The following is a 57,671-nucleotide window of genomic DNA, read 5'->3' on the forward strand; positions in this document are numbered from 1 at the left end:
AACAATACCCCCGCCAACTTACCTTGGGTTGCGGAGCGCGTGGCACAACTGCGAGCGTGTTCGTTGACTGAACTCGCGGCACAAACCAACGCGAATGCTGAACGGCTGTTTGGAGCTTGGGAGCCAATCGATGGCTAAACTCCGGTTCGTTGTGATCAGTCTATTCTTGGTGTTACTGACTTTTTCCACGCAAGCAGGAAACGGTTTGGACATGGAATTGGAGCCGCTGACACCGGAATCCTTCTATTTAATTGACGAGCCCGGCCAATTGACCTTGGACGAGGTGAAGCGGTTACCACCATCGCGCTGGACGCCGCTCGGCACTGCCCCTATTTCCTTTGGTTACGACACCCGACCTTATTGGTTTCGGATTGCTATTCCGGCTGCGGATTCCCGTCGCATACTGCAACTCGAATATCCGTTGTTAGACCAAGTCGACCTGTATTTCGTCGCCAACGATGGCGAAGTCGTTCAACACCAAGTCGGTGACCAACAGCCCTTTTACCAACGGCCAATGAGCGGTGATGGCTTTGCCGTGCCGATTCCGTCCATGGACGAACAGACTTTATGGATGCGCATTGAGACCAGCAGCTCCTTGCGCGTTCCTGTTCTCGTTTGGACGTCGAGTCAGTTTTTTGAAGCACAAATGCAGCGCTACGCGGCGATCGGCCTGTATTTCGGTGTATTGTTGTGCATGATTGTCTATAACCTCTTCGGTTATGCCGTCACCCGCGAAGCCAGCTTTTTCTCCTATTCCATGTATGTCATTTCGACGGGCTTGCTCATGGCCGCGTTGAGCGGCTTTGGCTTTCAGTTCATTTGGCCTGAGTGGCTCTGGTTGCAAGAGCGCGCGATTGTTTTATTTGGCGCCCTCGCGTTTGTCTTTGCCAGCTTCTTTATCATCCAATTGTTCCACCTGAATCGCCACAGCCCTTTGCTACACCGAGGCTTAGTGATTCTCGGTACAGTCGGTGGATTTATCGCTCTGGGCAGCACCTTGTTGCCCTATGCAACGACGATTCGTTGGCTATTACCTTTTGCGGTTTTTGCCTGCGCTTATGTGATCGCGATTGGCTTGTTTATGTGGTGGCGAGGCGTTCAGCACGCGCAAATTTTCACTTTGGCTTGGTTCTTGTTCATGTTGTCGGTGATGTTCAATTCACTTGCGTATTTGGGAATTCTCGACGGCCAGTTTATTCAACGTTATGCGATCATGATCGGCTCCGGTATCGAAGTCCTGTTGCTGTCCTGGGTAGTGACTTTAATGTATTCCTCCGAGCGTTCGGAAAAGTTGAAACTCCAAGATGAGGCATTAAAAAATGCCTTAATCGCGCAAGAAGCTCAGCGCGCATTGAACGAGGAGTTGGAAGAGCGCGTGAAACAACGGACCATCGACTTGGAAAAGGCTACGTCTTCGCTGCAAGTCGCCAATGCTGAATTACAGCGCAAAAGTAATGAAGACGGACTCACGAAACTCTATAATCGTCGCTTCTTTGATCAGCGCTTTGCTGAAGAGTTCGCGCGCTCGAAGCGACAAAAAATACCCTTATCATTGTTATTGATCGACATTGATAATTTTAAGCAGCTGAATGATACCTACGGTCATCAAGTCGGCGATGAAATTCTCATTCGACTGGCTGAACGTTTACAAAGTGTCGCGGCGCGAGTGACAGATATGGTCTGTCGCTATGGTGGCGAAGAGTTTGCGGTTATTCTGCCGGACACCGATCATGAAGAAGCTTGTTTAGTTGCCGAGCGTTTCTGGCAAGCGATCAGTAGCCAGCCATTTGTTACTGAAGCTGGACTGCGGCCGGTAACCGCAAGCTTTGGGATTGCTAGCCGTCGCCATGACATGGAGGCCGAGAGCGAATTGCTATTTGCCGCTGACCAAGCTTTGTATCAAGCAAAACACAATGGCCGTAACCAGATTGTTATGGCTGCCAACTCATAGTGGAGTAATAACCATGTATCCTTATGGTGGATTTCCTTTTCGCCGCTTACGCCGACTACGCCGCCACGATTTCAGTCGCCGGCTAGTCGCTGAACATACCCTAACAGCCGCTGATTTAATTTATCCGATGTTCGTCTTGCCTGGTGAAGGTCAACGCGAAGCGGTGCCATCAATGCCTGGCGTTGAGCGGGTTTCTATCGATTTGCTGGTGGAAGAAGCCAAGGAGTTACATGCACTTGGTGTTCCGGTTATCGCAATTTTCCCCGTCACACCAGCCAGTGCAAAGTCGTTAATGGCGGAAGAAGCCTATAATCCCGACGGCTTAGCCCAACAAGCCGTTCGTGCAGTAAAATCCGCGGTTCCTGAGATGGGAATCATGACTGATGTGGCCCTCGATCCGTTTACCAGTCATGGCCAAGACGGCATTCTCGATGACAGTGGCTATGTATTAAATGACGTCACCACCGAAATTTTAAAGCTGCAAGCATTGTCGCACGCAGAAGCCGGGGCTGACATCGTTGCACCGTCCGACATGATGGACGGTCGCATTGGCGCGATTCGAGAGGCATTAGAAACAGCCGATTACCCGAATGTGCAAATTATGGCGTATTCGGCGAAATATGCTTCGCATTACTACGGGCCATTTCGCGACGCGGTCGGCTCTGCAGGTAATTTGAAAGGTGCCGACAAGAAGACTTATCAAATGGATCCGGCCAATAGTAACGAAGCACTGCACGAAGTTGCACTGGACCTCGAAGAAGGTGCGGACATGGTCATGGTGAAACCGGGCATGCCGTATTTAGACGTGGTTCGGCAAGTGAAAGACACCTTTAAAGTGCCAACGTTTGCTTATCAAGTGAGTGGCGAGTATGCCATGCACATGGCCGCAATTGAAAAAGGTTGGTTAGGCGAAGCGACCATTATGGAATCGCTGCTTGCCTTTAAACGCGCCGGTGCGGATGGCATTCTCACCTATTTTGCCAAGCGTGTTGCTAAGCAACTCAAAGAAAATCGTTAACTGAGGTCGCGGCTTGCAAGCTGCAGCCCACCAAACTGACTTTGCCAATCGGCTTCACTGTCGTACAAGCTCTTTAAGTACGGGTTGGTGTGCATGAAGTCGGCCGCAAACGTTAGTTGAATGGCATCACCGTCAATGGCTAAGTCAGCGTCCGCAATCATTTCATCGTTGCGGCGCTGACAGGCCAATACTGCTAATCGCAGGAGTCGCCCGAGTCGAGCCAGCGGCCGGTAGTCAGGTAATGATTCGGGTAGCTCGTCATCGTCAATTATACCCGCTACGCAACTAATTAAGGTCAGTAAATATTCACGTTGCCGCTGACTAAAGCCAGGCAAGTTACTGTGGGCGAGTAAATAATTCGCGTGGCTGCTGGCATGCTGATAGCTCAATGCTAAACCAATTTCATGCAGATAACTTGCAGCGCGCAGCAGAGCGCCGACATCTTCGCCCGAAATATCGCACCAATCGTTTGGGGTTTTAGCATAATAGTCGAGCGCGACCCGCTGTACCCGCTGGGCTTGTGCATGGTCGAGGTGGTATGACTGCATCAAGCTTTCTAAGGTACGCAATTGCACATCTGGGTGCTGTAACTCTTCCAGCATGCTGTAAATTAGACCTTCGCGCAGTGCCCCCTCGGTCGCCTCGACCGTGGTTAACTTTAAGCTGCGAAACAGGCCAATCAGAACACACAGGCCGGAAATGAAGGTTATCCGTCGACTCTCTTTTAGACCATGAATTTTAAGCTGATCAATGTGACCATGTTGAATCGCTTCCTGTAATAATTGCTCTAACCAAGGCAGGGTAAAGCGCTCAGGTAATCGGCGAACGACCGCGATTTCTTGGAGTGCTTTGAAGGTTCCAGAGGCGCCGAGAACAACGTCCCAACCATGTTCAACATAGGGGCCGGCATGTTCTTTTACCGTATTCATTACTGCATCAATGGCCTGCTGGCAATTCTCTTCAGTAATTCGCGAGTCTGGGAAAAAGCGCTGCAGCCAAGTTACGCAGCCTAAGTCAAGGCTGCGCAGAATGGTCGCTGTGAAGCCATGACCCAAGGCCAGCTCGGTGCTAGCACCACCGATATCGATGGCGAGCATACGACCATGATGGGCGGTGGTATGGGCTATGCCTTGATAAATGGTGGCGGCTTCTTCTTCGCCGGAAATAATCCGTAGCGGATGCCCCAAGGTGTCACGCACTTGGCGGAGAAAAGGGTCGTTCTCGTCGAGCTTACGCAAAGTCGCGGTGCCGACGGCGGTAATATTTTCGGGGGCAATGTCGCGAACGCGATCGGCAAAAATAGCAAGGCATTCGAGCGCACGTTGGCGGGCTTCTTCATCCAAAGAACCGTCGATTTGCAGGCCGCTTGCGAGTCTGACCTTGCGGCGGATTTTGGAAACGACTTGAACGGAGCCAGCAACCACACGCACAACGAGCATGTGGAAGCTGTTAGAGCCTAAGTCGATGGCAGCATAATAGTCTTTAGAACGCATCGGTTAGGCTCCTTCCCTTGGTGTGATTAGTGCTTACGTTGACGCGGTCCTGAGTGACGACGATTATGTTCGCGACCACTTTGCAACCGACGTTTTTGCGGTATATGTGGGCGCGTTAAATCGTTCAACAAGGCATCCGGGTTGTATTTCGTCACTGGAATTTCATGTTGGATATATTTTTCGATCGCCGGTAAGTTGTAGACATACTCTTCGCAAGCAAAGCTAATCGCTTTACCGGAAGCGCCCGCCCGACCGGTTCGACCGATGCGATGTACATAGTCTTCACAGTCGTCCGGCAAATCGAAATTGAAAACGTGACTCACAGCGGGAATATGTAAACCTCGGGCCGCGACATCGGTGGCGACGAGAATGTCGATTTTACCTTGGGTGAAGTCTTCCAAAATACGCAAGCGTTTGCGTTGCGGTACGTCACCGGTAAGCAAGCCGACACGATGTTTGTCAGCTAATAACCAATGGTAAATTAAACTACAGCCATGCTTCGTATTACTAAACACAATTGCTTTGTCTGGCCAGTCTTCTTCCATGAGTGTCAGCAATAACTTAATTTTATCTTGTTTGGATGGATAAAAAAGTTCTTCTTCAATCCGTGCACCGGTCATTTGCTCGGGTTCGATTTCGACACTGGCAGGGTCGTTCATCTGCTCGTATGCCAATTCGCGAACGCGGAATGACAGGGTGGCTGAGAATAGCAAGTTCAAACGCTCTTCCGCTGGCGGCATTTTGCGCAACATATAGCGAACGTCATCAATGAAGCCTAAATCGTACATGCGATCCGCTTCGTCAAGCACCACGACGTCAATGTTATCGAGCTGATAGGCGCCTTGCTTGTAATAGTCGATTAAACGACCGCAAGTACCAATCAGGACGTCCACGCCCTCTTGTAATTCGGCGCGCTGCGAGTCATAGCCTTCACCGCCATAGACAACAGACATTTTCAGTCCACAGCTTGCGGCGATGGCTTCTGCGTCGTTGGCGATCTGCACCGCGAGCTCGCGGGTTGGAGCCATAACGAGCGCACGAGGCTGCGTTTCATCCGGTTTTCGCTTCGGCTGTGTCATTAAATGGTTGAATAATGCGACGAGAAAAGCGATAGTTTTCCCGGTGCCGGTCTGTGCTTGACCAGCCACGTCTTTGCCCTGCAATGCAATCGGCAAGCTCATGGCTTGGATTGGTGTACAGTACTCGTAGCCGATTTGATTTAATGCATCCAGCACTTTAGGATGCAGACCCAACGCGGCAAATTGGGTTTCTGTTAGATGTTTTTTACTCATAGGTTGTGAGTTTAACAGTTTAGACTTGTAATAAAAAACAGAATATAATGAGCCGCGTTAAAAATATATAGAAACGCATGCAACCGATTGGAGATGCAACATGAGTGACAAGATTGTTCAGCTAAGCGACGATAGCTTTGAAGCGGACGTACTATCGGCTGACCAGCCTGTATTGGTTGACTTCTGGGCTGAATGGTGTGGTCCGTGCAAGATGATCGCGCCGATCCTGGACGAAGTCGCAGAAGAATTTGCCGGTAAATTGAAAATTGGCAAATTAAATGTCGACCATAACAACCAAACACCTCCGAAGTACGGTATTCGCGGTATTCCTACGCTGTTACTGTTCAAAAACGGTGAAGTGGTTGGCACCAAGGTAGGTGCTTTGTCAAAAACACAACTAGCAGAGTTCTTAAACGAACACGTCTAAGTTTGTGATTTGACCTTGGTAAGTGTGCTGCAAACTCAAACGGCCCTTACCCGTTCGAATTGTTAGGAATGCCTCTGCGCTCAACTTGTGCGACATTGCGTAAAAATGCGGTGCAGAGGCGTTTAAAAACTGGACGATTTTTATTTTTAGTGTTACTTTTAATTCCGCAGCACTTCTGAAGCCTCTCTTGCAATCTTTTCGTGTTCAGTTTTAGTCAGCAGTTTTCTTGCAATGACAGGTGCAAAATCCCATGCGCTGCGCTCAGCGAACCATTCTCTCGCTGAACAGAAATCCGAAATTTTACTTTGAACGTTTTCGTAGATTGAGTCTGAGGCCGAAACGACGAAGTCAGGATAAAGAGCTAACTCAAATCATCTTTCAACATATGCGACGCTGGGTTTCAGCGATCGTGCAGGTAAAACCACAAAAAACCTACCCATTATGAATCTAACCGAACTAAAAAATAAACCCGTAAATGAATTAGTAAACTTGGCCGCTGAAATGGGCCTCGAGAACATGGCGCGTCTGCGTAAGCAAGACATTATCTTCGCAATTTTGAAAGCACACTCAAAAAGCGGTGAAGATATTTTTGGTGACGGCGCACTCGAGATTCTTCAGGATGGATTTGGTTTCCTGCGTTCTGCAGATTCGTCTTACCTCGCTGGGCCGGATGACATTTATGTCTCGCCAAGCCAAATTCGTCGTTTCAACTTACGCACAGGTGACACGGTCGCCGGTAAAATTCGACCGCCGAAGGATGGCGAGCGTTATTTTGCGTTGTTGAAGATTCGCGAAGTTAACTTCGATAAACCAGAAAACTCACGCAACAAAATTTTATTTGAGAACTTAACCCCGTTACATGCCAACGAACGTTTGCGCATGGAGCGTGGTAATGGTTCAACCGAAGACATCACCGCCCGTATTTTGGATTTAGCTGCGCCAATCGGTAAAGGTCAACGTGGCTTGATTGTCGCGCCGCCGAAAGCCGGTAAAACGTTATTGCTGCAGAACATCGCTCAGTCTATTGCCGCAAATCACCCAGAGTGTGAGCTGATGGTGCTGCTCATTGACGAACGTCCTGAAGAAGTCACCGAAATGCATCGCCTCGTCAAAGGTGAAGTTGTGGCGTCAACGTTTGACGAGCCAGCAAGCCGTCACGTACAAGTGGCGGAAATGGTCATTGAGAAAGCCAAACGCTTGGTTGAGCACAAGAAAGACGTGGTCATTCTGCTCGACTCGATTACCCGTTTAGCGCGTGCCTACAACACCGTGATTCCAAGCTCAGGTAAAGTGTTAACCGGTGGTGTTGATGCCAACGCCCTGCACAAGCCGAAGCGCTTTTTCGGCGCAGCGCGGAATGTTGAAGAGGGTGGTTCATTGACCATCATCGCGACTGCGTTGATTGACACTGGGTCGAAAATGGATGAAGTAATTTACGAAGAATTTAAGGGTACCGGTAACATGGAACTCCACTTAAACCGTAAGATTGCTGAAAAACGCGTTTTCCCAGCCATCGACTACAACCGTTCAGGTACGCGTCGTGAAGAGTTACTGACGACGCCAGACGAGCTGCAAAAGATGTGGATTCTGCGCAAAATCGTCCATCCAATGGGCGAAATCGAAGCCATGGAATTCATCATCGATAAATTGAGCATGACCAAAACCAATGACGAATTCTTCGACTCCATGAAACGTTCGAAGTAATTCTTTCTGCTCGATTAAAACCCAGTCATTGTGATCGCATGACTGGGTTTTTGCTTATATAAAGCGTGATTACGCCGTTCCGAAGCGGACATGTTCAACCCCGAGTAGTAAAGCTGATATACTTCAATCCACAACGACTAACTTGGCAGCCTTCATGAAATATCGTGATTTACGGGATTTTATTGCCCAACTCGAAGCGCGCGGTGAACTGAAGCGCATTTCGCAAGAAATCGACCCTTATTTAGAGATGACTGAAATTGCAGACCGGACCTTGAAAGCCGGTGGGCCAGCACTTTTATTTGAAAATCCCAAAGGTCACAACATCCCCGTGCTGGCGAATTTGTTTGGTACACCGGAACGGGTCGCGATGGGGATGGGGCAAACGGATGTTGCGGCATTGCGTGAGGTCGGCAAGCTCTTGGCTTATTTGAAAGAGCCTGAGCCACCGGCTGGTTTTAAAGATGCCATGAGTAAGCTGCCCCTATTGAAGAAAGTGCTGTCGATGGCGCCAAAAGTCCTCAAAAAAGCGCCGTGCCAAGAGGTTGTGCTCAGTGGTGATGACGTTGACTTAACGCAAATTCCAATTCAGCATTGCTGGCCTGACGATGTTGCGCCACTGGTGACTTGGGGACTAACCGTCACTAAGGGGCCCCTAAAGAAACGCCAGAATCTCGGTATTTATCGTCAGCAGTTGATCGCCAAGAACAAGCTCATTATGCGCTGGTTAAGTCACCGTGGTGGCGCTCTCGATTTTCGTGAGTTCTGTCAGCAGAATCCGGGACAACGTTTCCCCGTAGCGGTTGCCTTAGGCGCAGACCCGGCGACCATTTTGGGTGCGGTGACACCGGTACCGGATACCTTGTCTGAATATGCATTCGCTGGCTTATTACGGGATAGCAAAACCGAAGTGGTGAAGTGTCTTAGCAATGATTTGCAAGTTCCGGCAAGTGCCGAGTTTGTCCTCGAAGGTTACATTGAGCCCGGTGAAATGGCGGCGGAAGGTCCGTATGGTGACCATACCGGCTACTACAATGAAGTGGATAATTTTCCAGTCTTTACGGTTACCCATATCACCCATCGCCGAGACCCGATTTATCACAGCACTTATACCGGACGGCCACCGGATGAGCCGGCGATTCTCGGTGTGGCATTAAATGAAGTATTTGTTCCGATTCTGCAAAAGCAGTTTCCAGAAATCGTCGATTTCTACTTACCGCCAGAAGGCTGTTCTTATCGCATGGCGGTGGTGACCATGAAGAAATCCTACCCGGGTCATGCCAAACGGGTCATGCTTGGCGTATGGTCGTTTTTACGTCAATTCATGTATACCAAGTTTGTGATTGTCTGTGATGACGATGTCAATGCGCGCGATTGGAAAGATGTGATTTGGGCGATTACGACGCGGATGGATCCGGCGCGCGATACCGTCATGATCGAGAATACACCAATTGATTATCTTGATTTTGCGTCACCGGTGTCTGGCTTAGGTTCGAAAATGGGCTTAGATGCAACCAATAAATGGCCGGGCGAAACTGACCGGGAGTGGGGCACTCCGATTGTGATGGACGATAACGTGAAGCAACGTGTCGATGAACTGTGGGACGAACTTGGCATTATGGATTCTTAATTAATGAAGCAATTAGTAGCGAACGTTAGGCGCTGTGAGCCATTGAATGGATTTGTCTATTTAGTGGAATTGGAGCTGCCAGAGCCGGTGGAGTTTATCGCTGGACAATATTTAACTGTCGTCATGGGCGAGCGTGACGAACGACCTTTTTCAATTGCTTCGACACCAGCCGAAAAGCGTTACCTCCAACTGCATATTGGTGCTGCGCCAGACAATCCGTATGCTTGGGAAGTGATTGAAAAAATTCGTCACGATGGAGTGCTAACGATTAAAGTACCCGCGGGTGATGCGGGTTACGCTCCAACCAGTGAACGTCCCTTAATGCTTATCGCGGGGGGCACCGGTTTTTCCTATACTTGGTCGATACTACAACAGCATTTAGCCAGTTCAAGTGAACGAAATGTAGAGCTCTATTGGGGTGGCAAGCAACCTCAAGATCTTTATTTTCATGACCGGCTGCGCGCACTAGCCGCCAGTGACAAGCGCTTTACTTATAGCCCGGTCGTTGAGTCCTCGGCGCAAGCAGGTTGGGGCGGCTTTACTGGCTTAGTGATCCCTACGGTACTTGCAGAAACCGCTAATTTAGCTAATTATGATATTTATATTGCTGGGCGTTTTGAAATGGTGCGTGTTGCGCGTGATGCGTTTACGGCAGCCGGTTTGCCCCGCGACCAATTGTTTGGCGATGCGCTCGCATTTATTTGACGTCTACACGACAGTTGCGGCTGTTAAGGTAACCGATGGTCGATTTTTGGCAACGAAAGCTAGCACTGAAAACGTTCATCATGGCATTAGCGATAATGCTCGTCACAGCGTGTGGTAAACGCGATCGCGACACCACCAATCTTGTCGGGAATTCATGGTTAGGTTATCAACCATTCTATTTACAGCACCATCTACACCGTGAACAACAACCGTCAGACATTAGCGTAACCATGCTAATGTCTGACGTTAGTGTTATTCGCATGCTCACCAATGAAGCCGCTGGGGCGGCTATGCTGAGCCTCGATAACGCCATCGCCTTGCAAAGTCTGACGGCATTAGATCTCTGTGTTGCCTTGGTGATGTCGCATTCTGTTGGTGCCGATGCAATTTTGCTGCACCCGAATTTCGTTAGCTATCTTGACTCCGAGGAACCAATTCGCGTGGGCATGGAAGACAGTGCTCTGTCTCGCTATATGCTTTCACGCTGGCTCGAACATACGCAAATTGACCCACGCCGGATTGAGCGTCGTATCGTCTTACCTAACACGCACCTCGATGAGTTTGCACGGGGCAACTTCGATGTGGTGGTCGCCTACGCACCTTTTGCCCAGCGTCTCGAACAATTGGGCGCAACCGCTATTTTCACTAGCCTCGATATCCCCAATGAAATTGTCGATATCGTCGTCGTTCGTCAGCAGGTGTGGCAGCGCGAACGCGATAAGTTACTGGCTCTGGTTACTCGCAGTTGGGATCAAGCACTTGCGGCGCTGCAAACACAAGAACTGCAGACCATGAAATACCTTGAGATTTTGACCGAACTTGATGGGCAACAGCTGCAAACTGTGATGGGCTTAGTGCAGTTCTACACCGCCGATGAAAGTCGCGTCGCTTTGGTCTCAGACTATCCCCAATGGTTTGCCACGGTTGCGGAAAACTTAGTCAAAGCTGGAGTGCAACAAGTTACGCGCGACCTACCTGTTTGTGATGGTGTGTTATGAGAAGACTACCGCTGTGGCAACGGCTTAGTGTGCAAATCACGGTACCGATTCTGTTGCTCATTACGCTGTCATTTATGAGCATGACGTACTTTTTATCGCGTGATCAACAAGCCGATGCCTATGCGCGCGCTGAAATCGAATTGCGCTCGATGTTAGTGGTCGCCCAAGGCTCACTGAATCGAATTATGTCGCTTGACCGCCCCGACTCCGTTGCTGAAATACTTAGCGAGATGTACGTCCATCCGCGGATTCGTAATGCTGCAATTATCGACTCAGATTTTCAACTGATGCACTATTATGTTGTCAATCAAATACGTCCTGAGTTGCAAAAGTTTGTTGGCGAGTTATCTCACGAAGCTTTAGGTAGAGCTTTTCAGACAGGAATGACCATTATTGAGTATCACCCGGAGCATAAACACTTTCTGGCACTGGTGCCAATATTACCCGGGGCCGTTCTTGATGCGGGGCTTACCCGCAATGTGTTGGTGCTCGAGTATGCGTATGACCATGAAGCAATTGGCTTACATACCTTTGATGTTCGCGATAACCTGCTGATCTTCGGCCTTCTCGTCGGTCTCGGTTTCTTACTGTGGTTAGGCTTGTATCTTGGTGTAAACCGACCGATTCGGGCGATGGTGCAAGCCTCCTCTCAGCTCGCGCAGCGCCAACCGATCAGTATAACATTAAGTAAGCGTTATTATAACGAGCTCGGTGTACTCTCGCGGGCGCTGCAAAAGGCTGCAAAAGCTAGGGATCGCTATGAGCGAGACTTGCAGCGGCTTTCCAGTGCAGTAGAGCAAAGCAGCGACAGTATATTGATTACCGACCTAGACGGCAAAATCGAGTATGTGAACCAAGCGTTTTTAGAAAGCACGGGCTATTCTCGGGTCGAACTGATTGGCGAGAACCCAAATGTATTGGCGTCTGGACGCACGCCAGCGGCCACCTATGAAAGTTTATGGCAGACATTGCGAGCAGGAGAAACCTGGCGTGGGGAATTGTTTAATCAAACACGTGACGGAACTGAATTACGCGAATGGGTGACGATTTCTCCCTTGCGCAATGAGCACGGTGAAATCAATTATTATCTAGCGACGAAGCAGAATATCACCGAGAAACGCGCTTCCGAGGAACGGATTCATTTTCTTGCTTATTTTGACCAATTAACGGGGCTCGCCAATCGAGCATTAATAAAAGACCTGCTCGATCAGTTTATTGCGGAAGGTTCGAAAAGCCATCAGGGCGCAATTCTTCTGTTTGATTTAGACGGTATGCAACGTCTCAATGATGTGCGTGGTTTTGAGTTTGGTGATCAAGCGTTACTGACCGTCAGTGAGCGTCTTAAACGCGGGATTGACGGCTTTCATGGGGCGCAGCTTGGCAACCTCGGCGGTGATTTATTTGTCGTGTTGCTGCCACCGAAATTTCCTTGCCAGGAGGTAAATCGTATTGCCGGCGACCTCGCTGAACGCTTGTTGGCCAGTATCGCGGAGCCGATGTCCATTAATGACGAGCCAGTGACACTGACCGCCAGCGCCGGATTAATTTATTACCCACATGCGCAAACGAATGCAGAGGAACTGTTGCGGTACACAGAGACGGCCGTGTTTAAATCGAAACAGGCGGGTGGTAATCGCTGCACAGCCTATAGCGCAGATCTCAGCGCAGAAATTGAAACTCATTTTAACATTGACCGAGATCTGCGTGCAGCAATCGGTACCGAGCAACTGCAACTTTACGTTCAGCCAAAACATTTAGTGACCGGCGAAATGGTTGGTGTGGAAGTTCTGTGTCGGTGGCAGCATCCAGAGCGCGGCTTTATTCCGCCAGATGTCTTTATCGCGGTTGCCGAAAAGTCTTCGTTAATCGTTAAACTCGGAGATTGGATTCAAGCGGAATCACTGCGCTTACTGGCAAACTTGCCAGCGCCCCTGAATTTAGCCTTAAACATTAGTCCTCGGCAGTTCCGTCAGGAAGAATTTTCGACGCGATTGCAACAAGATCTTGAGTTGTCGGGTGCCGATCCGAAACGATTAACCATTGAGGTGACTGAAAACCTGCTCTTGGATGATGTCCATGCGGTGAGTGCAAAAATGCGCGAATTAAGTCGCCGTGGTATTGAGTTCTCCATTGATGATTTCGGTACCGGCTACTCGTCACTGAGTTACTTGAGTGACTTACCTCTGCAAGAGCTAAAAATTGATCGCCATTTTGTTATGGGCATTGGCAATCCGCGCCAAGAAAAAATTGTCGACATGGTTATTTCAATGAGCGAGCACATGAATCTTCGCGTTGTCGCAGAAGGTGTCGAAACGAAAGAGCAGGTTGACTACCTGCTCGCCGAGTCTCCGCAAATCATTTGCCAAGGCTACTATTTCTCGAAGCCGTTGCCGGTTCAAAATTTATCAGATTATATACACCATACTATGTCTTGATTAGTGAGGCTTACCTTCGAGTTTCTTTAGCTGCTTGGAACGTCGGTAACGCCATAGCTTGACCTTGAGCGACAACGTGTCTACCACGACTCCAGACATGCTCGACTTTTAAAGTCTTGCTCTCCATTAAGACAATATCGGCATCATAGTTTGGTACAAGTCGACCTTTGCGTTTCAAGCCCAAGTATCGAGCTGCATTTGTACTAACAGCGTGCGCCGCAACTGGAAGACTGATGTTGTAGTCGAGTACGGCGCTGACGAAAGCAGAGTATAGGCTACTCACTCTCCCGACTTGCAGTCCAACTAAGTTTCCGTGTTTATCAAAATCAGGCAGGCTTGCGTTCCCGTCAGAACTGAACGAGATTTGTTTAAAGTCTAATCCGTCCTCTAAGGCAGTGGCCAATGCGTGAGCAGCAGTGAGTTCTCCTTGAGAGACCAGTTCTGGAGTGGTACTGGCGGTAACATCGAGTACCACCCCATTCTTTGCGAGATCGTAACCATTGCGAAGTAGCTCAACTGAGCGGTTCATGTGCGTTGGATAGAACTGCGTTACCGGAACTGGATAGTTTTGAATAACCTGCCGAATCAAATCTAGTTTTTCACGGCCCTCACCAACATGCAGGAAAACGATGCCTCGCTTTCCTGCAAGCATACCTCCAACTCGAGCGTCGGAAGCAAGGCGAGCAAGTTCGTGCATACTCGGGTGAGATCCACGATGATCGGCAATAGCGACCTCACCGACACCGATGAATTTATCAATCAATAAAATGTCTTCGCGCACGGAACTAAGTACGGTTTTTACCGGAAATTCATAAGAGCCTGTGTAGCAATAGACAGAGACTCCTTCATGATCCAACGCATGCGCTTTTGCCAGAAGATCCGGCAAGCTGCGTGTTGTTGCGTCGGTTCCAAGACCGGCAACTAGTGTTGTAACACCATATAAAATTGCTTCCGTGAGTTCCATCTCCGGTGTTCGTGTGTGAAATCCACCTTCACCGCCACCACCAGTAATATGGGCCAACGGGTCTACGAATCCCGGTAACGCAATCATTCCGTTTGCGTCAATTAATGTTACGTTAACTCCTATCGAAGAGAGCGAAATAGCTGATCCGATAGCAGCGATGCGTCCATCGCAGATGAGAATATCTTGGTAGCCTACATCTTCCGGCGCAAATACGTGCGCGTTCTTAATTAAAGTGAGCATGGGTTTAATATCCTATGAGAACGGCGATAATGACAAAGGCAGTTGCCATGCCTGCGAGGAGCAATTGAAACTTCCATATAGCTTTCAACCAACTCGCCCAATCGAGCTTGACTGCACCAAGACAGCCGATTAATGCTGCGGATGTAGGAACAATGATATTAGTAAGACCATCACCAAGCTGAAATGCAAGTACTGCGGTTTGACGACTAATTCCAACTAAGTCTGCCAAAGGTGCCATGATCGGCATCGTTAATGCCGCTTGCCCCGAGCCCGAAGTCATAAAGAAGTTAAACGTGCCTTGAAAAAATAACATACTGACTGCTGCAAATGGTTCAGTAAGTTGTCCTAATCCATTTCCAGCAAAGTGTAATATGGTATTTAGAGTAGATGGCTCTGTTGGTTCATTGCCGCCAAGGACAAGTATAATTCCTTTCGCGAAGCCGACAATTAGTGCCGCTGGTAATAGGTCTTGAGCTCCTCGAACAAAAGCTTGGGACATAGTATTAGCAGAGAATCTGCGGCCGACAACAGCAACGATGCCAATAATTATGCCGATCACGAAGAACTGACTAGCGAGTTCTGGAATGTAGTAACCGCGAGCGACCACTCCCCAAATTACCCAAACGAGGCCCAAGCTAAACAGACTTAGAATGACAATATCGAGTCGAGTAAACGAGATTTCGGGGGCCATTTTATCCGTGTCCGCCGCTGAGAGGTGAGGCGTTGGCGAACGATGTCTAGCTGCATAGCACAACGTAAAACCAATACCAATGCTCGTGAGAAAAAACCATAGAAGCATACGATAGCCTGCACCAGACAGAAGCGGAACGTCAGCTATTCCCTGCGCAATTGCGACGCTGAATGGATTCATCCAAGAAGTGGCGAATCCAATTTGAGTCGCGACATATGTAACCAGAACGACTGTGACTTTATCGTATCCAAGCTTGGTCATGACGGGTAGTAATACCAGGCAGAATGCAATTGCTTCCTCGCCCATCCCAAAGATCGCTCCTCCAAGTGAAAACACAGTAAAGATCAGAATTAAAAAAATTTGTTGGTAACTTTGAGTGCGTTGAATCAGAGTTAATATACCCCGTTCAACACTTGACGTTTGAACTATAATTCCGAAAGCTCCCCCGACAATTAAAATGAAAGCCATCACACCAATAGCGCTGCCCCATTTTGTTCCCGACACAAGGCCTTCAAAAGGAATATTCGCGACACCAATTTCACCACCTTCTGCAAACCATGGTAAGGATGGCTGCCGTTCGGCCGATTGGTATGAATCCGGTATAAGAACCTCGCGAGATTGCACACCTTGAGATGTTTCTTGCTCTATGATCGCAGTACTAAAGTTACCAGCAGGAATGGTCCAATTTAGAACCACTGCTAACATAGCGACAAAAAACAAGATAACGAAAGTGTCAGGCACGCGCGAATGATTGGCCTGCTGAGTCATTACAACTTACCTCGATGTCGTATGGCGGACTATGAATCTGCGAGGACCACGGGAGTGGTCCCCGCGATACATTTAAAAACGATATGTCGCGCTTAAGCGATAGTAACGACCCATCGTATCATGATTGAAGTGATCGACATTGGCGCTTGTTCCATAAGCAAACGGAGCTTGACGATCGAATAAGTTCTCAACGTTAAATCTCAATGTTAGGTTTTCACTCAGATCATAGCCTAAGGTTGCATTGACTTTCGTCCAGCTGGGGACTTTTCGGTCGGCACTAATTCCAAGTCGCTCTAAGTCAGCTACCCGGAATGCTTCGATATCGTCGTCATATCCACTTGTATATTGGATGCGAATGTTACCGAACCAATCATCGCGACTCCAACGCAGAGTATTAGTCAACACCGTACGCGGATAGCGAAAACTGCCTGCTAACTGTTCAACATCTGCGTTCTGTGAGAGTTGGCGATCGAACTTTAACAGAACGGTTAAATCGACTAACCATGTAAAACGTGCCACACCGTCAATATCGAAATAATGGGTGTAAGTTGCATCAATACCGCGCGTTTTCTGTGTACCAAGGTTCTCGAGTTGCAAGTGAACATCTCCAGCGAGTCGGCTCGTTACGATGCCAACGCCGTTTGCATCACATTCTTCGAAGCCAATACCTTGACTTACTGTCGCTGGTAATTCACCGCAGAAGCGTAGACTAGGATCACTAAGGCTTCGTCTTAACAAAAATTCACCATCGACACCAACAATATTTTTGTGATCAAACTGCCAGTAATCCATAGTAAGCGTAATGTCGCGATTCACACTCCAAGCGAAACCCGCGCTGAAAGACTCAGAATCTTCCGCTTCTAAATTTTCGTTACCGAACACTTTGGTTAGAATATTGGTTTCAATCTGTGTTTCGCCGCAATAGTTTCCTCGAAACTCATCTTTACACTCTAGGTTAAATGAGCTGAGTGTGATTTCAGCTCCAACTTGACTCAATGACGGAGCGCGAAATGATTGAGCCCAAGATGCGCGAGTAATGAAGTCGTCGGTTACTTGATAGCGTAGGCCAATTTTAGGATTAAATTCACCGCCAAAGTCGTCATAGTAATCGTAACGGCCAGCGATTTGAGCATCTAATTTTTCGGAAATCGGTACGAATAATTCAGCGAATGCAGCCCATTGACTCCGACTCGCTCGCGCTCCAGTAGAGCCGAACCCAATTACTCCCGGAGTGTAATTGTTTTCGAAGGTACCTCGCGCTAATGGATCTGGTGTGTCGGTCACCTCCTCGCGACGAGCTTCAATACCCACCGCAGCGGCTAGCGTGCCGTGAGAAAGCTCATATAGATCACCCGAGGTTCTAAAATCGATACTGTATAACTTTGAGAGCCCGTTTCGTGGTAACTGCTCTTGCAGAAGATCTAAGACTTCAGAAGAATTTTCTGCTTGGCCACCAAATGGGTTGTACCATAGTCCGCCACTGCTTGGACTACAGGAAATGCTGCCGTCAGCGCATAGTTCACCAAATAGAGCTGCTTCAAAACGACTTCGATTATAGATGCCGGCTTCAGCGCGCTGCTCAGATCGCGATTCAGAGTATGTTCCGGCGGCTTCCCAGAACCAGCTACCCCAATTCCCCTCTAAACCGGAAACCAATCGTAAACTTTCGGTTTCGTTACTGATCGTGCGGCCGACAGGAAAACGGCCCCATCCGCGAATTTCTCCGAGCGGAGCTTCACCAATAGAATCCCAAAGATCGAGGAAGCGGTCGCGAAGCTCAGCCGGCATATTTGGATGGTCAAAGGCTACGTCATAACCGCTCCACGGCGCGGCCGTCGAGTTACTTGTGGCTTTGGTTTGGGTATACATGAATTCGTTAAACCAAGTCACTGAATCAAATTGATGCGTCAACATGAAGCCGGTGCCGATAGACTCTAGCGCAGTATAGGTGGGCATCACTGCATTTTGGTTATATTCGCAGTACTCACCAAAACTACCAACGTTAGCTAGCTCAGCAGGGCAGGTTGCTTCAACATAATCGTCATCATCAAAAAAACGAGTATTCCAACTCGGATAGATTCCTTGCTGACTTGGAAAAAAGCTATTGGCTGTGCGACTACGATCGCGGTCAAAAAGTGGCTTTCGATCGTAATAGTCGAAAAATACAGTTACATTGGTGTCATTAAAGTTTCGGCCCGCAATTATGTTTACATTTGCTTTCCCGTCGTCAGAACTTGCTTCTGAATTGCCGTAACTAACCGAAACTTCTGCACCTTCAAAATCACGTCGCAGAATGTAATTGATTACGCCTGCGATGGCATCGGCGCCATAGGTTGCAGAGGCTCCGGTGGCAAGAATGTCAATTCGTTCAATTGCAGATAATGGGATGGAATTGATATCGACGAAGTTCTCAAAATTATTGGCAAATGAGCTTCCGCTCACGCGCCGGCCGTTAACTAGTGTAAGTGTTGAGGATGCTCCGAGACCGCGCAATGATGCTGCGGCTTGACCGACGGGCGAGTCCCCTTGCAATGCACCGCTGGCAAAGGTTGAAAAGCTTCCTTCACCGCCGCGAGTTTGGCCGACTTCACGAAGTAATTCGCTTACAGTTGTCGCCGATGAGTTTCTGATATCGTCTTCACCAATTGATATCAATGGCTGAGCGCCTTCAAGATCGACGCCTCGTATTTGAGAACCGGTTACGAGAATCCTTTCGACACGTTCACTAGGTGGAGTTACTTCCTCTGCTTCACTTTCGTCATTCGCCCACGCTGAGTTCATCGCTAATACGAGAGCTGAAACTGTGAATCCAAGAGTTGGTTTTAATATTGTGTGGTTTTTCATATCAAACCTCTGGCAATTCTGATGAATCGCTGCTTCGGGTTAAAAAACCTGAGGGTGCCAGCGATGTCATGATTAAGAATGCGTGTCATCGATGGATTACAGCGCGAAGTACACGAGGACGCATCCAGGACAACAAGAAACTAATTGCTAAAACTAAACAACGATAGAATTGCGGATGTTCGAGCATTGGGCACGAGCAGGCCGCGGTAAAAAAGGTGTTTACCAGCGGTTCTTCCTATTCGTTCCACCACTCGGAGAGGTAGTAACTCCGATAATGATAGCTAGATAATTTTGCTGCCTTCTTCAACATGGTGTTGATAAATTCTCGCTATCTCAAAGTTTAACAAGCTCACGTCATCTTGTTTGGACAAGTAGACTGAAATGAGCGTTGACTTATTTAAAGATTTAGCATTAGTTTTAAAAAGAGTCAACATAAGTAGATTTTTTGTTATCACAACAAGCGATTGTGTCGTTAATATTCGGAGTAAGCAGTGAGCAGAGTTATTATTCGTTTTTGGATTGCCGTTGTCACTTTAGGGCTATTGTGTTGGGAAATGTTCCCAGCTCACGCCAAATCAGAAGGTGAGATTCCAGAGCAGTGGAATTTGATGCTTGTTGGTGGCTCCATGAATACGTGTTCAAGCATGTCATTGCGTCGCTGTAAAGAGACCGATTGGGTTGACCCTGCGACGATGAGAACGGAGATGAATGTTGATTTAAGTGGTGACCGCTTAGCAGGTTTGCTTGCTAGTCCACTTTGGCAACGCGATCCTGAAACTGAACAGGAAATCGCTCAAACGCTCACGCGTATATCCCGGCATTTCGGCGAAGAGATAGTGAGTTTGTCGGGTTTTAGGCGCTTTTTCGCTGAACTTTATCCGAGTCTTTGGCGCGCGCTGACTACTGAACAGTGGCAGGCTATTCGTGACTATTTACAAGCTGCAGAAAGAGCATCGGTTAGCGAACTCAGTCAACTTGAGTTAAGTGTCGAACGACACGGGGCAGAACTTTTTCATACATTTGCCCAACGTGCGACAGAAATTGCGCAAGCCGAAGGAGAAGCCCCTCTTGTATTAGTTGTCACTGCCTCTGGAAGAGATAGCTTCGATGCGGTTGATTTCTATATTAGTAGTTTTTCTCAAACAGGTGTCAATGTTGAATGGTTGCCGATTGACGCTGCATTTGCGCAGGCGGTGTTTAGTAGTCAATGTGAAAACCTTGCGGGTTTGAGAGCTCAATACCAGCATGCATATGATCGTGAGCGTGTGTTTCCTTGGCTTGCCGAGTTTCAGTCTGAGTTTTGTTCGCAGCCTGAGAAACTCATAACTCTCATTGATCGTGCCCACGGGATATTTATCAACGGGGGCGACCAAAGCTTAACGCGTCAGTCTTTTATTTTATCTAATGGTTCTGAGTCTGCTTGGCTAAAACGTATTCGGGAACGTTTGCAGGAAGGTAAGATGATCGTTGGGGGCACGAGTGCAGGAACGGCGGTGATGACTGAAGCTGCAATGATTTCAAACGGAAGTAGCAGGGCAGCTCTAAAATATGGCGCTTTTGCCATAGCGAAACCTCCAGCAGCTGATTGCGAAGAGCTGAACCAGTGCAAAAAAGCTCCGGTAGCAGATGCATTGGCGTATCACCCAGAAGGTGGGATAGGTTTTTATGAATTTGGGCTCCTCGACACTCATTTCTCAGAGCGAGGTCGTCAGGCCCGCTTGCTTCAGCTTCTAGTTGATAGCAAGGCCAACTTAGCTGCAGGAATAGACGAAACTACTGCATTACTTGTAAACAGTCGAACAGGCGATTTTTGGGTTCAGGGTGCGAATGGCGTTTATCTGTTAGCGCAGGGAGAAAGAACTAAAGGTAGTCTAACTGGCCGATTTGCATATCTTCGAGATGGCACTCGCGGAAGGCTGAGTCTCAATGGTAATTTAGTTACTGAGTTACACTTTTCAGAGGAACAGAAGCATAAAACTGTCGAATCGGAGTTATCAAATTTTTTGCGAGATCGCTCAATAACCGCTGCATTGCAGAAGTGTTCAGAGCAAATTCTTTACTATGATGAAAATGAAGATGTGCAAGTGATTCTTGCGAGTGATCAATTTACAAATATTGCTCATGCGGATAGCCGCTGTGAAATAGTTTGGGGAATTATTCATTATCAATCGATTGGGCGTTGAATGCATTCGCCTTGGAAGCCCAAACTTGCAAAGCAATCGCAATTCGTTATACTGCGGCCGCTGCAGTGAAATACTGACAGCAAATTACCAAAGGGGTGCCTCGCTTTAATCCAAAGTGCGGCTGAGATACGTGTGTGAACCCTTTGCACCTGATCCGGTTAATACTGGCGTAGGGATTGGTAATGAACATCTGTAATCGCTTTGCTCACTCGACCCTGATTACACACCCACCAATTTACGCAGAACCGGATCTCATTCTTTATTTTGTATTAGGAAGAAGAGATCCAGCATGAAACTAAATCCAATAACCATTGCTTTGTTGACCGCTATTGCTATGCCCGCTGTGGCAGAAGAGGCAAGTGAAAAGTCAATTGAGCGCATCACTGTGCAGGGAGAATTCCGCAGTCGCGGCATTGAAGACGTGGCAGCGAGTGTTTCTGTATTGAGCGGTGACGATCTTCGCCAACGTCAAGCGGAACACCTTGAGGCGGCTTTGCTCATGGCCCCAAATGTGAACTTAGCTGCGGGTGCGTCGCGTGCCAGCTTTGTCCAGATTCGCGGCATCGGTGAACGCAGTCAATTTGTCGATCCAATCAATCCGTCGGTCGGCCTCCTACTCGACGGTATCAACTATAGTGGCCTAGGCTCCGCTGGTATTCTTTTTGATATCGGCCAAGTTGAAGTATTCCGTGGACCGCAAAGCACGCGGTTTGGCGCTGACGCCATGGCTGGCATGATTTACATGAGCAGTACAGCGCTCGATGCTGATCCAAACGGTGTCCTTGAAGCCATGGTAGCCAACTACAATAGTCGCAGCCTTGGCCTCGCTTACGGTAGCGCCGTGAATCAGGATTTGGTTTGGCGTGGCTCGTTATTTGGCTATCAAAGTGACGGCTTCATTGAAAACATTCACTTGCAACGCAAAGACACCCAAAACCAAGACGAAATCACGCTGCGCTTGAATGCTCATTGGCAACTCAATGACCAATGGTCTGCAGACTTCACCTACCACCACTTTAATCTGGATAACGGCTATGACGCGTGGAGTCTCGACCGCAATCGCCAAACCTTGTCAGACACGCCGGGCAAAGACACCCTCGACAGTCATGCCGGCCGCGTTGCCCTTCGTTACTTGAGCGATCAGGGTTACGAATTACAGCTCATGACCAGTTACTTAACCGCTGACTCAGAGTATAGTTTTGATGAAGATTGGGCCTTCGAAGGTATTCGTCCCGGCTGGGAATACAACTCCTGGGATGCTTATTATCGTGAGCGTGATCAACTTGAATTAGAAGCGCGCATACTCTCAGCACAGCCACTCATGGCTGGTCGCATAGCAACCGATTGGCTCTTGGGTGTGTACCGCCAAGAGCGGACACAAGATCTGGATCGCGATTATACCTATTTAAGTGCGCCGTTTAGCAGCCAATATGACACCGAGCGTACGGCTGTGTATGGTGAGTTACAGCAACAATTGAACGAACGCCTGCGCTTAACCTATGGCGTCCGTTGGGAGCGCTACGATAATGACTACCGCGACAGTCGCGGTATTACGTCTGCCCCACAGGATGATGCTTGGGGCGGTCGCGTCAGCTTAGAGTATCAACTGGCACCGATGCGAACTGTCTATACCTCACTGACACGTGGCTTTAAAGGTGGTGGTGTAAACGGCGAAGCTTTAGGTCGGGTGGAAGATCGCAATCTTGAAGATCATCGTGAGTTTTTGCAGTCACGCGCGACGTTCGACTCGGAGTATTTGACCAACTTCGAAGTTGGCTACAAAGCATTTTTGCCGGAACAAAGTGTGTCGCTGCAACTGAATGCTTTTTACAGCTGGCGCGATGACATGCAAGTGAATGCCTATGTCGAGCGCAACGCGGTCTTCGTCACTTATATGGATAATGCCTCGGACGGCACTAACTATGGTATCGAAGCTCAACTTGACTGGGTAGCAAACGATGCTTTGCGTCTATTCGTCAACCTCGGTTGGTTAGAAACTGAGTTTAATGACTTAGTGTTACGCGATGGTACCAATTTGCGCGGTCGTGCGCAGGCGCATGCGCCAAATTGGCAACTGCATCTGGGTGGTGAGTACTCACTTCCGCAGAACTGGTTGTTACGTTTGGAGCTTGATGGTCGTGATAAATTCTATTATTCCAACAGTCATGATCAACAGTCATCTTCGTATGGGCTTGTTCATGCGCGTCTAAGCAAAACGCATAACCAGTGGGAATTCAGTCTTTGGGCACGTAATTTATTCGACAAAGACTATACGACCCGCGGTTTCTATTTCGGCAATGATCCACGTAAAGATTACGTTGCCGAAAATTACATTCAATTCGGTGAACCGCGTCGCTTCGGCGTTACCGCGCGTTATCGTTTCTAACTAAGCAGTAGGGGCAGGGTGTAAGAGTGAGAGCTTGCACTCTGCCCCCTTTCAAGAGGACCGTACGATGCAGTTATCCGCAGAAATTAGTTTGTATCCATTAGCCGTCGAATACCGGGAAATTATTGGCGAATTTGTCGAACGTCTGGCGCAATACGACGAGCTGACCGTCAATACGAATACCATGAGCACTCAGATTTTTGGCGACTACCGGACATTGATGGCGATTCTAACCGACGAACTTGAACGGGTTTATCAACAGGTGCCGTCACAAGTGTTGGTCTGTAAGTTTATTAATCGAGATTTAAATCCGAATGGATAAGTTACTCAGCCTTCTGGCGTTGTCGTCGACGGCGGAGCTTATTGCCGTCGGCATGGCGGTTGCCTATGTTCTACTGGCGATTCGCCAAAGTCTGTGGTGCTGGCCAGCAGCGGTGATCAGTGCCAGTATTTATACCGTGCTATTTTTTCAAGGCCGGCTCTATATGGAAACCTTGCTACAGGTTTTTTATGTGGTCATGGCGGTCTATGGGTATTGGTCTTGGCGTTATAGTCCAGCGGCCAAACATGGGCAAACAGGCCAGCTACCGATTCGCAGTCAAACGTGGCAATGGCACCTGCAATGGGGGCTGGTTCTTCTTCCTTTAAGTCTAGCAATTGCGTGGTTGTTACAACGCTACACCGATGCGGATTTTGCCTATCTTGACTCGATCACAACGGTGTTTAGCTTCTTTGCGACGTTCTTGGTCGCGAGAAAACTCCTAGAAAACTGGCTTTATTGGATAGTAATTGATTTACTATACGTGGGCTTGTTTTGGTTCAAAGGCTTTCATGCGACCTCGATCTTATTTGCGGTTTATACCGTGATGGCGACTATAGGTTATTTTAAATGGCGCCAAGCACTGAAAGACGAGCACGAGAACAAAACCGACATGCGCATGGAAACGGTTGCAGAATAGGGAGATTATCCTCAGACTATAACGCTATGTAGCAGTAAATGACGGGATCTCAAGACGATGGCATTTCCAACAAGTTGTTTAGCACACTTACCGGTTCATGGTGTTTGGAAAACCCACGCCATTGGCCATGATCTCGCCAACTCGACATGGCGCATTGAGAATGGCGAACATCAATATATTGTCAAACAATACTCCCATGACACGGAATTTGGACGCCAAAGTGGCGAAGCGATTCAGCTTGATCAGTTACTTGCCGAGCAAGGCTCAGCTCCACAAGTGATATATGCTGACCAAGACGCTGGCGTCGTGGTGCAAGAATTTCTCAATGGCGATTCCGTGGCTAACATTTTCGATCCCATTCAACGCGCCGAACAACTTGCCGAAGCGCAGCTGCATGTCCATCAATTACAGGTTGATGCGCGACCTTGGTCGTTGAGTGAGCGGGTGCAGGCCTATTGCAACGCGCTTGAAGACCTACTGCCAGGCCGTGGCCGTGACGCGCGGAGTGACTGCGAAAGCTATGCGGACTTGTTTGCAGCTTGGGAGCATGGTCCGAAAGTTTTTTGCCATCACGACCTTAATGCGGAACATGTTTTTTTCCGTCCAGAATTAAAGATCATTGATTGGGAGTATGCCGGTTATGGGCACCCAGCCTTTGATGTGGCGTCAACGATGGTCATTAACGATCTCTATGATGATGAAATAGACGCTTTTTTAGAGGTTTACAACCAAACAGCGGAGTACATGCTTGATCGCGAAGAACTTCGTGACTGGGTTCGTCTCGTGGCGCTGATTAATCGTATCTGGTTTCAATTACAAGAAGCACTGACAGCGACTGAATCGGTGTAAAGGACTTCGTTAAGGCAGCGACCACCTAAACCCAAAATCACAGGACGAAGGATTGGAGGCGTGAAAGGAGAAGGTATGGCGAGCAGTAAGGACCAACAGAGTCCGCTTACCGAGCGCGTATATGGTTATTTAGCTGAGGATGAAGACGCGCGCGTGTGCAAGGATATTCCTGCTGAGGCGTGCAGTGAGCAGCCGACAGCATTTATGCTGCACCTATGGAGTCTCACTCTGACAAAGCTTGGTGACTCGCTCGTCAGTGCCCGTCTTGTGCTGCCATGGATGTTGTCCGTAGCCGGTGCGCCCGCGTTTTTTATCAGCATGCTCGTCCCTTTACGTGAATCGCTCTCCTTATTACCACAGTTGTTTGTCGCCCAGCGCATGCGTGAACGACCCGTGCGGAAATGGTTTTGGGTTGTTGGTAGCGTTGGACAAGCGCTGGCGCTGCTGCTGATTGTCGCTGGACTGGTGCTGCTGAGTCGCGAGACGTTGTCACCACTGGCTTTTGGTTGGTGGACGATTGCTTGGCTGGTGGTTTTCAGTATTTCTCGCGGTATCTGCTCGGTGGCCAGTAAAGATGTTTTGGGTAAAACGATTTCAAAAACTCGGCGCGGTCGCTTGACCGGATTAGCGGCAACGACGGCTGGTTTTATGACCCTTGCTACCGCAGCTTTGATCATGTTTGCACCCGAGGTTGATGGCAGTCTCAATCTATTTATCGCCTTATTTACTGGTGCCGCATTTTTATGGTTATTTGCTGCAGTCAGTTATGCCCGCATTCCGGAAACGCCAGGCGCGACCAGTGGTGGCGGCAATGCAATCACTGAGGCGATCAAGTCGTTACGGCTACTCTGGCAGGACAAGAATTTCGGCCAATTTGTGTTGACTCGTGCTTTGCTCGTTTCCTCTGCTTTTTCCATTCCTTATATTGTCGTCTTGATTCAACGTCAAACCGACGGTGCATTGACCGGCCTTGGCGGCCTGCTCCTGGCCAGTGGTTTGGCTGGCATGCTCGCGGGGCGATTTTGGGGGAAATGGTCGGACAGCGCCAGCCATCACGTCATGGCCGCCGCCGCTTTTATGGCGTCCGTGGTGATGGCGTTAACCTTGGTGGTTAATTGGACCAATGCTGAATGGCTTGGTTTAAGCGTGGTTGGCGGTGGCTTAATTTTCCTTGCCGCAGTTGCCCATCATGGTGCTCGAGTGGGTCGCAAAACCTACTTGGTTGACATGGCCACCCAAGAAAACCGTGCGCAGTATACGGCGGTGAGTAATACCGTCATTGGGGCTTTGTTGCTGCTGGGCATGTTGCTGGGGATTCTCGATGAATTGTTTGGCACCGCGATGGTCTTAGTGCTACTCATCGCGGTGGGCATTATTGCTGGCGTCCGTGCCTTAACCCTGCCGAACGTAACGGCCGATTAACCTTCGAGGCGACCGTCGCGAATGTGTTTTTCGCCACGTTGCTTGGCCAGCTGAATTTGCTTCTCGCGCTCAGCAAAGCGTTCTTTTTGGTCTGGCGTCGTTTTGTCGTAACAGTGCGGACAGCTCACGCCTTTTTGATACAACTCAGAAGCCATTTCTTCGGCCGTAATAGGCATCCGACAGGCGTAGCACTGATCGTAAGTGCCCGGTTCAAGTCCATGTTTGACCGTAACGCGTTGGTCGAAGACAAAGCATTCGCCGTCCCACATGCTTTCTTCCGCAGGCACTTCTTCAAGATACTTTAAAATCCCGCCTTGCAGGTGGTAAACCTCGTCGAAGCCAAGCTCTTTTAGGTACGCCGTCGATTTCTCGCAACGAATACCACCAGTGCAGAACATGGCGACTTTCTTGTGCTTACCTTTGTCGAGGTGCTGCTGCACGTACTCAGGAAATTCTCGGAATGTTTCTGTTTTCGGATTCACTGCCCCTTTAAAGGTGCCAACCGCGTACTCGTAGTCGTTGCGGGTGTCGATGAGCAAGACGTCTGGGTCATTGATCAGTTGATTCCACTCTTGCGGTTTCACATAGGTGCCGACCACGTTCTTCGGGTCGATCCAATCAATGCCCATGGTCACGATTTCTTTCTTCAACTTGACCTTGGTGCGGTAGAAGGCTTGCGCTTCACTGAGTGATTCTTTGTGCTCGAGATCGGCCAAGCGCGGGTCGCTACGCAACCATGCGAGGGTCGCGTCAATGCTTTCACGGGTACCACAAATGGTGCCGTTAATGCCTTCGCGGGCAAGCAGGAGGGTGCCTTTCACTTGGTGTTCGGCCATCACGTCAAATAAAGGCTGGCGTAATGCCTCATAATCATTGAGCTCAACAAACTTGTAGAGCGCAGCGCAGATGTATTGCATGGGTAGAAACCTTTCGTTAGCTGGCTGAACCGTAAATTCAGGGCCAGGTGTTTACCAAATGGTGTTTTGCGGGCGCGGATTATACAAAAAAACGGCAACATGTGCGAATGTTGCCGTTTTGGTATTGAGATTAAAGACGTTTAACCAAGGTATGCGGTCAACATCCAAGCTGTTTTCTCTTGTTGACTAATGTAGTCAGCCATTAATGAATTCGTGCCTTCATCGCCTGCATTTCCAGCAAGCTCAAGAATTTCCCGCTGTAAAGCGATAACCGTTTTATAGCTGCCTAAAATGCTGGTGACGCATTCGCGGCCGTCGTGTAAGTCCTTCTCTTCTGCAATTGAGCTTTGCTCTAAATAGGCAGAGTAGGCATGACGCGGGCGCTGGCCGAGGGTTAAAATCCGCTCAGCGATTTCGTCGACTTTAAGCAGTAAGTCATTGTAGGTTTCTTCAAATTTTGCATGCAGTTCAAAGAAGTTTTCGCCGCGCACGTTCCAGTGAAAACCACGAACATTCATATAGAAAATTTGGTAATTTGCTAATAGCTCATTGAGTTTGTCAGCAAGTTTTTTCGCACTTTCCTGTTCTAGGCCAATAACATTCAATTGTTTCATCGCGTGGCTCCTTTTAATCGGATGAGTGTTTAACTCGTAATATTGAGTTTAACAAGTTTCGGCGCAATCTCGAGCGCTATCTTTCGATTGTACCATTCGCTTTTTTAATCGAGTTGCGTTGAATCAATAACCGTAAGAATAGGGTCATGATCCGACGAACGATAAGGCGTTGGTGCGTACCAATGCTCTTGTTGCCAAGTCGTCTTGTTCTCCAGCGGGTACTCGAACGCAACAGGTTCGTCGGAATTGATATACCAATGCGCCATCCCGATGACGGCGGAAAGCATACGTTCATGCACGAGCACATGATCTAAACTGCCTTTTTCGCCCCGAAAGACATACGAATAACCGTCCGGGTCGAAGTCATGGGCAAGGTTACGATAACCAACACCGGCCAATGCAGTCAGCGGATCTTCTTGTTTATAGGCATTGAAATCACCAAGTAGGACAAAATTGTCGTGCTCAATGCCGCCTGGGTTGGTGTCAAGCCAGGCTGCTAATTCGAGCGCCGTTTCGACGCGTAGTGCGTTCCAACACGCCTGGCCATCGCCTTGGTTGGCATTGGCGTCGTTGCGATCGCGCGGACAACCACCTTTCGATTTAAAGTGATTGGCAACAACCGCGAGCTGCTTACCAGAGGCGTTGACCTGAAAGTTTTGCAGCAGCGGTGGTCGGCTACCCCAACCAAAGGCACCATCGGTGGTCCAGAGTAAATCACCGACAGGCGTAACCTGTGCTGGTTTATAAATTATCGCTTGGGTGATGGCATCTGAACCGACACGATCCGTGTCAGCGCTGACGTAGGCAAAGACATCAGCACCTGCCGCTTCGTTAAGTCCGCGCGTTAAATCGGCTAGTGCGCTGTGTTGATCAAAGCCGTCATTTTCCATTTCCATTAAGGCATAGATATCGGCATCCAGTGCAATCATAGTGGCAATGGTGCGCGCGCGCTGACGTTCAAATTCAGTCGTATTCGCTGCGCCCCGTGGGGTTGGAAAGCCGCCACCTTGGCCGTCGCCATTGAAATAATTCAAGACGTTAAACGCGACCACACGAACGTCACCACCATCAATATCCGGCACTGGAGCACGCGGGTTGGTGGCGATAAACTCAGGTTCAGTGACAGGGTGCAGATGGTAATTCTGTCCCACGCGGACAAGGACGCCCTCGAGTTGACGGACGGTATCACCGCTGCGTACCGGGTTATCGATATGCAGCCCCCCAGTAGGATACGGAATTTGTTCTGGATACTCGGTGTACGAACCGTCGTCTAGAACGAGACGTTTTGCCTGATTGTTCGCACTATAAGCAGCAGCTTCGGCGCCCGGCGCGACCACTTGCGTTGCGGTCCACAATCGTTCACTGGCGAGGTCTAATGTACCAAAGCGAGCGAGCTGATAGTGACCAATGACGAGCAGGTCTTGATCAATTCTGACGCGTTGAAACAGATGTTCGCCCAACGATGCGTCGCTTGCTACTGGCAGCGTTAACGTTTGTGTTGTGACGGCCGATTGACCACAGTGGATGATATCGCTGACTTGGTGCAGTTCCCAATGACCTTGGCCCGATTGCACGGTCGCCGTTAGGTTGAGTTGATCACCAACAGTGACTGTACCAATCATCTCACTATCGTGGACGAACACCGCACCAGCAGCGTTGGGTGCTTGCATAAAGAAACCGCCAAGTTGCGACTCGCCGTGAAAGACACCATGGACGATACCGGTCAGGTTAATGGTTTGGCCTTCAGAGTCAGCAAGGCTTTGGTAAGTACTGACTGACGTCTCGCACTTCGGATCGACCGCGACTTGAGTTGGCGAGTTGGGGCTACACGCGGTCGCGACGAGCGCAAGACTAATACTCGCGAATAAGAGTGAAAATTTTGCGGTCTTCATTGGCTAGGTCCTTGGTCGGTCGGCTCGGGAATATTGACATGTGTCGGCTTTACCCGTTCGTCAGCGTAACAGCCAAGCACTTTTATAAATCGGGTCATCGCTTTCAGCTCTTTCCCTGCTTGCTGCCACTGTGGGTTTTGTTCGTGAACTGCAAGGTCGACATAGAATAACTCTTCCCACGGATTACCCGGCATCGGGCGCGATTCAAGTTTAATTAAGTTTAACTGATGCTCGCGCAGCACAATGAGCGCATCGGCCAGCGCACCAGGCTGGTTATGGGTCGCCATGATAAGACTGGTTCGCGCAGGCAGTTGCTGCGGTAGATGAACGGGGTGACGTTGCACCAAAATAAAACGCGTCTGGTTTTCTGGTTGGTCAGCAAGATTGCCAGCGGTGGCAATCAAATTAAACAAGGCACCACCATTTTGTGAACCCAAAGCTGCGAATCCGGGCTCGGTTTGAGCGGCGACATATTCCATTGCATGGGCTGATGATGGATAAGCGAGCACTTGAACGCCGTCAAGTTGGCTTAAATACTTTGAGCATTGCGCAATCGCTTGCGGATGACCATAGATGGTATGAATCTTTTCTTGCTCATGTTCCGGCCGCACTAAGATTTGATGTTCGACGGACAAATACGTCTCAGCAACAATATGCAGATGCGTGTGGCGTAAAAGGTCATAGACTTCATTAATGGAACCTGATGTTGAGTTTTCAATTGGTAAAATACCGAGTGGAGCGCGGCCTTCTTCGACGGCCGCCAAAATTTCTCGGAAGCTATCACAGGAGATCCCATGAAAACTGCATTGCCGCCGTGTTGCATAGCCCAATGCCGCCTGATGCGAGTAACTTCCCGCTGTGCCTAAGTGAGCAATGGTCATGGCGCCGGGGTGCTCGCTTTGCTGCATCCACGCTTGTTGGGTGAGAACCGAGTCTTCGATGATGACTTGATAAAGACGGGCCAAATAACTGGGGTCGAGACCTAGCTTCCGTCCTTGCTCCATAATGGTTAGGAGTAATGACGCTTCGCGTTCGGTATCACGCACCGAACCTTCTTTTTCCGCTTTATACTTGGCAACGGCGAGAGCGATATCGCGCCGCTCGGCGAGGGCTCGAATTATGCGCTGGTCAATCGATTCAATCCTGTCACGCAGGTCTTTTAGTTCCATTCTCACGTCCAATCATTATTGAAAAAACATCAGGCGTACAAAATAGCATGAAAGTCGCCGAAATTTCCTCGCTGTTTTTACCATTGCTGCGGTTCTGCAGTGAAAATCAGTTTGCCGGGTAGAGTGTGGTATAACTAACACATTAAGCTGTGACAAGAGTCTCAACGTCGCAGTCAATTGAATTCAAACAGAAGGACGAGAGTATGATAGCGGCAATTCTAACGATGATGTTCGTCACCGCAGACCCACAGGCCGAAACGCAAATGCTTGATGAGCGTCCCCATGTGGCATTTTTTAATAGCTTGCAGACACTTTGCGGTCAAGCGTTTTCCGGTCAAAGAATTGTTGAGCGCCCTGGGCGGGATTTACTCGCTGGTGATGAAGCTTTAGTGGTGCACTTTCGAAAATGTTCAGAGACGCAAGTCTATGCTCCGTTTCATATTGAGCGCCCAGAGCAGGGCGATTGGGATCGTTCACGAACGTGGATTTATACCTTGCACGAGGATCACCTCACGCTCAGTCATGACCATCGTGAGCCCGACGGATCAGACTCTGAAGAAACGGGCTATGGCGGGTTCACAACGTCCCCGGGCACTGCACAACAGCAACAGTTTATTTTTACCGAGCGGACAGGCGATCAAGGTGAAACCCTTGGTTGGCGGATTGAAATCGTGCCGGGCGAACGCTATAGCTATGGGACGATGGCCGACGGCGAATGGACGTGGCGAGTGGATTTCGATTTAACGACGAACATTCCAACGCCACCAGCACCATGGGGTTATGAAGGGCGGGAATAGTGATGAAACGGTCGTTGCGAAAAAGTTAAATCGACGAACCTGCGTCGACATTGCGAATTTCATGTTTATAAATACGCCAAAATTCGGGATAATGCCGGAGATTTAACAGCGACGCTGTCACTTTATTGCTGCTACTCATAGGGTCTCTCGTGGGAAAAACAACCATTATTGCTATTGCCGGTCCGTCGGCGTCCGGAAAAAGCCTTTTTGCCTCAACTGTTTATCAGGAACTCGTGGCGGAGCTTGGCGGTGAGCGTATCTCGGTGTTGTCAGAAGACGCCTATTATCGCGATCAAAGTCACTTGCAGTTAGAGCAGCGGGTATTGACGAATTATGACCACCCAAGTGCCTTTGAGCATGAACTTCTTGCTGCCCATTTACGTCAATTGCGAGCAGGTCAGTCAGTGGAGATGCCGCAGTACAGTTATAAAGAACATACGCGCTTGCAGAATACGATTACGGTAACGCCTGCGCGCGTCATTTTGGTGGAAGGCATTTTGCTTTTGTGTGACCCGCAGTTACGTGAACAATTTGATATCTCTGTGTTTATGGACACGCCACTCGACATTTGCCTCTTGCGTCGCATCAATCGAGACATCGAAAAACGTGGTCGATCACTGAGCTCGATTACCGAGCAGTATGAACAATACGTACGGCCAGCGTTTTTTGATTTTATCTTCCCTTCCAAGCAATTTGCCGATTTAGTCGTCACGCGCGGTGGACAAAATGAAATCGCCATCGACATTATTAAAACAAAAATTAGACAGTTGCTTGCTGAGTAATGCTAAGCTCAGCGATTAGGAATCAGAATAAGTTCGACCGAAAGGATAAGAAAGCATGATTAGCCTCATTGGTATGGCCGTGTTGTTGCTCGTGGCCTTTGCGTTTTCAACCGCAAGAAAAAATATTCGCTGGCGCACGGTTGTTCTCGCTTTTGCACTACAAGCGGGTTTAGGCGCATTTGTTCTATACGTGCCCGTCGGCCAAGATATTCTTGGTAACATCGCCTTTGGTGTAGCAGCGGTCATTGACTTTGCAGGCGCCGGTATCGCGTTTTTATTCGGTGATCTGGGTAACTATTCACAAGGCTTTATTTTTGCCATCCATGTCCTTTCCGTGATCATTTTCTTTTCGTCGTTAATCTCAGTTTTGTACCACATCGGCCTGATGACCAAGGTCATCAATTTAATTGGTGGAGCGCTACAGAAACTGCTCGGTACCAGTCGCCCAGAGTCGATGTCAGCGGCTGCGAACATTTTTGTTGGTCAAACTGAGGCACCACTCGTCGTGCGGCCGTTTATTCCGAATATGACTCGTTCTGAATTATTTGCGGTAATGGTTGGTGGCTTAGCGTCGATTGCAGGCTCGGTCCTTGCCGGTTATGCGGGCCTTGGTATCGAACTGAAATACCTGATTGCCGCCTGCTTTATGGCAGCGCCGGGTGCGTTATTAATGGCAAAAATCATTGTTCCTGAAACCGAAGAGCCGAACAATGAACTGTCGCATATTCCGACCGAAGAGCGTCGGGCGAACGTGATTGACGCAGCCGCTTCGGGTGCCTCAAGTGGTATGCAGTTGGCGTTAAACGTGGGTGCAATGTTACTTGCGTTTGTGGCGTTAATTGCCATGGTGAACGGCATCTTGGGCTGGCTTGGCGGTTTTGTCGGCAATGAAGACCTGACCATGCAGATGATTTTTGGTTATATCTTCCAGCCATTAGCCTTCATTATGGGCATTCCATGGGAAGAAGCACAGATTGCCGGGAGCTTTATCGGTCAGAAGCTCGTTATTAACGAATTCGTTGCTTACCTCGATTTTGCCAATTACAAAGACGAAATGAGCATGCAAAGCCAGGTGATTATTACTTTCATGCTGTGTGGTTTTGCTAACTTTTCTTCGATTGCAATTTTGCTCGGCGGTCTTGGTGGTATGGCACCGTCGCGGCGCAAAGATATCGCGACAATGGGTATGCGTGCGCTGCTCGCGGCAACGCTGGCTAACCTAATGAGCGCTTGCATTGCGGGCTTCTTCTTTGCCTTGGCGTCGTAATCGAGGCCAAGCTGCACTATCTGACAAATCTATACAATTAGTCTAGTGAATGGCCCTTCTGTATTTGCGATAATAGCCACCAAAATTTGAACTTGTTCAGGGTGTACTGCGTAAGCAGTGCATTCGCAAGTTAAAGGAGTGAACAGATGAATTTTGTACGCCAAGTAATGCAACGCCGAACGAGCAGCTTTTACCTCGCGCTTGCAGCGGTTATCGCTTTAGTTTTGTCGACTCAGACCGTGCAGGCAGATGAGATTGATACGTCAAACCCGTATAAATTGCTTGAGCAAGTCGCCAACCGTATGACTGATCGGATTAGCGCTGAGCGCTCGACGATTGAAGCAAATCCGAATTATTTGCGTGACATCATGCAGCAAGAATTATTGCCACATTCGGACTATCAATTTGCCGCGCGCGCAGTGATGGCCCGGAATTGGGGACGCTTAAACGAGCAACAGCAACAAGCGTTTGTGGAAGCATTTCGTGACTACTTGGTCACGACTTATGCGCGCGTGTTTACCCAGTACGACGAGAACAAGCATCGTATCGTGTTTGCGCCCGCGGGCAATTATGAGAATGAGCGTCGAGTCACCGTTCGTGCTCAGTTAGTCGAAGAGGGTGGACGCCCACCGATTCGAATTGAGTTCCAAATGCAACGCCGCAACCCGCAAGCACCTTGGATGGCGTTCGATTTGGTCGCTGAGGGTGTCAGTATGCTCAACGCACAGCGTTCAGAAATGGAAGCGTCATTGCGGCAGAATGGTATTGATGGAACCATTCAGCTCTTGCGTGATCGCGCTGCGGTTGAAATTAATCTCGATGAAGAATTAGACGTATCTGACTTTACTAGCTAATTGCCGTACCACATTTCAAATTCTAGTCCGATATGCCATGCGCCACGTCGACGCTCAGAGAGTTCACGACGTGGCCAATGCATCCCACTCCAAACTTCGAAGTAGAGCCAGTCACGTTTAAAGCGACTGCGATGAATTAAGCGAAAACCATAATCATTAACCGGTACTTCGGCTTTTGTTTCACCACGGTAGAAGATCTCCGTGGCAACTGCACGCTCCTCTGCGTAGACATGGTAGACCGCTGTACTGGCGCCCCAACGATAGCCTTCAACGCGTTCAGCTCGTGTGACATCAACTGCCCAACGCGCGAGCCATGAGGGGTCAGGGCTAAATTCCCAATCGAGTCCTTGATAGACACCGAAACCGTCGCTGTCACGCCAAAACAGACTGGTGCGAGAGCGTAACTGTTGACTGTCGGTCAAGCGTTGTTGGTAGATGTAGCGACCTTGGGTATAGAGGTCACCCTGCAATCCACGCCGAATACCGGCACTAAAACGAAGTCGACTGGTTTCACCTTGGCTCGGGTTAAAACCTAACCCCAGAATCCATTCGCGGTCATCTTGCGCGGAACTGAATATTGAAGCACGACGATAATTATCATCGCCAAAATTGAAATCGTCGACACTGGTGCGGCCAATAATTGCCGAAAAACGATTCTCTGTATTCGGCAGCGGGACTTCGACACGGAAACTGGAGTCAAGTCGAAAGCCATTGTATTCGCTCCACTGTGGCTCGATGGAGAGGCGACCTTGAGCGCGACCTGTATCTTCGAAACTGCGATTATCACCAAAAAAATTATCAAACCAGCGTGCGGTGCCATCAACCGAATATTCGACGCCAGATCTTAACGAGTCGAGCCATCCAAGCTCAAGTTCACTCTCCTTGTCGTCTTTTCCTTGCTCTTGTTCAGTTTTATCCTGTTCGTCACTCTCTGCTGGCACAGCAATACTTGTTGCTGAGCTTGCAGCAACAAGTAAGAGCAGGAGTGGCCAAGGATAGCGCATGTACTTAGTCCATTAAAAAGTTGATTCAACTTCTCAGCTTGCCCGATTCCTAACCGAAGGTCTAGATGAGGATGATTGAAAATTCTGTAAAGTTTTTGCGGTTCACCCTGTGCTATAATCCGCAACAATTTTTGTCGTGTTTTAGCTCGAAAGTCGTGTGAATTGCGCAAGCTAAAGCCACTTCAGCAGTCACGTAGTAAGGATGATGAAATGACCAAACATTACGATTATTTGAGTATTGGCGCAGGTAGCGGTGGTATCGCCTCAGCCAATCGAGCAGCCATTCGCGGTGCAAAAGCCGCAGTCATCGAAGCTAAAGCAGTCGGTGGAACGTGTGTCAATGTCGGCTGTGTACCGAAAAAAGTAATGTGGTATGGAGCTCATGTCGCCGAAGCGATTAAATATAGCGCAGCATATGGCTTTCAACTCGAACAAAAAGGATTTGACTGGGGCACGTTAGTCAAGAATCGTGAGGCCTACATCGAGCGTATTCATGGTGCCTATCATCGTGGTTTTGAAGGCAATAAGGTTGACTACATTGAAGGTTTTGCCAAGTTTGTTGGCCCTAACACCGTCGAAGTGAACGGTGAGCAGATTACGGCCGATCATATCACCATCGCTGTTGGTGGCCGCCCGACCATTCCGGCCGTGCCGGGTGCGGAATACGGTATCGATTCTGACGGTTTCTTTGCGTTGACTGAGCAACCGCAAAAAGCTGTCGTCGTTGGTGCTGGTTACATTGCTGTCGAAATCGCTGGTGTTTTACATGCATTGGGCACAGAGACGCACTTATTGGTTCGCCAAGACCGGCCTTTGCGGTACTTTGATCGCGATATCATTGATACACTGACTGGCTTGATGGAGCGCCATGGGCCGAAACTGCATACCTTTGCTGAAGTCAAAGACGTCAGCAAAGACGAAAATGGACTGTTGACCATCACGACCCTGAATGATGAGCAAATTACCAACGTAGATTGCTTAGTGTGGGCGATCGGCCGCGAGCCAGCGACCGACAAAATTGGCCTAGATGCTGCAGGTGTAAATACTGACGAACACGGCTTTATCCGCACCGATAAATACCAAAATACCAATGTGTCAGGTGTCTATGCGGTCGGTGATATTACGGGTGAGGCGCAGCTTACTCCAGTCGCAATTAAAGCGGGCCGTTTACTGGCTGAACGTTTGTTTAATTCGGCAATGCCAGACGCGCACATGGACTACAGTTTGATTCCTACTATTGTATTCAGCCACCCACCGATTGGTACGGTCGGTTTAAGTGAGCTTGAAGCGGTGGAACACTACGGTGAAGACGCAGTGAAAGTGTATAAGTCCGGTTTTGCTGCGATGTACAACGCGATTACTCCTTATCGCGAGCTTAGCCACTTCAAACTTGTTTGCGTGGGTGACGACGAGAAAGTCGTGGGCTTGCACGGCATTGGCGAAGGTATGGACGAGATCCTGCAAGGGTTTGCCGTGGCGATCAAAATGGGCGCGACGAAAGCTGACTTTGATGCCACGGTTGCGTTGCATCCAACCAGTGCTGAAGAGTTCGTGACGATGCGCTGACGTTTTTATTACCGTTACCGATAGAGGCCGCAACGTCATGTTCGCGGCTTCTTTTTTGTCCGTTCACGAGATATTCGGTGTCTTTGCAATTCGAAAAATTCGTCTATGATGAACGGAACACATTCAATTGAAGAGCAGCAGAAATGGATTTGCGTGCCGAACACTCGCTTCAAACCTATAAACAACGACTGCATGTCATCATAAATCGCCGACGTTCGCTCAACCTAAATAGCTTTGTTATCGCCGAACGTTTTGTGCAAGCGGATCGTGTGCCTGTTTGGCAAGGGCGAAAGGGCTTTGAAATACTCGGAAGCGAGCCGCGCTTGGAATTGCGCGGCGGGCATATTCGTAACCCAAATGATAAAACTGCCCAGCACTTCTTGCGCAATAAGAGCGAGTTTCGCGACCAACTTCAAGCCAATTATCTATCTGTTGCTGAAGGCTTATCATTTTCAGCCCAGCATCGCGAGCCTGCTTATCAATTTGTTGCACGGTGGCAAAAGCCCTGCGTGGTGAAGCCAGCGTGGGGTAAACAAGGGCAAGGTGTAACCGTCGGTATTCGCGACCGCGAGAGTCTTGATCTGGCCATCGATGAAGCAGTTGCAGCCAATCAAGGACGCGACGATATCATTTTGGAATTGCAGTTTCACCATGCTGAAGAAGCCCGGTTTTTGGTGGTTGGTGGGCGTTGTATCAGCGTGTTTAAACGACTGCCACCGGCAATTTGCGGGGACGGACAGGCGACAATTGAAACATTAATTGCGCAACGCAATGCGCAAAAACGAAAGAATCCAAATGAGTGCCGGTTACCGATTGTCCTCGATGGCAGCCGACTACGGCGGCTCGCAAAATACGGCTATAGCCTGAACACTGTGTTGCCCAGTGGTGAGTGGTACTGCATTGATGAGAAAGCGAGCATTAGCACTGGCGGTGACACCTTTGAATGCAGTGAGTATATCGCTGACGACTATAAAGTGATTGCCGAGCAGGTCGCTGAATTAGCCGCACCCGTGGCTGTAGTCGGTGTCGATATCATGGCAACCGACTTTCAACAGCCGGTTCGCGCGGATAATTATATTGTCTTGGAAGCGAATAGTGGTCCGGCGATCACGGGGCATCGCTATCCAAGTTATGGTCGGCCGGTTGATGTAGTGGCACCGATTTACGACTATGCTCAGCATCATTTTCATTTTTCGCCTATCGGTAGTCAGACAATCGCGGTCGCTGTGACAATATTTGTGCCCAGACAGGATGATCCTTCGCCGATGTGGCAGGTAGTGCTAGATTTACTCGCAGAGATGAATATAGAACCAGAGGAAAGTGATGCGCCGAGCAGGGTAGTCATCACCACGATTGAGAAAGACTTATTGCAGTTACAACAACGCTTTCATCAAGCCTTTAGTCAGCAGCAGGCGGCGCTTATTTTTAGCCAACGCACCCCATAAAAAAGGGCCGCTGTTCGCGGCCCTTTGGGTTTGTATTGTCGTCGGGATTAACGAAGATCGAAACGATCGGCTTCCATCACTTTGTTCCATGCTTTGACGAAGTCGTTGACGAACTTCTCTTTCGAGTCGTCCTGTGCATAAACTTCGGCAATGGCACGGAGCTGTGAGTTAGAACCAAACAGCAAGTCGATCCGTGTACCTTTCCACTTCTCTTTACCTGTGGCACGGTCTATGCCGACAAACTCAGAACCATCGTTCGATGCGTCTTTCCACTCCGTACCAAGGTCAGTTAAGTTGACAAAGAAGTCATTGCTTAAAGTACCTGGCTTGTCGGTGAATACGCCATGCTGCGAACCTTTATAGTTGGCGTCAAGCACACGTAAGCCACCAATGAGAACGGTCATTTCCGGAGCAGTTAAGGTTAGCAACTGCGCACGGTCGACCAGCATTTCCTCGTCAGAAACGGTAAAGCGCTTCGGCAGGTAGTTGCGGAAGCCGTCTGCTTCTGGCTTGAGAACTTCGAATGATTCGGCGTCAGTTTGTTCGTCAGTCGCGTCGGTACGACCTGGGTTGAATGGCACTTTAATGCTAAAGCCAGCATCTTTCGCTGCTTTCTCAATCGCAGCAGCACCGCCAAGGACAATTAGGTCAGCCAGCGATACTTTCTTGTTACCGTTTTGCTTGCTATTGAAAGCAGACTGAATCCCTTCCAGTTTCGACAAGACCTTATGTAGTTTCGTCGGCTCGTTCACTTCCCAATCTTTCTGAGGCGCAAGACGGATGCGGGCACCGTTTGCACCACCACGAGCGTCTGAACCACGGAAGGTAGAAGCAGATGACCAAGCGGTGTAGACCAATTCAGAAATACCCAGACCTGAACTGAGTAGCTCAGCTTTCAGTGCTTTGATGTCAGCAGCGTTGATCAACTCGTGGTCAACGGCTGGCACTGGGTCCTGCCAAATTAGGTCTTCAGCCGGTACTTCTGGGCCGAGATAACGAGATTTAGGTCCCATATCACGGTGTGTAAGCTTGAACCAAGCGCGAGCAAATGCGTCAGCAAACTCGTCTGGGTTCTTGTGGAAGTGCTCAGAAATCTTGCGATATTCAGGATCCATCTTCATGGACATATCAGCTGTCGTCATGATGATTCCGACCCGCTTCGCTGGATCTTCAGCATCCGGCGCGTGATCGGTCTCTGACAATTGTTTCGGAATCCATTGATAAGCACCTGCAGGACTCTTTGTTAGTTCCCAATCATAACCAAACAAGACGCCAAAATAACTGTTATCCCACTTGGTCGGAGTTGGTGTCCAAGCGCCTTCGATACCACTGGTGATGGTGTCTGAGCCTTTACCGCTCTTATAAGAGCTTAACCAACCTAGACCTTGTGCATCGATTGGTGCTGCCTCTGGTTCTGGACCAACATGTTTAGCGTCACCGGCACCATGACATTTACCGAAGGTGTGTCCGCCGGCGGTCAAAGCAACTGTTTCATAGTCGTTCATCGCCATGCGTTTAAATGTTTCGCGCACGTCCTTCCCTGAGCCTAGTGGATCGGGGTTACCGTCTGGGCCTTCAGGGTTAACGTAAATCAAACCCATTTGCACTGCGGCTAATGGATCTTCTAAGTCACGCTCGCCCGAATAACGGCTGTTTTCTTTATCACTGGTAGCTAGCCACTCTGACTCCGCACCCCAGTAGATATCTTCTTCTGGTTCCCAAATATCTTCACGACCGCCGCCAAAGCCAAAGGTTTTAAAGCCCATGGATTCGAGCGCAACGTTCCCGGTGAGGATAAATAGGTCTGCCCAAGACAGTTTATTACCGTATTTCTTTTTCACTGGCCAAAGTAAGCGGCGGGCTTTGTCGAGGTTCGCGTTATCTGGCCAACTATTGAGTGGCGCAAAACGCTGGTTACCAGTAGCAGCGCCACCGCGGCCGTCACCCATACGGTAAGTACCCGCTGCGTGCCAAGCCATCCGAATCATTAATGGGCCATAATGACCATAGTCTGCCGGCCACCAGTCTTGTGATGTCGTCAGTACATCTTCGATGTCTTTTTTAACAGCGGCGAGGTCGAGAGATTTGAATGCTTCGCGATAATTGAATTCATCGCCGAGAGGATTGGATTTTTTGTCGTTCTGGTGCAGAATCCTTAAGTTAAGTTGATTCGGCCACCAATCGTTATTTTTGGTGCCCGCACCACCCATGCTTGTGCTGCCACCGTGCATGACTGGGCATTTGCCCGCATTTTTATTCTCGCTCATGATCTTCCTCCAAAAAATGGACGCTCTAAGAAAATTACACCTATAGGTATAGCAACAGGCTCAGGTTCTCACAAACTTATAGAATCGTTTGCGTTAATAGGCTTTATCTATTAAAAACTTGAGTATGCATCGGTAGAAGCTTCTGCGGGTTAGTGCCAACTTCACGCCTGCGACAAAAAGCCGCCTGAACAGGCGGCTTGAAGAGTCATAAATAAACTCAATAGGTTATGGAATTTCGAAGGCGATTGCTACGCGATAGTCACGGCCTTGATGGCGCGGGTCAAAACGCCAGCGCTTTAATGCGTCAGACGCTGCATCATGGAAGATTGGGTCGGACGATGAAACTTCCACCCAAATGTTGTCCGTTGTGCCTTCACTCGTGATGTCAAAGCGCAGCAAGACAACATCTTCTAAGCCCTGCTCAACAGCCGCTTCTGGATAACGCGGATTGACGCGAACGATTGGGGTTGGTGTCGGCCGCTCGACACTTTCAGCGCTTGTCGTCATCAGTTGTGTCGCGCCAGCCGGGTTCAGTAAAAAGAACCAAGCGGCAACACCAGACGCAATCAGCGCGAGGAGAGGCCAGCGGCTGAAACCGCGCTGGATAGTGAGTTGTTGAATCCGTTGTTTCATAGGGTGTGCTCCATAGTGGTTAAGATGTGGCGTACCGAACTGCATGGCAGCCTTTTGCTCGTGCTGGAATGCTAAGGAGCTGGTGAGCAACGCCTCAGCATAGGTTTTTTTGTCATTAGGATACTGCGCCAGAATTGCTGCGTCGCAGGCGAGTTCCTGATCTTGGCGGAAGCTGCGATAGGCCATCCATGCCAAAGGATTGAACCAGTTGAAAGCAAGCAGTAGATAGGCAAATAGGTTGTAATGAAGGTCGCCACGCTGCCAGTGCAACCGTTCATGGGCAATAATCAAGGCTTGCTGGCGTTCGTTATAACGTTCGTGGAAATCACTCGGTAATAAGAGGCGCGGGCGGATTAAACCGCAAATCGCCGGAGACTTAATACTGCTTAAATGACAGGCTTGTAATGCATGGCTGTCATTCAGTTGTATGGCTTGTCCTTGACGAAGACGGTGATAGAAAAGAAATGAGGTCGTGATCATCCATGCGACTAAAGTGAACGCGCCCGCCGCCCAAATCCAAACCGAAAAGTACGAATTTGCTGCAACGTAGGATTCCGCGTTTTGAACAAGATCAGGCGTCACCGTAAATTGACTGGCAATGCCTGCGGTTACTGGCAAGCTCGGTAGCCAAGGTAATACAGCCGCGAGTGGCACAAATAACCAGAAACTATATTGAACCCGAGCACCGAGGTAATGCAAGACTGGGCGGCGCAATACAAGGAGTAAAGCGCAAGCTAAGGCGACCAGCCAGAGACTTGTCGATAAACTATTAATCATGACGTTTCTCCTCAAGTTGCGCGATCAGTGTCTTTAACTCATCAATATCCTTGTGACTCAAATCACCTTTTTCGGCGAAATGCGCCACTAGCGGTGTGACCTTTCCGGAAAAGAGGCGTTGGACAAAACTCTTGCTGGCTTGCTGCTGATAAGTCTGTTCGGAAATTGCTGGTGAATACAGGTAGCCGCGACCTTGCTTGGTAAAGCTTAACGCTTGCTTCTGTGTCAATCGGTTCAACATCGTTTTGATGGTTTTTTCATGCCAATCAAATTCTTGCTGCAATTCACTGACAATTTCTTGTGCGGTTTGCGGCGAACGACGCCACAACACCTGCATCACGTGCAATTCTGCATTACTAACTTCGACCATGATCCGCTCCGATTACAAATGTAATACATCTATTGATTACACATGTAATCCAATCGGTCAAGTTATTTTTTAATCGGGGTCTTTAAATTTATGCAGAATTAATTAACAATCAGGTAACAAACTGGGGTAAACACCAGACCAAAGGAGCGAGATGTGAAAAGGTTTACAACATTAATTGCAGCCAGTGCTTTATTGGCTTTCGCCTCGAGTGCGGCCATCAATGAGGTGCGGGCTGAAGAGCGTCGTGGCACCATGCTCGATGCTGTCACTGCACTTGCCAACCAAGAATTTAGCACTGCGTATAATCAGTTTCGTAAGTTTCTCGATCTTGGTAGTCCCGATGCGGCTTATAACCTTGGACTACTGGCGATTGAAGGTGCGGGCACCGAGTATGATCCGGTGCGTTCGCTTGGTTATTTCAAAGCTGCCGAGCAATGGGGACACCCTAACGCTGCGGATATTGCTGCGCAAATTGAACCACATTTGGAAGCCGATGAACTGACTGCAGCCACTGCATTTCAAGAACAGCTGCAAAGTGCGGTCATTATTCCATTTGATGCAGAACAGTGGCCGCGTCGGGAAGTTCGGTTACCCGAGTCCACGCGCCGCGATGTACCAAGCTATCCGGCACAAGCGGCAAGACAGGGCATTCAATCTTGGCTCGATTTACTACAAATCACCGCTCCGAATGGTCGTGTCATTACTTCGGTGCCGGTAAATACAGTACATCCAGGTATTTTCCGCAGTTTTAAACGTTCCGAAGGACGCTGGCGTTATGCTGCGGCGGATCAAATTATGCTGCGCACCTTACGGATTACGTTTCAGCTCGATGATGAAGAACAATTTGTTCAGGATATGGAGTCCGAGTATGCGCGGGTGTTGCCCTTAGCGACCGCAGGTATCGCCCAGAATCAGTTTTTCTTAGCGAACCTTGCCGCGCTGGCGCAAGACATGAATTATGCTTCCCAGCAATTACGTAATGTCGATGTACAAATGTGGTTAGAGCGTTCTGCTCGCGGTGGACACGTACAAGCTCAGCGCTACTTAGCCATGCGCTATGGTAAGAAAGAATGGGGCGAGCACTTAATTGCCCAAGACGATTTGATTACTCAGACGTATTATGGCTTTCAGCTTTACACGTATGGCGCAACCCCGGAACTTCGGGCGGAAGGGGAACGGCTAATTCGTGACGCGTCCTCTCGCGGCGAAGCGCATGCGCGGGAAGTTATCCGCCACCTGTAATCCCTGAACTGAGTTCGCAAATAAAAAGGGCCTGCTTTCGTCGCAGGCCCTTTTTTAGGTGTAGCAAATCTCGGTGCTACTCAGTGATACGCGGGGCCGGAATTTCTAAGCCCGATTGAAACAAAGTAAGGCTTGTCGCTGGTCCTTCGGCCGCTAGATTAAACTCCATTTCAATACCTATTTCCGCATTGTAAACACGCGTTTCGCTTTCCGGGTATACCGGGAAAGCACCTTGTCCGGTTGCTTGTGCAAGCAACTGCTCACCTTCGAGTCGCAGGGTAATTAAAAAGCCAGGTTGCAACTCGTAGGCGCCCAGCAAGCGCTCGAGTTGCTCTTTTCTAAGTTCCGCGCGTTGACGTGTTGCCACTTGGTCACTGACTCGCTGTGCAAACTCAGGTGTAGCGCTATTGACTTGGAAGAAGTTGACGCCAGACACAGATCCATTGTCAGCAAGTACCATGGTAAAATAGACCAAGGAATTTTCGAGGACGAAGGTCGTTTCGCTAACTGGATACGCTCGACTCGCGGTACCACCTTGACGTTGGCTGTAAAGTTGACCGTCACGAACCGTTAATGTGCGTTGGGTATTCGCGTTAATCTGATAAGTGCCCTGATAATGCTCAAGCGTTTCCGGGGCTAACTCAATGCGCTCGTCTTCAATAGGGAATGGCTGTCCCGCGGCATATGCTGCTAACCGGTAAGCTAAAGTCGACGGCATCGGCTGGTGGCCAGCGAAGTTGCTCAATACCACCACGGACACCTGGCTCTCTGGTAACCAAACTGCCGAGGTATTAAAACCATGAATACCGCCGTCGTGACTAATCATCGGCATGCCAGCGAGAGAACTCGTCAGTAAACCATAACCATATTCGCCAGTGACTTCGTCTTCGCGAATCATGGCGGCATAGCTTTCTGGTTGCAAAACCTCACCTTGGTGAAGCGCGCGTTGCCATTGATCAACAGCTAAAGCGGTTGCTTTCAATGCACCTGCGGCATGCGGCTGACTGAGGCTTATCCATGGCGCATTGACGACGCCTTGCTCCGCGTCGATTTGATAACCTCGGGCGCGGTGGCGGAGAATCGGTTCAGCTGGAAAATAACGCGTTTGCTCAATTCCAGCAGGCGCTAATAAGGCTTCGGCAATGTAATCGTCCCATGCTTGACCGCTCAATTTTTCGATAATGGCGCCAAGTAACACGTAACCAGAATTGTTATACCGAAACGCGCTACCGGCGGGGAAGTCAGGCTCTAAGTCCATAAAGGTATCAAGCAATTCCTCGGTGGTGACATGTCGGCGCATGGGGTCACCGGTGACATAGCCCGGAATATTGGTATAGCTTGGAATACCTGAGCTGTGGTTAAGTAACTGATGAATGGTCACATCGGCATAGCGGCTGTCTGGCCAAAACTTAGCTAACGTATCGTCCAGTGCTAACTGCCCTTCTTCGACCAGTTTCATGATCGCAGCGGCCGTATACTGTTTGGTAACCGATGCAAGGCGCATGATACTTTGCTCAGACAATGGTACTGCCATTTCCATATCGGCCATACCCACTGCGCCGGAGAAGATGACTTCGTTTTGTCGTGACACAACAACGGTTGCGCCAGGCATATCTGCCGAGTAGACCGACTCTAGGACAGATTGGTAATAATTTGGTTGCGGAGCCGGGCTATCGGCGGCTGGTGATTCAGCCTGATTACACCCGGTTAAAGTCATGGTGACAGCGAGAGCGCTGAACACAGTGCTGCGAAGCAAGAGTTTCATAATAAGGCCTTTGAGATATTGTTTTTGTTTTACTGCAACGTAACTAGGTAAACGCAACTATAGCGAAAATATTCCCATCTGCGAATTTTTCCGATGGGATTGTTTTTATTAGTGAATTTGAATATTTGTGAGAATTCCGTATGATGCGAGATTCTATAGGTTTATGCAGTTGTAGAAGGAGCCAAATATGCGCGTCAATTCATGGGTGATCGGTGTGGTTAGTGCAACTATGCTCGCCGCCATTCCCGCTCAGGCGGAAACATTACCCAAGCCAATCGAAATGTTGGCACAACAAGGACTGACGATTGTCGATACCTTTGAAGCTCCTGGCGGTCTCGTCGGATATGCTGCGCGTTTTCAAGGCCAAGCCATTGCCCTTTATCTCACCCCAGATGGCGAGCATGTGCTAATTGGTAACTTATTGAATCTAGACGGGGAAGATATCGCCGCTGAACCGCTCTATCAAGCAGTGACCGGGCCAGAGCAGGAACGTGCTTGGGATTTAATGGCCAATGCTAAGTTAGTGCAAGATGGTGATGTAAACGCACCGCGCGTGATTTACACCGTCACGGACCCCAACTGTCCTTATTGCCATCGTTTTCGTGAAGCAGCACAGCCATGGATAGATGCAGGCTTAGTGCAACTGCGACATTTAATGGTGGGTATTATTCGCGAAGAGAGTTTGACCCAAGCTGCCGCGATTATGGGGGCTCCTGATACTACAGCTGCGCTCGAGCAACATCTGGCACGACTGAATCGAGGAGGCATCGAAGCCACACCTCGTTTCGTGCGCATTGGCAATGAAGTCATTCGGGACAACCACCGAATTATTCGTGAGCTGGGTATTAGTGCGACACCTGTGGTGTATTACCGTGACGAGAATAATCATGTCCAAGTGATTCGCGGCATGCCGCAGCCGACGATGTTCGAAGCTGTGTTCGGCCCGCGGCCTTAATCCTTAATTCAAAGAAAAAACAGCAGCTTATGGCTGCTGTTTTTCATTGTACGCATAGATTCCTCTGGGCGGTAAGCCCTAGTATTGAACATCGCTTTGCAGTTCGCTATGGTAACACAGATTTAACAATTGGAGGTTCAGTAGGACTCCTCACTTTACAGATTATTCTGTAACAGGAGTGGAAGCCAAAGGTAATTGGCAAGCGGTATTCACTTCTTCTCAAATAACAATAACTTGGAGAAGAATCATGGCATTACGTCTTATTAAAACCCTTTTAGTCGCGGCAGTTGGCTTGATGTGTTTGTTCTATGCGTTGCAGAACATTGCCAATTTAAATGCTGCTCACGGCTTTGTTTCGGCGGTCTTTAGCAATGCTGGGCACGAAGCTTACCCCAACACGTTTTTCTTTGCGATCGAGTCATCTCTCATTGTCTGGATTTGCTTGATCTTCATCATTGCATTGGAATTACTCGCTGGCATCGTTGCGTTAGCAGGCGCATTCGCGATGCTGCGAGCGCGTCAAGGCGATGCACTTGCGTTCAATAGCGCGAAGTATTTTGCCTATGTTGGAGCAGGTATTGCTTTGCTGGTTTGGTTTGGTTTATTCACCGTTTTTGGTGGCGCATTCTTTCAAATGTGGCAAACCGCACTCGGTGCCGGTTCGCTGGAAGGCTCGTTCCAGTATTTAGGTTCTATTGCCTTAGTGACATTATTTGTTAGTATGCCCGACCAATAACGTTAAACACCTGCCGAGGCGACCGTGCCGCGGCAGTTCGTTGTGGAGTGGGCAAGTGAAGTCTTATTTAGATATCTCGCGCTGGCATCGCCATGCGCATTTTGAGTTTTACCGTCGCTTCGATGAACCATTTTTTGGCTTGTGTGTGGATATCGACTGTGGCGATGCATTAAGCCGATGCAAGTCAGCAGGCCATTCATTTTATTTGTTCTATTTGCACAAGATCGCTCACGTTGCGAATGAACTTGAGTCGTTCCGCTATCGATTGGAAGATGACCGCGTTGCTGTTTATGAGCAAGTGGCGATTGGCTCCACGGTTGCGCGTGACGATGGTAGTTTTGGTTTTTCTTATCTACCATTCCACTCTGACTTCGAGCAGTTTTGTCGTGATGCGGAAACTGAGTTCGCTCGCGTGCGTGCGCGCTCCGACCTTGAGCCCTCGAATGGCTCGGATAACGTCATTCATTTTTCTGCGGTGCCATGGGTTAAATTCAGTGCACTCAGTCACGCTCGTCATTTTTCCCACGCCGACAGCTGTCCGAAAATTTCGGTTGGCAAAGTATCGACTGTCCCGGCCTTTGCGGATGACGGTTCAGTGATTGCTAAGCAGGTCATGCCAGTGTCGGTGCATGGTCATCATGCATTGATGGATGGTGCGGATATAGCGCGCTTTACGCAGCGCTTAGAGCAACTTTTAACCGCGGGTTAGATTGAAAAAGGCAGCGCTTGGCTGCCTTTTATGAGTATTCCTAAACGCTACCATTGGGCGTTGTGAAAGACACGCTGAACGTCGTCACAGTCTTCGAGCATGTCGAGAAACTTTTCCATCATCGGCAAGTCATCAGCGGGCAGATCCATCATGGTTTGCGGCACAAACTGAATTTCGTCGACTTCAAATTCAACGCCGTCAAAAGCGGCCAGCAAGGCTTCTTTGGTTTTTGCATATTCAGTGTGCGGGGCAAACACGGTAATTTGACCGTCTTCTGCTTCAACGTCTGTCACATCCACGTCCGCTTCCATCAAGGCTTCGAGGACGGCGTCTTCATCGTCGCCGGCGAATTTGAAAATAGAGCAGTGATCAAACATATGCGCAACCGAACCTGGCGCACCGAGTTTGGTTTTCGTTTTCGTAAAGCAGTTACGCACTTCGCCAACCGTCCGGTTTGGGTTGTCAGTTAAGCATTCGACAATCACCATACAGTTCCCGGGACCAAAGCCTTCGTAGCGAGCGGGAGAATAATCTTCGCCACCAACGCCAGCAGCTTTATCGAGCGCATTTTGAATGACATGAGCCGGCACTTGGTCTTTGCGCGCCCGGTCAATTAAGCCACGCAACGATAAGTTGGCAGCGGGGTCGGTACCACCACTTTTGGCAACCACATAAATTTCTCGACCGTATTTACTGTAGATACGACTTTTTGTTGTAGCTGTTTTAGCAATTGAATCTTTTCGGTTTTGAAACGCGCGACCCATAATCAAATCCTGTCTTACGATGAATGAGCTTCCGCTGCCGTTTGCCATCGCAGCAAACTTGCGGAATGCTGAATTTAAAGTGGTCAGAATTCTACCGTTGCTTGCGCTAGATTCCTAATATTTTATGGTGATTTCCATCGTCGACCACTTTTCATGTCCCCAGTGTATTGCATATAATTCCGCCACTTCAACATTTGCCGCTCGGCAACATGCTTGATGTTCAATGGTTTCTGTCGTTGGGTATTGAGTGTAACTACATGAGTTCTATTAATCCGTGTGTGACGTGTGGCGCTTGCTGCGCGAATTTTCGTGTGTCTTTTTACTGGGCTGAAGGCAATGATGCCCCAGGTGGCTATGTTCCTGCTGAATTGACCGAACAGGTGAACGCTTTCTATCGTTGTATGCGCGGAACGAATAGTGGAAGTCCAAGCTGTGTTGCGCTGCAGGGTGAGATTGGCGGCGTGATCAGTTGTTCGATTTACGCAGACCGGCCAAGTCCATGTCGTGAGTTTGACATCAGCATCAACGGCTCAAATCCAGCCTGTGACCGAGCGCGGGAAAAATATGGCATGGCATCGTTAATTACAATTGTCGAGGTCGCTTAAAGGGCGGCTATGTGACTTTAAGATGAATAACAGCGCGAATAAACAAAGGCGATTTTATTTTCATGTTCAGTATGAAAATAAATCATCTTAAATTCTCGTCACTTGACCGCAACTGAGGGTTTTCCCCTTGTTGTCAGACCAGTGATCGCCTACGGTAGAGTCTGTTTCTAAACTCACTCTAAAGTCGTGTTCACACTGAATGCATGAACGCATCAACAAGGATAATTGCTTGCCAACATTAAAAGTTCTGCAGCAGTTTGTACTGCATGTTAGTTTGATCGTGCTGTTGGTGTCGGCGAACACAATGGCGTCGGATGACGTGGATGTGCAGTTGGAAGCGCACTTGGATCAACTCCTCGGTCCGGGGATGTATCCTGCTGATCGCAAAGGCTTCGCTGAGTTGCTCATGGATATGACGCCGGCGGTACCGGTATCAACCTATGTTCGAGCTTGGGGTTACCGAGCACTAGAGCTTGCACATGCCGAGCAGTCTTACACGGCTGCCGAAGAAATTAGTCGTCGATTGATAGCGCACGCACAACGTTTTTCCAGCCCTAACGCCCTTGCGGAAGCTTATGCTTTGAAAGCGGAAGTTTATGGTGTGCAGGACAAACGTCATGAAGCAGCGCGAGCTATCGGTGAATTTCAGCGCCATGCGGATGGCATCACTAACCCGCGGATTCAGTTTTTCGGCCACAATGTCGCAGGCCGTATACTCATGGCAGCGCAGCAACATGAGCAGGCACTTGCACACTTTCTGCAAGCCCAAGAAGCGATCGCAGCAGAAACAGGTCAGCAGAATGTGCGCCGCAGGCAATTCTTAACGATGCATATAGCGCGCTTGTATGCAACGACGGAAAACTTTGAAGCAGCGGATCAGATTATCCGCTCCACTATTGAGGAAGGACTTCGTTACGATGTCCACCATCGGTTCCCAGACTTATATCTGGTTCAGGGTTATGTACTTGGACGAATCAGTACACGGGAGAGCGCGATCCATTCATATCGTCAGGCGATCCATTGGGCGAATGAATTAGCTGATATCCGTATTCAAATTATTGGACGCAACAATATTGCCTCAGAGATGATCCGCCAAGGTGATTATGATGGGGCTGAAATCTTGCTCCAGGAAGGCCGCGCAATCGCTGTTGAGCATGAGATGTTGCGTGAATTGCAATTCATCGAATTTAATTTGGCGGACATCGCTGTTAAACGTGGTCATCATCAGGACGGTATTGAGCGAATGCTCGCGATTCGTGAAGTGATTGTTGCCCATGGCAATGCCCGTGACGAAATTGAAGTGCTGTTTTATCTGGCAGAGGCCTATGGTGAGATCGGCGCCTATCAAAAACAAGCGGAAACACTGCTTGAGCTCCATGAAGTGCGCCAGCGTGTGTTCCGTTCGGACCGAGAACAGCTCATGGCCGAAATGCAGGCCCGATACGAGGCGCAAGATCAAGCGCAGCAGATTGAGTTATTGCAGCAAGAAAATTTGCTGCGAGAGCAACAGCTACAGAACACACGTTTGTTACGTGCGATTATGTTCTTAGTTGCGGTGGTATTGGCTTTCATTATTGTCGCCATTGCCTTGGGTTACCGTGCCTCGAAGCGCAAGAATGAACAGCTAAATGAGGCAAATCGCCGCCTGCATCAACAAGCCTTGCAAGATCCATTAACGAGATTAGGGAATCGTCGTCATTTTCAAAAAGTTATGCAAAAACGCAGCGCAGCAGGTGTTGCTCCAGACGCTGCATTATTTATCCTCGATCTGGATAACTTTAAACAAATTAACGATACGCTCGGCCACGCTGCTGGTGACGAAGTGCTTCGCGAGGTTGCTCGTCGATTGCGCGTCGTATGCGGTGACCAAGCCGAAATTATTCGTTGGGGCGGTGAAGAATTCTTGATTTTGGTGTCTGGCCAACAGCGAGATCAATTAATCGAGCTGACGCAGAATTTGTTGTTGTCACTCAACCAAGAGCCGGTGATGTATGACGATGAGAACATTTTAATTAGCGGTACCATCGGTATGATCACGCTCCCATTTGCGGGTGTCGACGAAGCGCGCTTGAATTGGGAAAAAGCTCTGCAACTTGCCGACAACTTGCTTTATATCGGTAAATTGCAAGGCCGTGATCAAGCGCATTGCCTGTTTGATTTACGCGCAGACTATGCGGATTATGAAGGTGCTCTGTTTCGCGAATTCCAGACGGTTTATGACCAAGGTGTTTTAGACGTGATTAAAGTTTCTGTGAAAGTCAGCTAGTCCGAACTAGCTGACTTTACACGCTCTATTCGGATTTATCAGCCGTTGCTTGGCGTTTGAGAACACGTTCGACCGACTCCAAGAACTCAGGTGTCATGGATTTCACATGGAGGTCGCGCTGCGGGAAAGGAATGGTAATCCCAGCCTCTTTGAAGCGTTTGAAAATTTCAATCTTAATCGGTGATCGAACACCTTCGAATCCATTGACGGCATCGGTAATCCAAACACGAAGTTGCAAACCAATCCCATTGTCACCAAATTCCATTAGACGAGCCACAGGTGCGGGGTCTTTCAAAACGCGATCAGAGACTAAGGCGCACTCTTCCATGATGCGAATTGCTTCCTCGGGGTCGTCGTCATAGCTGATATCAACGTCGATTTTAATCCGCGTGTTGGTGTCAGAATAACTCCAGTTGATAACTTCTGAGGTGATTAGATTTTCGTTAGGAATCAGTGTGTCAACGCCCTCACGGTTGCGCAGAACAATATAGCGAGAGCGAAGTTCTTGTACCCAGCCAAACTGTTCGCCAATAGTAATAATGTCACCTGGCTTTACCGAACGGTCAAAAATAACAATAAATCCGGAAATGAAGTTTGCAGCAATACGTTGCAAGCCAAAACCTAAACCGACACCTAAAGCGCCACCGAAGACCGCGAAGGTTGACATATCGAAGCCAACCGAGCTTAGGGTCACGAGCACGGCTACCGTAATCAGTGCAAACTTTACAGTTTTAATGAGGCCGACTCGGGCACTTGCGTTTAGTGCCTTCGACTCAGCAAGCCGGACTTCGAGTAAGTGAGAGATCCAACCGGCTATAGTCAAGGCGATTATAATTAAGAAAAATAACTTCAAACCAGAAAGGATCGACAGGCGAAAGTCACCCAGATTGACTCCGACCGCATCGAGTGCAGCAACGGCTTGCGGCAATAGATTGAGTAGATATAACCCGACGATGACCCAAATAATACCGGCAATAAAGCTTTCTGATGCTTTTAAGAGCGGACCGCCTTTGATCGACTTGCGCAAGAAATAAACGATTAAACGAATCGCTGCAAAAGAGCTGGTTAACGGCACCAAAATATTCAGTATCGGTGTTTCTGCTTGCCAGAGTTGAATCAAAAATCGCCCAGACGCAAGAACGATCAACATACTGATCGGCCAAAGTATGCGTTCGAGTGCTCGATAGGTCATGCGGCGCAGGCCGTGGCTAGCACTCCCCGACTCATTCAGTCTGAGTAACATTCGCCGGCGGGTGTAGAGTGCGACGGCGATAGCAATCCCTAAAACCAGCCACTGCAACACCGAGTCAGCGGAATACAGGTGCGACACATGCTCTGCGACGACTTGTAAAAGAGTTTGTACATTCAATGCGTCAGTATTCAAAGATTCGATGGCCATGACGATGATTCCGGGCTAGATCTGCATGAGTTTATTTGATATTTCTAATACAATAACAGATTACTAACAATAAAAATGATTTCGCAAGTGCGAAACGATAATCTTGCTACACGGACGTCATGGAGACTTATGACTAAACTAGTCGCACGCTACTTCTGTCTATTGTTGATTCCGGTTTTGGCTTTATCCGTGATCTCGCACGCCGAAAGTCCTTTGTCATTCAACATTGACTTGGTCAATGCATCACGCCCGATAACTGAACCTCATCTCGAAGAGGCTCTTGATCTTTATTTGCCCATCATTGATGACGAAGAGCGTTTGATTGAGCTCGAACGGATTGTTGAAAATGTCGATCGCGATGCTTACCCGTCGACGTATATGCGTGCAGCAAGTTACGAGTTTTTTGAGTTTTTACGTGTGCGTGAGCTCGAACAAGCAGAATTGCACCTCGATGGGCTGTTACCTTTTGTTCACCGCTACCCCTATGCCGATGTTGTGATTGAATATTATGTCAATTGGCTTGAATTGCGTGAGTTCCAACAGAATCCGAGCGAGGCGCTCGCATTGGCTGAACAACTCATGCAAATTATCGCGGAAATAGAAAATCCGCGGATCGGTTACTACGCGAATCTCATCTTGCTACAAGTCTTTGTGAACAACGGCCAATATGAACGAGCTCTCGAGCAGGGCTTGGTGTCGTTGCAGTGGTTAGGTCAAACGAATGACAGCAGGCGAGCGACGCGGAGACTGTCGCTGACACAACAGATTGCACAAACCTATATCCAAATGCGAAATTACGACGCTGCACTCGAGCTTATCCAACAGTCCATACAGGAAGCAGAGCAAGAGTCACTTCATGACTTTTTGCCCGGATTATTGCTGTTAAAAGGCTATATCGAAGCAACTGTGGGTCAAACGGAAGCTTCCATTGTGACGCATCAACAGGCGATCGAATGGGGCCAACGTATGGAGTTACCCGGCGTCGTCCTCACAAGTATGAATAATATTGCGAGCAGCTATATCCACCTTGAAGACTATGCGCGTGCTCGTTCGATACTGCTTGAAACTTTAAGCTTGATAGAAGCACAAGGCTTGCTAAGCGAAGATAGTGCCTTGGCTCACGTCGTCCAGTTTAATCTTGGCTATATCGATGTCATGGAAGGTGATTTTTCGGGGATTGAGGCAGTGCAGTATCATACCGATGCGCTCCGTGCATTATCGAACGATGGTGAATTCTCAGAGCATCTTGAGTATTCGGCGAAAGCATATGAACGCGCAGGGATGTATCAAGCGCAAGCGCAAGCCCTGATTGAGCAACGCACCTTACGGGAAACTATTGCTCAGAAAGAACGAGAAGATGCATTGCGCGAGCTCGAAGTCCGCTATCAAGCACAAGATCGTCTGCAGCAAATCGAGTTACTTGAACAACGGAACGATTTGCAAGAGCAAGTGATTGCGAACAAACAACTACAGCAGCAGATTTTTGTTCTGTTTGGAGTGGTGGTCGTGTTAGGCCTTGTTCTGCTTGGGTTTCTATACCGAGAAGCACGACGCGCTAACCAAAAGCTGAAAGTGGCCAATAAGCAGCTGGAATTCCATTCTCGCCGCGATCCGTTAACGGCTTTGCTGAATCGCAGGGCGTTGCAAGATCATATGACGCATCGTGCTAAGAACGAGCGCCGTAAAATTCACCCAGAACACCCAGACGGTCTGGTATTGCTCGATGTCGACTTTTTCAAGCGCATCAATGATACCTGCGGACACGCAGCGGGCGACACGGTGTTAAAGGCGTTGAGCGAGCGCTTAACCAATTTAGCACGCACCAGTGACCTTGTTGTGCGTTGGGGTGGCGAGGAGTTCTTACTCTATTTACCCGGTATGGACGTTGATAAGCTGCCTGGATTCGTAGACCGAGTGTTAAACGTGATTGGCGAAAAGCCGGTTGAGCATGAAGGTCAAGAAATTCCAGTAACGGCGACCGCGGGCTTTATTCACCTGCCGTTTGCCGGTCTTGACGAGTCTGTTTTAGGTTGGGAACGCGCGCTACAAATCGCCGATATGGCTTTGTATATTGGTAAGGTACACGGTCGTAACCGCGCGTACGGGTTGCGTGGCTTGAATAAGCCGTACGAAGAAATTAAAGACCAATTAGAAAACGATTTAAATGCGGCAATAGAAGAAGGGGCGGTTGACTACGTCGTCATTGAAGGTCCAGCGCAAAAACGGCGTCAAGAGGTGCCACCCAATGCCTAGCGCGCGGCACACTCGTTAAAGAAAAGGTATTTCGTAAACTCATAACCAAAAAAAGCAGCGTTCGAAAATCACTTCAAACGCTGCTTTTTTGTGCGTGCCAGCAAAACTTAACGTACCGGCACTTTCTCCCATAAGAACTCGGTCATCATGGTGCGTAAGTGCAACGATGTGCCTTCACCTTCGCGAATACCATGGGTGCGGTTCGGGTACGCCATGAAGCGGAACTGTTTGTTGTGTTTAATCAGTTCGTCTTTTAAGCGCTCAGTGCCTTGATAGTGCACGTTGTCATCGGCGGTACCATGCACCAGCAACAAGTCACCTTGCAGGTTTGCTGCATGGGTCACCGCTGAGGTTTCTTCGTAGCTATCGGCAGCCTCTGGCAATAATCCTGAGTAACGTTCTTGATAAATGGTGTCATAAAGACGCAAATCTGGAACTGGCGCAAGAGCTATACCAGCGTGGAACTTGTCTGGGTAACGAAACAGCGCATTCAAGGTTTGTGACCCACCACCACTGTGGCCCCACATCGCAACACGATTGCCGTCAATCCAGCTCCAACGGGCCAGCATTTCATCGAGGGCGTCGGCTTGATCCCGTACGGTCACGATGCCCAATTGCATATAGATCGAATGGCGCCAGTCGCGACCACGTGGCGAGCGCGTGCCCCGATTATCAATCGACACCACCACATAACCAAGCTGGGTCATGTAGTCATGCCACAGGTAGGTTTGACCTTGCCAACCATCAGCAACGGTTTGTCCCCATGGCTCACCGTAGATGTACATGATTAACGGATATTGTTTGTTAGGGTCAAAGTCTGCCGGGCGCATGACGTAACCATCAAGCACCAAGCCGTCACGCGCAGTGACTTGGAAAAACTCTGACTGGCTGGTAATTTTCTTGGCTAACGTTGCTTTCAGCGCTTCGTTCATTTCCAATTCGTTAATCACACTGTGGTCCGGTAAGGAAATCATGCGAGTTTCCGTCGGTACACCTTTGCGTGACACGTAGTGCAGGGCAAAACGACCATCGCGGGAGACTCGGTAACTATGTGAACCCGACCAATCCGCTGGGGTAATGCGCTGCGCTTCCGAACTGCCGTCTAGTGCCACGCGGAACAAATAACGCTGCAATGGGTTTTCTGGCGAGGCAATAAACCACGCATAACCTTGGCCTTGGTCATTGGCGACAATTTCGGCAATTTCGATGACGTCATAGTCGCCTGAAGTTAACGGGGTTAAGCCGTCGCCATCGCGGTCGAAGCGGTAGAGATGGCGGTATCCTGAACGCTCGCTTTGCCAGATAAAGCTCTGTCCATTGCGGAAGAAACGCACATCGTCAACTTGCTCGACCCAAGCGTTACTTTGCTCGGTGATTAACGCTTCGGCAGTGCCAGTTTGGGCGTTAGCCAACCAAAACTGCATAAAGTTCTGCGCGCGGTTCATTTGTTGAATCATTAACTCATTACTATTACCGGCCCATTCCATGCGCACCAAATAGTGGTCGCGTGGGTCACCCGGTAGCTGCATCCAAGTGGTGTCACCACCGTTCGCTGGTAACACGCCAACCCGCAACGACGAGTTCGTTTCACCAACTTTTGGATAAGGAAACTCGGTTAGGGTTGGATACAACGCACTGACGTTGTCGATCATGGTGAACATTGGCAC

At 49.0% G+C, this 57,671-nt stretch carries 45 protein-coding genes and 1 riboswitch (2 of these 46 cut by a window edge); of the genes, 28 read left to right on the plus strand and 17 right to left on the minus strand.

Annotated elements, in window-relative coordinates; all coding sequences use genetic code 11:
* The 3 genes in view from LAT77_RS03075 to hemB are tightly spaced (at most 13 nt apart) and all read left to right on the plus strand, a layout consistent with a single transcriptional unit that may run on beyond the window.
* A protein-coding gene (locus LAT77_RS03075) for a TatD family hydrolase (RefSeq protein ID WP_367118127.1) crosses the window boundary here: on the plus strand, positions 1–138 show its final stretch. The gene continues 669 nt to the left of window position 1, outside the view; 138 of the gene's 807 nt are visible here — the last part of the coding sequence; its start codon lies beyond the left edge, outside the window; it ends in the stop codon at positions 136–138.
* A complete protein-coding gene (locus LAT77_RS03080; RefSeq protein ID WP_290563074.1) occupies positions 131–1,951 on the plus strand; it encodes a diguanylate cyclase in 1,821 nt (606 codons plus the stop codon). Before LAT77_RS03075 ends, LAT77_RS03080 begins: the two co-directional genes overlap by 8 nt.
* A 13-nt stretch (positions 1,952–1,964) precedes the next feature.
* On the plus strand, positions 1,965–2,969 hold the full coding sequence (gene hemB / locus LAT77_RS03085; RefSeq protein ID WP_290563075.1) for a porphobilinogen synthase: 1,005 nt from the start codon (positions 1,965–1,967) through the stop codon (positions 2,967–2,969).
* Here hemB and LAT77_RS03090 read toward each other — a convergent pair.
* Positions 2,966–4,462, minus strand: coding sequence for a guanosine-5'-triphosphate,3'-diphosphate pyrophosphatase (locus tag LAT77_RS03090; protein ID WP_290563076.1), 1,497 nt, complete (start codon positions 4,460–4,462; stop codon positions 2,966–2,968). The genes hemB and LAT77_RS03090 overlap by 4 nt on opposite strands.
* A 26-nt stretch (positions 4,463–4,488) precedes the next feature.
* The gene (rhlB, locus tag LAT77_RS03095) at positions 4,489–5,754 is read right to left on the minus strand and encodes an ATP-dependent RNA helicase RhlB (RefSeq protein ID WP_290563077.1); all 1,266 of its coding nucleotides are present in this window, start codon (positions 5,752–5,754) and stop codon (positions 4,489–4,491) included.
* Positions 5,755–5,854: 100 nt separating this feature from the next.
* On the opposite strand from rhlB, the gene trxA reads away from it, so the two are divergent.
* From trxA to LAT77_RS03125, 6 genes are all read left to right on the plus strand, one after another.
* Positions 5,855–6,181: a thioredoxin TrxA gene (gene trxA / locus LAT77_RS03100; protein WP_290563078.1), complete on the plus strand. Its 327-nt coding sequence runs from the start codon at positions 5,855–5,857 to the stop codon at positions 6,179–6,181.
* Between the two features lie 441 nt (positions 6,182–6,622).
* Positions 6,623–7,885: a transcription termination factor Rho gene (rho, locus tag LAT77_RS03105; RefSeq protein WP_290563079.1), complete on the plus strand. Its 1,263-nt coding sequence runs from the start codon at positions 6,623–6,625 to the stop codon at positions 7,883–7,885.
* Positions 7,886–8,039: 154 nt separating this feature from the next.
* Positions 8,040–9,512 (plus strand): 4-hydroxy-3-polyprenylbenzoate decarboxylase, encoded by a 1,473-nt coding sequence (ubiD, locus tag LAT77_RS03110; protein ID WP_290563080.1) that lies wholly within the window; start codon positions 8,040–8,042, stop codon positions 9,510–9,512.
* Between the two features lie 3 nt (positions 9,513–9,515).
* The gene (gene fre, locus LAT77_RS03115) at positions 9,516–10,217 is read left to right on the plus strand and encodes an NAD(P)H-flavin reductase (protein WP_290563081.1); all 702 of its coding nucleotides are present in this window, start codon (positions 9,516–9,518) and stop codon (positions 10,215–10,217) included.
* A gap of 35 nt (positions 10,218–10,252) precedes the next feature.
* Entirely contained in the window at positions 10,253–11,215 is a 963-nt protein-coding gene (locus LAT77_RS03120; protein ID WP_290563082.1) for an ABC transporter substrate-binding protein, read from the plus strand.
* Positions 11,212–13,650 carry an EAL domain-containing protein gene (locus LAT77_RS03125; RefSeq protein WP_290563083.1) on the plus strand — a complete coding sequence of 813 codons (2,439 nt, stop codon included), beginning with the start codon at positions 11,212–11,214 and terminating at the stop codon, positions 13,648–13,650. Before LAT77_RS03120 ends, LAT77_RS03125 begins: the two co-directional genes overlap by 4 nt.
* A 10-nt stretch (positions 13,651–13,660) precedes the next feature.
* Here LAT77_RS03125 and iadA read toward each other — a convergent pair whose 3' ends face one another.
* From iadA to LAT77_RS03140, 3 genes are all read right to left on the minus strand, one after another.
* Positions 13,661–14,854, minus strand: coding sequence for a beta-aspartyl-peptidase (gene iadA, locus LAT77_RS03130; RefSeq protein ID WP_290563084.1), 1,194 nt, complete (start codon positions 14,852–14,854; stop codon positions 13,661–13,663).
* 4 nt (positions 14,855–14,858) lie between these two features.
* Entirely contained in the window at positions 14,859–16,313 is a 1,455-nt protein-coding gene (gene yfcC / locus LAT77_RS03135; RefSeq protein ID WP_290563085.1) for a putative basic amino acid antiporter YfcC, read from the minus strand.
* A 72-nt stretch (positions 16,314–16,385) separates the two neighbouring features.
* Positions 16,386–19,157: a TonB-dependent receptor gene (locus tag LAT77_RS03140; RefSeq protein ID WP_290563086.1), complete on the minus strand. Its 2,772-nt coding sequence runs from the start codon at positions 19,155–19,157 to the stop codon at positions 16,386–16,388.
* A 491-nt stretch (positions 19,158–19,648) separates the two neighbouring features.
* Between LAT77_RS03140 and LAT77_RS03145 the strand changes: the two genes are divergently transcribed.
* The 6 genes from LAT77_RS03145 to LAT77_RS03170 all read left to right on the plus strand — a co-directional run bounded on the left by LAT77_RS03145 (position 19,649) and on the right by LAT77_RS03170 (position 26,956).
* Positions 19,649–21,340, plus strand: coding sequence for a cyanophycinase (locus tag LAT77_RS03145; RefSeq protein ID WP_290563087.1), 1,692 nt, complete (start codon positions 19,649–19,651; stop codon positions 21,338–21,340).
* Positions 21,341–21,421: 81 nt separating this feature from the next.
* Positions 21,422–21,533, plus strand: a riboswitch (TPP riboswitch).
* 96 nt (positions 21,534–21,629) lie between these two features.
* Positions 21,630–23,726: a TonB-dependent receptor gene (locus tag LAT77_RS03150; RefSeq protein WP_290563088.1), complete on the plus strand. Its 2,097-nt coding sequence runs from the start codon at positions 21,630–21,632 to the stop codon at positions 23,724–23,726.
* Positions 23,727–23,793: 67 nt separating this feature from the next.
* Positions 23,794–24,048, plus strand: coding sequence for a hypothetical protein (locus tag LAT77_RS03155; RefSeq protein WP_290563089.1), 255 nt, complete (start codon positions 23,794–23,796; stop codon positions 24,046–24,048).
* Positions 24,041–24,685, plus strand: a complete 645-nt coding sequence (gene pnuC, locus LAT77_RS03160; protein WP_290563090.1) for a nicotinamide riboside transporter PnuC — start codon at positions 24,041–24,043, stop codon at positions 24,683–24,685. Before LAT77_RS03155 ends, pnuC begins: the two co-directional genes overlap by 8 nt.
* Before the next feature lie 57 nt (positions 24,686–24,742).
* Positions 24,743–25,534, plus strand: a complete 792-nt coding sequence (locus LAT77_RS03165; protein ID WP_290563091.1) for a phosphotransferase — start codon at positions 24,743–24,745, stop codon at positions 25,532–25,534.
* Positions 25,535–25,609: 75 nt separating this feature from the next.
* Entirely contained in the window at positions 25,610–26,956 is a 1,347-nt protein-coding gene (locus LAT77_RS03170; protein WP_290563092.1) for an MFS transporter permease, read from the plus strand.
* Here the strand turns inward: LAT77_RS03170 and LAT77_RS03175 are convergent.
* From LAT77_RS03175 to pheA, 4 genes are all read right to left on the minus strand, one after another.
* Positions 26,953–27,873, minus strand: a complete 921-nt coding sequence (locus LAT77_RS03175; RefSeq protein WP_290563093.1) for a rhodanese-related sulfurtransferase — start codon at positions 27,871–27,873, stop codon at positions 26,953–26,955. The genes LAT77_RS03170 and LAT77_RS03175 overlap by 4 nt on opposite strands.
* A 140-nt stretch (positions 27,874–28,013) precedes the next feature.
* Positions 28,014–28,487, minus strand: a complete 474-nt coding sequence (locus LAT77_RS03180) for a Dps family protein (protein WP_290563094.1) — start codon at positions 28,485–28,487, stop codon at positions 28,014–28,016.
* Positions 28,488–28,591: 104 nt separating this feature from the next.
* Complete coding sequence (locus LAT77_RS03185) at positions 28,592–30,379, minus strand: ExeM/NucH family extracellular endonuclease (protein WP_290563095.1); 1,788 nt, start codon at positions 30,377–30,379, stop codon at positions 28,592–28,594.
* On the minus strand, positions 30,376–31,548 hold the full coding sequence (gene pheA, locus LAT77_RS03190; protein ID WP_290563096.1) for a prephenate dehydratase: 1,173 nt from the start codon (positions 31,546–31,548) through the stop codon (positions 30,376–30,378). Before pheA ends, LAT77_RS03185 begins: the two co-directional genes overlap by 4 nt.
* A gap of 203 nt (positions 31,549–31,751) precedes the next feature.
* Between pheA and LAT77_RS03195 the strand changes: the two genes are divergently transcribed.
* The 4 genes from LAT77_RS03195 to LAT77_RS03210 all read left to right on the plus strand — a co-directional run bounded on the left by LAT77_RS03195 (position 31,752) and on the right by LAT77_RS03210 (position 35,248).
* A complete protein-coding gene (locus LAT77_RS03195; protein WP_290563097.1) occupies positions 31,752–32,345 on the plus strand; it encodes a hypothetical protein in 594 nt (197 codons plus the stop codon).
* A gap of 149 nt (positions 32,346–32,494) precedes the next feature.
* Positions 32,495–33,127: a uridine kinase gene (udk, locus tag LAT77_RS03200; protein WP_290563098.1), complete on the plus strand. Its 633-nt coding sequence runs from the start codon at positions 32,495–32,497 to the stop codon at positions 33,125–33,127.
* A 55-nt stretch (positions 33,128–33,182) separates the two neighbouring features.
* Positions 33,183–34,394 (plus strand): NupC/NupG family nucleoside CNT transporter, encoded by a 1,212-nt coding sequence (locus LAT77_RS03205; RefSeq protein ID WP_290563099.1) that lies wholly within the window; start codon positions 33,183–33,185, stop codon positions 34,392–34,394.
* A 146-nt stretch (positions 34,395–34,540) separates the two neighbouring features.
* Complete coding sequence (locus tag LAT77_RS03210) at positions 34,541–35,248, plus strand: ABC transporter substrate-binding protein (protein WP_290563100.1); 708 nt, start codon at positions 34,541–34,543, stop codon at positions 35,246–35,248.
* On the opposite strand, the gene LAT77_RS03215 is transcribed toward LAT77_RS03210, so the two are convergent.
* Positions 35,245–36,252, minus strand: coding sequence for a hypothetical protein (locus LAT77_RS03215; RefSeq protein ID WP_290563101.1), 1,008 nt, complete (start codon positions 36,250–36,252; stop codon positions 35,245–35,247). The genes LAT77_RS03210 and LAT77_RS03215 overlap by 4 nt on opposite strands.
* A gap of 210 nt (positions 36,253–36,462) precedes the next feature.
* On the opposite strand from LAT77_RS03215, the gene gorA reads away from it, so the two are divergent.
* Together gorA and LAT77_RS03225 are read left to right on the plus strand one after the other, a co-directional pair.
* Positions 36,463–37,818 (plus strand): glutathione-disulfide reductase, encoded by a 1,356-nt coding sequence (gene gorA, locus LAT77_RS03220; protein ID WP_290563102.1) that lies wholly within the window; start codon positions 36,463–36,465, stop codon positions 37,816–37,818.
* Between the two features lie 143 nt (positions 37,819–37,961).
* Positions 37,962–39,263, plus strand: a complete 1,302-nt coding sequence (locus tag LAT77_RS03225) for a hypothetical protein (protein ID WP_290563103.1) — start codon at positions 37,962–37,964, stop codon at positions 39,261–39,263.
* Positions 39,264–39,310: 47 nt separating this feature from the next.
* Here the strand turns inward: LAT77_RS03225 and katG are convergent, their stop codons facing one another.
* The 3 genes from katG to LAT77_RS03240 all read right to left on the minus strand — a co-directional run bounded on the left by katG (position 39,311) and on the right by LAT77_RS03240 (position 43,310).
* A complete protein-coding gene (katG, locus tag LAT77_RS03230) occupies positions 39,311–41,530 on the minus strand; it encodes a catalase/peroxidase HPI (protein WP_290563104.1) in 2,220 nt (739 codons plus the stop codon).
* 225 nt (positions 41,531–41,755) lie between these two features.
* The gene (locus LAT77_RS03235) at positions 41,756–42,940 is read right to left on the minus strand and encodes a TonB family protein (RefSeq protein ID WP_290563105.1); all 1,185 of its coding nucleotides are present in this window, start codon (positions 42,938–42,940) and stop codon (positions 41,756–41,758) included.
* A complete protein-coding gene (locus LAT77_RS03240; RefSeq protein ID WP_290563106.1) occupies positions 42,933–43,310 on the minus strand; it encodes a BlaI/MecI/CopY family transcriptional regulator in 378 nt (125 codons plus the stop codon). The genes LAT77_RS03235 and LAT77_RS03240 overlap by 8 nt, the downstream gene beginning before the upstream one ends.
* Before the next feature lie 153 nt (positions 43,311–43,463).
* Here LAT77_RS03240 and LAT77_RS03245 point away from each other — a divergent pair, with 153 nt between their 5' ends.
* The gene (locus LAT77_RS03245) at positions 43,464–44,552 is read left to right on the plus strand and encodes a hypothetical protein (RefSeq protein ID WP_290563107.1); all 1,089 of its coding nucleotides are present in this window, start codon (positions 43,464–43,466) and stop codon (positions 44,550–44,552) included.
* Between the two features lie 76 nt (positions 44,553–44,628).
* Here the strand turns inward: LAT77_RS03245 and LAT77_RS03250 are convergent, their stop codons facing one another.
* Positions 44,629–46,317 (minus strand): serine hydrolase, encoded by a 1,689-nt coding sequence (locus LAT77_RS03250; protein WP_290563108.1) that lies wholly within the window; start codon positions 46,315–46,317, stop codon positions 44,629–44,631.
* 187 nt (positions 46,318–46,504) lie between these two features.
* On the opposite strand from LAT77_RS03250, the gene dsbG reads away from it, so the two are divergent.
* From dsbG to LAT77_RS03265, 3 genes are all read left to right on the plus strand, one after another.
* Positions 46,505–47,272, plus strand: a complete 768-nt coding sequence (gene dsbG / locus LAT77_RS03255; protein WP_290563109.1) for a thiol:disulfide interchange protein DsbG — start codon at positions 46,505–46,507, stop codon at positions 47,270–47,272.
* A gap of 247 nt (positions 47,273–47,519) precedes the next feature.
* Positions 47,520–48,008, plus strand: a complete 489-nt coding sequence (locus LAT77_RS03260) for a DUF2165 family protein (RefSeq protein ID WP_290563110.1) — start codon at positions 47,520–47,522, stop codon at positions 48,006–48,008.
* Between the two features lie 55 nt (positions 48,009–48,063).
* The gene (locus LAT77_RS03265; RefSeq protein ID WP_290563111.1) at positions 48,064–48,717 is read left to right on the plus strand and encodes a CatA-like O-acetyltransferase; all 654 of its coding nucleotides are present in this window, start codon (positions 48,064–48,066) and stop codon (positions 48,715–48,717) included.
* Positions 48,718–48,764: 47 nt separating this feature from the next.
* Here LAT77_RS03265 and LAT77_RS03270 read toward each other — a convergent pair whose 3' ends face one another.
* Positions 48,765–49,481, minus strand: a complete 717-nt coding sequence (locus LAT77_RS03270) for a YebC/PmpR family DNA-binding transcriptional regulator (protein ID WP_290563112.1) — start codon at positions 49,479–49,481, stop codon at positions 48,765–48,767.
* A 257-nt stretch (positions 49,482–49,738) separates the two neighbouring features.
* Here LAT77_RS03270 and LAT77_RS03275 point away from each other — a divergent pair, with 257 nt between their 5' ends.
* Entirely contained in the window at positions 49,739–50,086 is a 348-nt protein-coding gene (locus LAT77_RS03275; protein WP_290563113.1) for a YkgJ family cysteine cluster protein, read from the plus strand.
* A gap of 229 nt (positions 50,087–50,315) precedes the next feature.
* A complete protein-coding gene (locus LAT77_RS03280) occupies positions 50,316–52,352 on the plus strand; it encodes a GGDEF domain-containing protein (RefSeq protein WP_290563114.1) in 2,037 nt (678 codons plus the stop codon).
* Positions 52,353–52,377: 25 nt separating this feature from the next.
* On the opposite strand, the gene LAT77_RS03285 is transcribed toward LAT77_RS03280, so the two are convergent.
* A complete protein-coding gene (locus tag LAT77_RS03285) occupies positions 52,378–53,751 on the minus strand; it encodes a mechanosensitive ion channel domain-containing protein (RefSeq protein ID WP_290563115.1) in 1,374 nt (457 codons plus the stop codon).
* A gap of 129 nt (positions 53,752–53,880) precedes the next feature.
* On the opposite strand from LAT77_RS03285, the gene LAT77_RS03290 reads away from it, so the two are divergent.
* Positions 53,881–56,004 (plus strand): diguanylate cyclase, encoded by a 2,124-nt coding sequence (locus tag LAT77_RS03290; protein WP_290563116.1) that lies wholly within the window; start codon positions 53,881–53,883, stop codon positions 56,002–56,004.
* Between the two features lie 107 nt (positions 56,005–56,111).
* Here the strand turns inward: LAT77_RS03290 and LAT77_RS03295 are convergent, their stop codons facing one another.
* On the minus strand, positions 56,112–57,671 hold the 3' portion of the coding sequence (locus tag LAT77_RS03295; RefSeq protein WP_290563117.1) for a S9 family peptidase. 750 nt of this gene lie beyond the right edge of the window; only the last 1,560 of its 2,310 coding nucleotides appear in the window; the start codon falls outside the window, past its right edge — the gene reads right to left on this strand; it ends in the stop codon at positions 56,112–56,114.

This window comes from Aliidiomarina sp. (assembly GCF_022565475.1).
GTDB lineage: Bacteria > Pseudomonadota > Gammaproteobacteria > Enterobacterales > Alteromonadaceae > Aliidiomarina.

Coding starts and splice junctions, on each gene's coding strand:
- LAT77_RS03080 (WP_290563074.1), top strand. CDS start 131: ATGGCTAAACTCCGGTTCGTTGTGATCAGTCTATTCTTGGTGTTACTG.
- hemB (WP_290563075.1), top strand. CDS start 1,965: ATGTATCCTTATGGTGGATTTCCTTTTCGCCGCTTACGCCGACTACGC.
- LAT77_RS03090 (WP_290563076.1), bottom strand. CDS start 4,462: ATGCGTTCTAAAGACTATTATGCTGCCATCGACTTAGGCTCTAACAGC.
- rhlB (WP_290563077.1), bottom strand. CDS start 5,754: ATGAGTAAAAAACATCTAACAGAAACCCAATTTGCCGCGTTGGGTCTG.
- trxA (WP_290563078.1), top strand. CDS start 5,855: ATGAGTGACAAGATTGTTCAGCTAAGCGACGATAGCTTTGAAGCGGAC.
- rho (WP_290563079.1), top strand. CDS start 6,623: ATGAATCTAACCGAACTAAAAAATAAACCCGTAAATGAATTAGTAAAC.
- ubiD (WP_290563080.1), top strand. CDS start 8,040: ATGAAATATCGTGATTTACGGGATTTTATTGCCCAACTCGAAGCGCGC.
- fre (WP_290563081.1), top strand. CDS start 9,516: ATGAAGCAATTAGTAGCGAACGTTAGGCGCTGTGAGCCATTGAATGGA.
- LAT77_RS03120 (WP_290563082.1), top strand. CDS start 10,253: ATGGTCGATTTTTGGCAACGAAAGCTAGCACTGAAAACGTTCATCATG.
- LAT77_RS03125 (WP_290563083.1), top strand. CDS start 11,212: ATGAGAAGACTACCGCTGTGGCAACGGCTTAGTGTGCAAATCACGGTA.
- iadA (WP_290563084.1), bottom strand. CDS start 14,854: ATGCTCACTTTAATTAAGAACGCGCACGTATTTGCGCCGGAAGATGTA.
- yfcC (WP_290563085.1), bottom strand. CDS start 16,313: ATGACTCAGCAGGCCAATCATTCGCGCGTGCCTGACACTTTCGTTATC.
- LAT77_RS03140 (WP_290563086.1), bottom strand. CDS start 19,157: ATGAAAAACCACACAATATTAAAACCAACTCTTGGATTCACAGTTTCA.
- LAT77_RS03150 (WP_290563088.1), top strand. CDS start 21,630: ATGAAACTAAATCCAATAACCATTGCTTTGTTGACCGCTATTGCTATG.
- LAT77_RS03155 (WP_290563089.1), top strand. CDS start 23,794: ATGCAGTTATCCGCAGAAATTAGTTTGTATCCATTAGCCGTCGAATAC.
- pnuC (WP_290563090.1), top strand. CDS start 24,041: ATGGATAAGTTACTCAGCCTTCTGGCGTTGTCGTCGACGGCGGAGCTT.
- LAT77_RS03165 (WP_290563091.1), top strand. CDS start 24,743: ATGGCATTTCCAACAAGTTGTTTAGCACACTTACCGGTTCATGGTGTT.
- LAT77_RS03170 (WP_290563092.1), top strand. CDS start 25,610: ATGGCGAGCAGTAAGGACCAACAGAGTCCGCTTACCGAGCGCGTATAT.
- LAT77_RS03175 (WP_290563093.1), bottom strand. CDS start 27,873: ATGCAATACATCTGCGCTGCGCTCTACAAGTTTGTTGAGCTCAATGAT.
- LAT77_RS03180 (WP_290563094.1), bottom strand. CDS start 28,487: ATGAAACAATTGAATGTTATTGGCCTAGAACAGGAAAGTGCGAAAAAA.
- LAT77_RS03185 (WP_290563095.1), bottom strand. CDS start 30,379: ATGAAGACCGCAAAATTTTCACTCTTATTCGCGAGTATTAGTCTTGCG.
- pheA (WP_290563096.1), bottom strand. CDS start 31,548: ATGGAACTAAAAGACCTGCGTGACAGGATTGAATCGATTGACCAGCGC.
- LAT77_RS03195 (WP_290563097.1), top strand. CDS start 31,752: ATGATAGCGGCAATTCTAACGATGATGTTCGTCACCGCAGACCCACAG.
- LAT77_RS03205 (WP_290563099.1), top strand. CDS start 33,183: ATGATTAGCCTCATTGGTATGGCCGTGTTGTTGCTCGTGGCCTTTGCG.
- LAT77_RS03210 (WP_290563100.1), top strand. CDS start 34,541: ATGAATTTTGTACGCCAAGTAATGCAACGCCGAACGAGCAGCTTTTAC.
- LAT77_RS03215 (WP_290563101.1), bottom strand. CDS start 36,252: ATGCGCTATCCTTGGCCACTCCTGCTCTTACTTGTTGCTGCAAGCTCA.
- gorA (WP_290563102.1), top strand. CDS start 36,463: ATGACCAAACATTACGATTATTTGAGTATTGGCGCAGGTAGCGGTGGT.
- LAT77_RS03225 (WP_290563103.1), top strand. CDS start 37,962: ATGGATTTGCGTGCCGAACACTCGCTTCAAACCTATAAACAACGACTG.
- katG (WP_290563104.1), bottom strand. CDS start 41,530: ATGAGCGAGAATAAAAATGCGGGCAAATGCCCAGTCATGCACGGTGGC.
- LAT77_RS03235 (WP_290563105.1), bottom strand. CDS start 42,940: ATGATTAATAGTTTATCGACAAGTCTCTGGCTGGTCGCCTTAGCTTGC.
- LAT77_RS03240 (WP_290563106.1), bottom strand. CDS start 43,310: ATGGTCGAAGTTAGTAATGCAGAATTGCACGTGATGCAGGTGTTGTGG.
- LAT77_RS03250 (WP_290563108.1), bottom strand. CDS start 46,317: ATGAAACTCTTGCTTCGCAGCACTGTGTTCAGCGCTCTCGCTGTCACC.
- dsbG (WP_290563109.1), top strand. CDS start 46,505: ATGCGCGTCAATTCATGGGTGATCGGTGTGGTTAGTGCAACTATGCTC.
- LAT77_RS03260 (WP_290563110.1), top strand. CDS start 47,520: ATGGCATTACGTCTTATTAAAACCCTTTTAGTCGCGGCAGTTGGCTTG.
- LAT77_RS03270 (WP_290563112.1), bottom strand. CDS start 49,481: ATGGGTCGCGCGTTTCAAAACCGAAAAGATTCAATTGCTAAAACAGCT.
- LAT77_RS03275 (WP_290563113.1), top strand. CDS start 49,739: ATGAGTTCTATTAATCCGTGTGTGACGTGTGGCGCTTGCTGCGCGAAT.
- LAT77_RS03285 (WP_290563115.1), bottom strand. CDS start 53,751: ATGGCCATCGAATCTTTGAATACTGACGCATTGAATGTACAAACTCTT.
- LAT77_RS03290 (WP_290563116.1), top strand. CDS start 53,881: ATGACTAAACTAGTCGCACGCTACTTCTGTCTATTGTTGATTCCGGTT.